Here is a 57,671-nt window from a genome sequence, read left to right on the forward strand (position 1 = left end):
TTATGGATGATATGCAACATTACCTGTCTAAAGAAGCGGTACAACTGCTGATTGCAGGGGGATTGGCTTATACCATCGGCACATTGTTTTATGCCTTAAAAAAGGTAAGATATACCCACGCAATTTGGCATGTTTTTGTGCTATTAGGGGCAGGATTACACTTTTTGGCAATCTATTGTTATGTATTATAAGTCCATATATAGCATTAAGTTTTCGAAGTAAAACTGCACATTCAAAAGGAATTTTTCAAGACAGTCATTAGGGGCTGTTGACGTTTCATCCATACATTGCGTTATTGGCTAAAACGACATAAACAAGGTATGAAACGCAGGCAATGGTATCCCCTTGTCAAGTTTCATAACGCAGTTTAGAGAAGTTTTAGCCATAACCCTGAGCAAGAGCAAAGCCCTGCTTTAATTGCAGTGCAAGGCGAAGCTCAAGGACAGGGATATTTTTGCCGTTACTGCGTTATATCTTGCTTACTTAGAATGACTAAGTTTCGCAAGGCATTCCTTTACCGCCTAAAAAATTCCCACTGTCGCAATGAGAGCTATAGCTCGTAAAGTGAAATGGCCGCAGCCCCTATATGTTCTTGAATAAATAACATGAAGGTCTTGTATGTCGTCGAGCACTACGACGGCCACCCCAGAAGTGGCCAGTAATTCAAAAGTAAGGGTATTATTTGCCAGCCTTGTCGGTACCACGATTGAGTTTTTTGACTTTTATATCTATGCCACAGCTGCTGTTCTGATTTTTCCACATTTATTTTTCCCTGAAAGTAGCGATGGCGCTGCGGTACTCAAATCACTGGCAACCTTTGCCATCGCCTTTATTGCTCGTCCCATTGGTGCAGCACTCTTTGGACATCTTGGTGATCGGATCGGACGTAAAGCCACGCTGGTTGCAGCCTTGCTCACGATGGGAATTTCTACCGTGTGTATCGGTCTACTTCCGACCTATGCACAAATTGGCCTCGCTGCCCCATTATTGCTTGCCCTATGCCGTTTAGGCCAAGGTTTAGGCTTAGGTGGTGAATGGAGTGGTGCCGTACTGCTTGCCACTGAGAACGCGCCAGAAGGCAAGCGCGCTTGGTATGGTATGTTCCCGCAGTTGGGTGCGCCGCTTGGCTTCATCCTTGCCACGGGTTCATTTCTGTTACTGAATGCTTTTATGTCGGAACAAGCCTTTATGACCTGGGGCTGGCGTATTCCATTTATTGCCAGTGCAGCATTGGTCTTGATCGGTTTATACATTCGCTTAAAACTGCATGAGACCCCAGCCTTCCAAAAAGTATTAAACAAGCAAAAAGAAGTGAATGTCCCTTTTAAAGAAGTCATGACCAAACACTTACCCATGCTGATTCTTGGCACCATTGCTGCCATTTGTACTTTCGTGGTGTTCTATCTGACCACTGTGTTCGCACTGAATTGGGGAACCACTAAACTTGGTTATGCACGGGGCGACTTCCTTGTGTTACAACTGGTGGCGACCCTATGTTTTGCCGCCTTTATTCCACTGTCGGCAATTTTGGCAGAAAAATTCGGTCGTAAAAATACGTCGATTGCGGTGTGTATTCTTTCTGCCCTATTCGGATTATGTTTTGCTCCGCTATTAGGTTCAGGTAGTCCAATTTTAGTGTTCTTGTTCCTGTGTATTGGTCTTTCGATTATGGGCCTAACCTATGGGCCAATTGGTACGGTCTTATCTGAGATTTTTCCAATTTCCGTCCGTTATACAGGTTCTGCATTAACCTTTAATCTGGCTGGTATTTTTGGGGCATCCTTTGCGCCCTACATTGCAACAAAATTGGCAGAAAGTTATGGGCTTGGTGCAGTTGGATTATATCTCAGTGTTGCTTCAATCCTCTCCCTGATTGCATTTTTAATGATTCGTGAAACTAAATATGAAGATGTAAATAATCATATTTAGAATCTTTATTCAGATGGTCTATACAATATCAATTTGGACCATCTGAATTACCATTTAAATCATCATTTTTATCTTATAAAGTTACATTTAGGATAGCATTCATCCAAATATTTTTTATGCTAAAATAATCGCCTTCATTTTTCTTAGACGATTGTGTTATGTACGCAGTGATTATCGTTGCCGTATTTTTAATCAGCTTTTTATATACCTATCTACGCGGTAAAGAGCGCTTAAAAGCATCTCGACAATTATTTGACCATTCGACATTTTTAGCGCCAATCAACATGTTTATGACTGGCTTTTCCAAGTTGCCAAACCAGCCTTTCTTCGATGTGGCGCAGTTTCCAGAACTCAAACCATTGCAAGATAACTGGCAAGTGATTCGTGAAGAAGCAATTCAGCTCCAGAATCAAATCAAAGCCTCTGAAAAAAATAATGATGCAGGCTTTAATACCTTTTTTAAACGAGGCTGGAAGCGCTTTTATCTGAAATGGTATCAAGACAGCCATCCCTCTGCGCAACAACTTTGCCCAAAAACAGTTGCTTTATTAGAAAGTATTCCTTCCGTCAAAGCGGCAATGTTTACTGAACTACCGTCTGGGAGTTATTTAGGTAAACATCGTGATCCCTATGCAGGTTCTGTCCGTTATCATCTTGGTTTGGTAACACCGAATAGCGATGATTGTTTTATTGAAGTCGATCAGGAACGCTATAGCTGGAGAGATGGCGAAGCCACCGTGTTTGATGAAACCTATGTGCACTGGGCAGAAAACAAAACTGATGAAACGCGTATTATCTTGTTCTGTGATATTGAGCGTCCAATGAAATGGGGCTGGGCACAGCGGTTTAATCACTGGTTTGGCCGCAATGTCATGTCTGCTGCAAGCTCGCCCAATGATGATCAAGACAAGACTGGTTTTATTAACCGTATTTTTAAATATGGTTATGCAGTACATCATTATGGCCGTGGCCTAAAAGAGCGTAACCGTCCGCTGTACTATGTGTCAAAATGGTTACTATTTGCCATCCTGATTGGCTTGATTTTGCTGCCAAGCCTTCTATAAGCTACTGTGTTTTCCATAAAAAAAGAGATGCTAATGCATCTCTTTTTTTATGGAAAACACACTGATGTTAATTTGCTTTTGCTGTTTGTGTACTTGTCTGGGCCGCAGCAGCATTCGCCGCTTGAACAGCTGCTTCACCAATGAGAGCAATCTTCGCCTTCTCTTGGCTTTGTGCTGACAATGCAGGGTTTGATGCCACAATACGGTTAATATTTGCTGAATTTGCAGGTGCAATAGCGGCTGTTTGCATTACGATTGGACGATTCTCAGTGTCACCCAAGGTATAGCGAATACCAGTACGTGGACTAATGACGGTGGTCACTTCACGTTTGACTTGTGCTTCAGCGGTATTACTACCCTTTGCTGCCAGTACTTTATCCACTGTTGTGGTTTGTGGCGCATCATCTGCAAATGCAAAACCCGATACTGCAACACTTGCCAAAATTAAAAGTTGTAATGGTTTTTTCATTGTCTTCCCGCTTTTAATGCGAACTCAATCAAGATCTCTAAGTGCAATTATGAAACTACAAAGCGTGCCTAGACTCAAGTAAATTCTCGTAAAAAAAGCAGAGCTTCATGCTCTGCTTTTTTATTTTAGCTCAACCTATGTCGCTGCCTAGATTTTGCCGTGACACTGCTTGTATTTTAAACCAGAACCACACGGGCAAGGTGCATTGCGGCTCTCAGGCACAGGGAATTCATTGATATTGGCAAATCCTTCCGTTTCCTCAGAAACAGTCACTTCACCCGTTAAACCATCGACATCATCATGCTCAAATGAAAGGCGCATCGATTCCGCCTGACGTTGTTGCTGTGCTTCAAGTTCTGCCAATTCTTCTGCCGTCGGGACATGAACACGAGATAAATCCGTCACCACATCGGACTTGATCACACCCAACATATTTACAAACAAGTTAAAGGCTTCTTTCTTGTATTCTTGCTCAGGATTTTTCTGTGCGTAGCCACGTAAGTGAATCCCTTGACGCAAATAATCCATCGCAGCCAAATGATCTTTCCAATGACGATCCAGTGAGTTCAACATAAAGTGACGTTCAAGCATTGCTGCCGATTCATCACCCATTTGCTCACGACGTTGGCGATAGCGATTAATGACTTCATCAGAAATACGAGCCACTAAGCCTTCTTCATCCAAACGACGATCTTGGTCTAACCATTGCTGTACAGGAAGTTCGATACCTAAATCACTATGTAAGGCACTTTCCAGACCTTCAATATCCCATTGGTCATGAATCGACTCAGGTGGAATAAAGTTTGCAATCAAACCTTTCACCACTTCCTGATGCATTTCTTCGATATAGTCTTGAAGTGTGCTTTCAGCTAGAACTTCATCACGTTGTGAATAAATGATCTTACGCTGTTCGTTATTTACATCATCGTACTTCAACAAGTTCTTACGAATATCAAAGTTACGTGCTTCAACTTTACGCTGTGCATTTTCGATTGAACGACTGACCATTTTATGTTCAATAGCTTCACTTTCTTGCAAGCCCATTGCACGCATCATGGCAACCACACGATCACCTGCGAAGATACGCATCAAGTCATCTTCAAGTGATAGATAGAAGCGTGATACACCTGGGTCACCTTGACGACCAGCACGACCACGCAACTGGTTATCAATACGACGTGATTCATGACGCTCAGAACCAATGATATGTAAACCACCAGAACTTAAAACATCTTCGTGATCTTTTTCCCATTGCGCCTGTAAACGGGCTTCGTCTTCAGGGGTCGGGTTTTCAATTTTGGCAAGCTTGGCTTTCCAGTTACCACCCAGCAAGATATCGGTACCACGACCTGCCATGTTGGTGGCAATTGTTACCGCATTCGGACTACCCGCTTGCGCAATAATATCCGCTTCACGTTCGTGTTGTTTTGCGTTCAAGACTTCGTGATGAATACCAGCTTGTAGCAACTTAGAAGACAAGATTTCACTGGCTTCAATGGTTGCTGTACCAATCAAGATCGGTGCAACACCCTGCTGACGAATATTGGTAATTTCTTCAATAATCGCGGTGTATTTACCATTACGGTTTAGATAGATTAAATCGTTATGATCGACACGAACCATTGGACGGTGTGTTGGAATAATCACAACGTCTAAGCCATAAATTTCTTTCATTTCCGCAGCTTCAGTATCGGCAGTACCGGTCATCCCTGAAAGCTTTTTATACAGACGGAAATAGTTCTGGAAAGTTGTGGTGGCAAGGGTTTGGTTTTCAGGTTGAATTTCCATGTTTTCTTTGGCTTCAACCGCTTGATGCAGACCTTCAGACCAGCGACGACCTGGCATGGTACGACCCGTACTTTCATCCACAATAATGACTTCTTCTTTCTGCGTCTGTGGATTCACACCGATGATGTAATGCACATTCTTTTGATAAAGATAATGCGCACGAATTGCAGCGGTGACATGGTGTACCAAATTCAGGTTGGTTGCTGAATACAGGCTCTCACCCTCAGCCAACAAGCCCATTTCAATCAGTTTTTGTTCAACTGTTTCATAACCAACTTCAGTCATTTCAACTGAGCGTTGTTTCTCATCGACCCAGAAATGTCCGCCATCAGCCACTTTTTCTTCTTTCTGTGGACGTAATGTTGGAGGAATGCTGTTAATCAGCTGATAAAGATGAGATGAATCTTCACTTTGGCCTGAAATAATCAACGGCGTACGTGCTTCGTCAATCAAGATTGAGTCGACTTCATCGATGATGGCATAGCTTAAACCACGTTGCTTTTTCTCTTGCAGAGAAAACACCATGTTGTCACGAAGATAGTCGAAACCGAACTCGTTGTTGGTTCCGTAGGTAATGTCGGAAGTATAGGCTTGTGCTTTTTCATCTGGCATTTGCATCGAGTAAATCACCCCAATGCTAAGGCCTAAGAATTCGAATAATGGACGGTTTAACTCAGCATCACGTTGTGCCAAGTAGTCGTTCACGGTAATCACGTGAACGCCTTGACCGCTCAATGCATTCAGATAACAGGCCAAAGTACCCATCAGGGTTTTACCTTCACCTGTACGCATTTCGGCAATCTTACCTTCGTGTAAGGTAATACCACCAATCAGCTGCACGTCATAATGGCGCATGCCCATGACACGTTTTGCTGCTTCACGACACACCGCAAACGCTTCTGGCATTAATTTATCTAAACTTTCGCCATTGCTAAAACGCTGTTTGAATTCTGGAGTTTTTGCAGAGAGGTCTGCATCGTTAAGAGCAGATATCGTCGGTTCAAGCGCATTGATTTGTTCAACAATTTTACGCATGCGTTTGAGCTCACGCTCATTTTTTGTACCGAAGATACCTCCGATCAGACTTGCCAACATGAATAAACTCTCTAATCCTGTTTGTTATAAGGTTTGTCAATAACAACAAACCCTAGGTCGGTTAATTTTTTCTTAGCTGTTATTATGGAGTCAGAAATAAGAACTACAAGTGCTTTGCATTCAAACAGGCAAAAAAATCTGCGAGGCGATTCTGACGTCACATCACTAAAGATGCGTTAATGTAGCAAATTTGCATTTAACTTACATCGATTTGAATGTGAATTTCTGCTCATTTTTTAACAAGATCAATAATCAATATCTCAAAAGTTCATAATAAAATACAAAAACAATAATTTTATTTATAAAGTAGATCCTGCATATTGGAAACAGATAGAAAACATAAAGAATGTATAGAGGACTGATCATGACATTACGTTTAGGCGATACCGCCCCGAATTTCCAGCAACAATCAAGCCAAGGCGACATTGATTTCTATGGCTTTTTAGGTGATAGCTGGGGAATCCTTTTTTCCCATCCTGCGGACTACACCCCAGTCTGTACCACCGAACTCGGCTACACTGCAAAGTTAAAAGATGAGTTTGACAAGCGCGGCGTAAAAGCCATTGCCCTTTCAGTGGATGATGTCGAATCACATAAAGGCTGGATTCAGGACATTAATGAAACACAAAATACCACAGTTAATTTCCCGATCATTGCCGACAAAGATCGCAAGGTGTCTGAACTATATGGATTTATTCACCCAAATGCCAGTGAGACCTTAACTGTACGTTCATTGGTGATTATTGATCCAAATAAAAAAGTGCGTTTGATTATTACCTATCCAGCTTCAACAGGTCGTAACTTTAATGAAGTGCTGCGTGTCGTCGACTCACTACAGTTAACCGATAACCACAAAGTGGCAACACCAGCGAACTGGCAGCAAGGTGAAGATGTGGTGATTGTGCCTTCATTGAAAGATGAAGAAGAAATCAAACAACGCTTTCCGAAAGGCTATAAAGCCGTCAAACCTTATCTAAGACTCACGCCCCAGCCTGAGTGAGGATCAAACGAGCAACGCTCGTTCCTGAGAAGCGACTGAAGCTTCGCAAGAAGATGAACAGCTATGCTGTGAGTTAAGAAATTAAAGCGCAATCGCATCTGTAATAAATAAATCCAATCAAGATTGAATAACATGCATCTCAGCCTATTCTCTGAATAGGCTTTTTCTGTACCGCTTAAATTTATTTTGGTATTTTTTTAATCAATACGTTATAAGAATAATTCGATCCGCTACAGAATAAAAACAGCATCATGATCTATAACATTCACCATCTTCATTGCGGAAGTTTTTGTCCAGTCTGCGCTCCCCTGTTCGGACAAAAGGGCTGGAAAGCCCACTTGGTCTGCCATTGCCTCTTGGTTGAAACGGATCAAGGCTTGGTATTGATTGATACAGGCTTAGGTACACAAGATTATTTACATACCGAACAACGCTTAGGCCGTTTACTGAAACAATTCGGTTCGATTGTGCCGAATCTCAAACTGACCGCCATTCAGCAAATTCAGCAACTCGGTTTTAACCCAAGTGATGTCAGACATATTTTTGTGACTCATCTGGATTTTGACCATGCTGGTGGAATTTCCGATTTCCCCAATGCGACCATACATCTCTTAGCTGCGGAGTTTAATGCCACCCAATTACTCACAACTAAGGGAAAATTGCGCTATAAAACAGAACAATTTAAACAGCATCGTCATTGGAACTTTGCTGAACACAACGATGGCGAGCCATGGTTTAACCTGCAAAAAGTCCAAGGGCTTCCTTTATTTCACGATGAGATTTTAATGATTCCCCTAATCGGGCATACGGCTGGGCACTGTGGCATTGCGATCAAAAAAGTGGATGGTTGGATGTTATTTTGTGGTGATGCCTACTACACCCATCTGGAGCTCAATCCGAAAAATAAATTGAGAGCCCTCAACCTGACTGAACGTTTATTGGCTGAAGATAACCGACTGCGTTTGCACAACCTCAAACAGTTACAATATCTCGCTCAACAAGAGCCAAGCATTGAGTTAATTTGTGCGCATGATCCAGTCGAATTCAATCGTTATCAATAATATGAAAACAACGCTCATTACCCTTACGCTCATTTCAATACTTAGCTTAGGTGGTTGTATGAAACATCCTAGCCTAGATGGTGAGCAACGTCCTAAAAACTGGGGAACGCTCATTTCACCAACGCATAATTTTTATCAAATTAGCAATGATGTGTTCCGCAGTGACCAACCCAGTAATGAATTGATCCCTATTTTGAAGAAATATAAAATTGAGACCGTCATTAATCTACGTTCTAGAAATGAAGATGCCAAAGTTTTAAAAGATCAACCTTTTAATCTGGTGCATATTCCCATTTATACTTGGGCGATCAATCGTGAAGACTTATTAGAAGCAATGCGTGCCATCCAAACGGCCAAACAAAATAATCAAAAAGTATTGGTACATTGCTATCACGGTTCTGATCGTACTGGGGCAACCATTGCCATGTACCGTATTATTTTTGAAAACTGGTCCATTGATGAGGCAGTGAAAGAAATGAAACAAGGTGGTTACGGCTTCCATGTGATCTGGAAAAACATTGATCCTTTATTCAGCCCTGAAAATGTAAAATGGATTCAACAACAACTGTCGAATCCATCTTCTTAGTCCACGAACCCAAAGAGTCTTACTTATCGCTGGTCAAGTGGAACCCAGTCAATCACCCAAGCCGATTTCATATTCAAGCTTTCATCAGAAGTAATCTTCTTACGGGTTGCATCCGCAATATCACGATCTTTGGCTGGGCCAACCATAATACGAATTCCTTTCGAAGTCGGACTAGTAGTTACTTTATAGCCTTTAGCACGTAATTTAGACACCACAGCATCGGCATTGGCTTGGTTCGCAGCCAATGCGACTTGCACCATCCATTTCTTATCGCCATTTTCCATGAGATCACGTGCTTTTTCTGCTTCAGCCTTTTTCTCAGCTTCGGCTTTACGCTTGTCCTCTGCTGCTTTCTTGTCTGCTTCAGCTTTACGCTTGTCTTCTGCTGCTTTCTTGTCTGCTTCAGCCTTACGTTTTTCCTCTGCTGCTTTCTTCTCAGCTTCAGCCTTACGTTTGTCTTCCGCCGCTTTCTTATCAGCTTCAGCTTTACGTTTTTCCTCTGCTGCTTTCTTCTCAGCTTCAGCCTTACGTTTGTCTTCGGCTAACTTCTTGTCAGTATCAGATTTCTGCTGATCATTTTTTTGCTGTTCAATTCGCTTCTTTTCATCGGCTTTACGTTTGTCTTCTGCAAGGCGCTGTGCCTTGGCTTTTTCATCTTCAACAAGCTCTGGTGGAATATTGTCTGAACTTTCCTGAGCCGCTGCTCGACGCGCGTTAATCGCCGCGTATTCCTCTGCCGCCTTACGTGCTGCCGCTGCTTCCGCTTGCTGCTGCATCTTTAAAAATTCAGCAGCACGTGCTTCTTGTTCTGCAACCGCTTTTTCACGCGAACGACGTTGTTCTTCCAGCAAACGTTTTTCAGTTTCAACATCAACGGCCAAAGGCTGTAATGACACCATTTCACTGTCTTGAGCAGGCTGAGCTGTTTTTGGCTTAGACTCTGTTTTGGGAATCGGATGAGTAACGGGCGCGTGAGTCTGATCTTGCTCTATTTCTTGATTACCTTTCAGAAGTAATGCTGCCAATAAAACACCACCACCTAATAGAACAACGCCACCCATCCAGCGTTGCTTGTTATTCATCGACATTCTTCTAAATACTCCCAGACCGCTTCTAAAGTATGAAACGAACCACAGACTAAAATCAGCTGATTGTTATGACCTTGTTTCAGCGCAGTTCCAAACGCTTGCTGGATACTGCCAAACTCATACACCTGTTGCCCTTGCAATGCTTCTTGGATTTGTTGCACTGGTGCGGCTCTAGGCACATCTAAATTAGCAATAAACCAATCTTTTACTGTTGTTTTTAGTAAATCAGTGACCGATGGAATGTCTTTATCGGCCAACATTGAAAATACAGCAACAACTTCTGTGTACTGTTTATTGTATTTTAAGAATTTTCGCAACTGCTTCAATAAAAATTCGACGCCATGCGCATTGTGGCCTGCATCAAAAATGACCGTTTTATCTTGAATCTGGCGTATTTCAAAACGGCCTTGCAAGCGTGCCTGTTGAATACCGGTGGTAATTGCTGCTTGAGAAACCTCAACTCCACTCACCAATACCGCAGCCACAGCAGTTGAAATATTTTCTAGCGCAAGCTGACCAACAGGAAGTTTTAAAGTTGTACCCGACGATGCAAATGACCATGTTTCGCCGTCATCATTGAGCTGATAAAAATAATCACGATCTAAAGCGTATAATTGCGCTTGGGTTTCATTCACTTTATCTTGAATAGCTTGTGGAAGTTGCTGCTGCCCTGCAAATACCACGGGAATATTCGGACGAATAATGCCAGCTTTCTCAAATGCAATTTTTTCAACGGTATCACCTAACCAATCAACATGGTCTAAGCCAATGTTGGTAATCACGGCAATATCAGGGTCAATCACATTGACGACATCAAGACGGCCACCCAAACCAACTTCGAGTACCCAGACATCACATTGTTGTTGTTTAAAAATAACAAAAGCAGCCAACGTGGTTGCTTCAAAAAAAGAAAGACTTAATCCACATTCACGACGGGCCTGATCGACTAAAACAAACGCATCTACCAGACTTTGGTCATCGACCTCTGCACCTGCCAGCTTTACCCGTTCATTAAAACGGTAAATATGCGGCGATTGGTAAAGACCGACTTTATAACCTTGTGCATTTAAAATCGCAGCTAAAGTGGTTGTGGTTGAGCCTTTGCCATTGGTACCTGCAACAGTAAATACTTTGGCCGTAGGTTGCATTACATCCAACTTTTCAGCAACAGGAATAACGCGTTCTAAACCTAAATCAATGCCTGTAACATGAACATGGCCCCAATAATCGAGCCATGTTGTTAATGTATCCGTTGAATGTGGAGCGTGCGGTTTCAAGGTAAGTTCATCAGTTTTGCAACAAGTCTGTATACAGTATCACGTAATGCATGACGATGAACAATTTGATCGACCACACCATGATCAAGCAAGTATTCTGCACGTTGGAATGGTTCTTCCAGTTTTTCACGCACAGTTTGTTCGATGACACGTTTGCCTGCAAAGCCAATCATGGCTTTCGGTTCAGCAATATGGACATCACCGAGCATGGCCAATGAAGCGGTCACGCCGCCATATACAGGATGAGTCAATACCACGACATAAGGAACACGGGCATCTTTCATTTTCTGGATTGCCGCAGCAGTACGCGCCATTTGCATCAAAGACAACATGCCTTCCTGCATACGTGCACCGCCCGAAGCAGCAAAACAGATCATCGGTTGATGTAAGGCAATCGCACGCTCAGCGGCTTGTACAAAACGGTCACCAACCACAGTTCCCATTGAACCTGCCATAAAATCAAACTCAAAGGCACACGCAATGAGATCTAGACCTTTTAAAGAGCCCTGCATCACCACAAGTGCTTCGGTTTCATCGGTTTTGTCTTGTGCTTCACGAATACGATCTGGATAAGGTTTGCTATCTACAAACTTTAAGGGATCTTTGGCTCCAAACTCTTGACCTAGCTCAGCGTTGACCTGATCAAAGAACCAGTTCAAACGATCGCGCGCACGCATATGTAAGTGCTCATCGCACTGTGGACACACATAAGCATTAAATGACATTGCAGTACGTGTCACTAATGCATGGCATTCTGGGCACTCAATCGTTGGCTCAGTAAAGGTCGCTTTGAATGTCTGCTGTTGATCTGCAACCTGAATACCAGGGACATGACGTTCCGTCCAAGGTGTTGAAGGGTTAAGGACCTTCCCTGATGTTAATTCTTGACTCATACTAACTCATCGAGCGCAGCTCGAAGCTCCTTCACTTTATTCACCGTCTGTTGCGCAGCTTGATCGGCTGGCAATGTCGCAAAAGATTTAACGAAAGCACTTCCTACAATCACGGCATCAGCAACCTGACCCATCGCTTTTGCAGACGCTGCATCACTAATTCCAAAACCGACGCCCACTGGCACATTGGTCTTAGACTTAATTTTTGCAATACGTGCTGCAGCTTCGGAGGTATCTAGAGTGGCTGCACCAGTGACACCTTTCAGTGACACGTAGTAAACAAAGCCACTGGCTTGATTGACCACATGCTGGATACGTTGATCGGTTGAGGTTGGCGCAAGCAAGAAGATCTGATCCATTCCATTTTGTTTAAGAACTTCACCTAATTGTTCTGACTCTTCTGGCGGCAAGTCCACCAAAAGTACACCATCAACACCACAGTCTTTCGCATAAGCCACAAACTTGTCATAACCAATCACTTCGACAGGATTTAAATATCCCATCAAAACAACAGGTGTCGTTTGATCTTTTTCACGAAAGGCTTTCACCATATCCAATGCATCTAAAGTATTGGTTCCACCTGCCAAAGCACGCTCAGCGGCTAAAGCAATCACAGGACCATCTGCCATTGGGTCAGAAAATGGAAGACCCAGTTCAATGACATCGACCCCTGCGTCCACCATTTGATGGAGTAAGGGAACAGTCACCTGTGGATGCGGATCACCTGCCATCACATAAGAAACAAGCGCTTTACGTTGCTGAGATTTAAGCTGTTCAAAACGAGTGGCAAGACGTGACATAGGATTATGCTTTCCTTGATTTATATAAATTGAGGAGTTGTTTGTAGTCATACAAAAACACTGCATTGTAACGCTATTTTTTGTTCATTGAACAGAGTTTGACGTGATTGCGACTGTGAATCTTGCGACTTACAACGCCTCGTGTACATTTATCTATATTTTGAGTTTTTTCTCAATGATCAAAGCTTCCTAATTTCAGGCTGATTACATGACATTTTAGAAATCGGCCAAGCTCCTTTATACTAGCCGCAATTTTTAAGTTTTCTTTTTATTTTTTATGTCTGCCCACTCTCAGGAAAAAGTACAAAGCAGTGCTCTTGCTTTGCTACCGCTATTGGTATTTTTGATCATCTTTCTCGGGAGTGGTGTCTATCATTCAATGATCGGGACAGAATTTGCCTTTTATCAGGTCAAAGCACCTGTAGCCGCGATTCCAGCCGTTATTTTAGCTTTACTGCTGTATAAACAAAAACTCAATGCCGCCATTGAGGAGTTCTTAGAAGGTGCCAGTCATCCCAATCTGATTTTAATGTTTATGGTGTTTATGCTGGCAGGAGCTTTTGCCAGTGTTTCCAGTGCCATTGGCAGTGTCGATGCAACCGTACAGTTAGGGCTGTCACTGATTTCGCCAGAATTTGTGTTACCCATGCTGTTTATCATTGCTGCGTTTATTGCGACCGCAATGGGAACCTCTATGGGTACCATTGCAGCCTGTGCCCCCATTGCCTTTGGTTTCGCCCAAGCCACAGATATTGCACCCGTCTATGCTATTGGTGCAGTCGTCGGCGGCGCCATGTTTGGCGATAACTTATCCATGATTTCAGATACCACGATTGCTGCAACCCGTAGCCAGAATGTTGAACTTCGAGATAAATTCAGGGTCAATGTCTGGATTGCCCTCCCTGCCGCGATCATGACCTTGTTGGTCTATATCTTCATGAGTCATGAAGCAGAAGCGATTCAATCCAAGCCCTATGATATTTGGCTGATTCTGCCTTATGTCGCGGTATTTTTTCTTGCCTTTACCCGTTTACATGTATTAGCAGTGCTGATGATCGGCGTGATTTTATCCGGCTTGATGGGACTGATTGAAAAGCCAGATTTTGACCTGCTTAAACTGAACAGTGCGATTTATGATGGCTTTGTTGGCATGTTTGAAGTGGCATTACTTTCCATGTTGCTGGGTGGACTATCTGCCTTGATGCAAAAAGAAGGTGGTTTGCAGTGGCTGATCCAACGCATCTATGCCATTACCCGCCTATTCAAATTTGGCAAACAACGTGCTGGTGAGCTGGGCATCAGCTTTCTGGTGGTCTTTTCGAATTTATTTGTGGCCAACAATACCGTTGCGATTATTTTATCGGGTGATATGGCACGTGAAGTGGCGAAAGAATATGGGGTAGATCCAAAACGTAGTGCCGCATTACTGGATATTTTTTCTTGTGTCATTCAGGGGATTATCCCTTACGGCGCGCAGCTGCTTTTGGCCTGCTCGATTGCCAAACTGTCACCTGTTGAATTGATTGGCAATATTTATTATTGCTGGATTCTTGCGGTTTGTGCAGTGCTTGCCATTGTCTTTAATTATCCACGCCTCAAAACACGTTAAAATAATACAGCGTGTTATAAGTTCTTTATTCATCTGTTGAAATTAACAATGATCATAAGGACGTCCCTCCTAGTTCTCATCGTATTCTAGGATATGCCTTCGGCGAGTTACTTTGGTTTAGCCCAAAGTAACCAAAGGCATCCGTCATCCACATGAGGAGCGATTGAAGCTCCGCAAGGTTCATTTCTTGGATATATTTCTATATTTCGCAGAAACAAAACATTATCAAAACCACGCAGGTTGTGGATGACATTTCCGCGTATCACATTTCATACCATAATTTAAATCAAGCCTAGCGCTATATTTAAAATCTAAAGAGATTTTAAAAACTGCTTAGGCGTAACTCCTGTCCAACGCTTAAATGCCCGTCCAAACGCACTCTGATCAGCATAATTCAACCGCTCCGCAATCTCAGAAAAAGACTTCCCTTGCTGCAAATACAGCTTGCTCTGTTCCAAGCGATACTGATCCAGCACATCCTGAAAATTCAGTTCAAAGGCTTTAAGCTGACGTTGTAAAGTCCGTTCCGAACAATGCAGGCGTTTCGCGACATAACGCTGCAACAGCTCTTCCTGCTGCAATACACCTTGCTCAATAAAGGCATGTATTTTCTGACGAAATTGCTGCTGTTGAACTTCAAAAGAACTAACACTGTTCAATGACTGCTGTGCTTGAGTCGATAACACATGGTTCAGTTGCTGATCTGCGGCAATACTCTTTGCCTTTAAAATCTGATTGGAAAAGCGAATGGCATACTGTCCTTGCTGAATTTGGATCGGACAGCCATAAAATTTCTCAAAATGATAAAGTGCTGTATGCGGTGCATAGCCAAATTGAATAATCTGCGGTGGCACTAAAGCATCTTGCACAATCGACTGCGCAATTTTAAAGATCAAGGCCAGATTAAGCTCATACATTTCCCGATAGTCGCTATAGGATGCGCTCCAAATAATTTGAATATATTCAGGATACTGTTGTACATCAAGCTGTTCTAAATTGGTTTGTTTAAACACCAAAGAATAATAACGTTGCAATAATTGCAATGCTTGCTGCAAGTCAATACTGGTCGATGCCAAATAGCCCATCAATCCCAAATCTTGTAGATTGGCATGTTCAGCCAGCACCAAAGTAATCGGACGAGTGAAGTGCGGCTGAGCGGCCTGTAGTAGTAAGGCATAGCGTTCGACATCAAAGTCTTTTTCATCTGGATTTTCTAAACAGGCTTGAAAGGCTTGCCAAAGCTCAGGTGCAACAACTTTAGACAAATCAACTTGTTCCTGTTGTAGTACGCGATTAAACAAACGCAGATATCCGATTATTATTTTAACTGACATACGCCAATCTCATCCCGATCTGTCGTTATTTGTATAAAACTTGGCTGTAACTGTCAAAACATTTCATCGGAGTTTTTCCATACTGAGTACATGAAGAAAAACAAGGAATAGTCACGATGAATGCACATGTTTCCTATCAAGTTGATCCGGTAGTCAGAACCAAACTGGACTTCCATCTCGATCAAGCACCACGCTTCTGGTTTGGAGGTGATCCATTCCGCACCCGTATGTTTGATGCATTGAGCCTGACCTTTCCTGATGGCGAGCGTTATTTTATTGAATGTGTCCGTTTATTCCGCGATAAAATTGATGATCCAGACTTACAGGAACGTGTGGCTGATTTTATTCGTCAGGAAGCGCAACATGGTCTTGCCCATGACAAAATGAACCAGATCATGAAAGATCAGGGCATGCCTGTAGAACAGTTCACTGCCCGCTTAAAGAAAATCTTTCGATTTGAACTGAAAAATCGCTCTCCTCAATACAACATTGCCATGACTGCAGCAGCCGAGCATCTAACTGCACTGATGGCCGATACCTTTTACAGTAAAAAAGCAACATTGGCCGAAGCAGATCCTTTTGTCCGTGCACTTTTTGCCTGGCATGCCATCGAAGAAATGGAACATCGGGATGTGGCTTTTGATGTAATGCGAGAAGTTGGCGAAGTGCCTGAAACAACTCGTCGTTTTGCCTTGGTCTTTACTACCGTGATGATGTTTGGTTTTACCCTGTATCGTACTGATGTAATGCTCAAAACCGATGGTTTCAACTTAAGACAACGTTTTGATATGGCACGTAAAGGCTTGCCGTGGTTCTTTGGTCGTAACGGTATTTTAACCGCAAAAAGAGCGCAATATCGTGACTGGTTTAAAAAAGATTTTCATCCGAATCAGCATCCGGTGATTCGCCAATACGATGTCTGGATTGACACTTTGGCCAAAACCAATGATCCGATTGCCGCAGGTGAGGCTTTTTGGCAAGCAGGGCTTTAAATCACTTCCTTAAAAAATCCCCTTTCGATTGAGGGGATTTTTATTTTCGTTATTACCACTTCGCATAATGTTGTTCTAACAAACCATATTGGCTATCTAATACCACTAATTCGACTTGGTCATGCGCAATCGTCCCACTGACTTTGGCCTGCCATTGATTAAACTGACTGCCAATTAGGCGCAAGTTAATATTTTCAAAACGGCACCAACCTGTTTCTACCATCAAGTTTAAACAGCCACCTAATGAGCGAATCGACCAAGTATTTTCATTTTGCTGTTCGAATAGCACATCGGTTAAAGGATACAAACGCCCGTTGACCCACAAGGCATTTTCATTACCAAAACTTTCATTCACTCCTGAAGCAAGGTTCAATCCAATCCGACGATCCTGCGCATCACGGAACTGGCAAGACAACCAAAACCAAGCCGTTTCAGGACGTAGGAAACCACAGGTATCGTCTAATGCAGCAAGGCTATGCGCATTGAATTCAATCTGTTGTTGATCAGGACTCATAAAGAATCCTTCAACTGCCAGCGTGGTTTGCTTCTGGGTATAGGTCCAGCCATTAATGCCCGTCGGACTACATAAACTGAGTGCGTCGGTACCTGCGCAAAAAATCCGTGCTTTTAACTGAATTTCACCATGTTTGGTGACTTGGATATAACGCACGCCATTGGCATGCTGCATATCGAATTGATAAGCCGATTTTTTAAAAGAGCTTTGACTAAATAAAGGCTGTTCATCCAGTTGTGTTTTTAATGCCAGTGGCTGAATTGCATTCCATTCAATCACTTTTTCAGACTGATGATCATAGACATAGAAAAAGCCATGACCCGCCCAGGATAGATCGACAATTGCGACACCTATACTGTAATTTGCGTGCTGCAAACCACAGAATTTAAATTTCTTATATTTAAGTTGTTTGCGCCAGCCTTTGAGTATCTGACCATAAGGCGTTTTATAGACATAGTCATCCAAGTTAATACGAGAAGGTACTTGCTCAAAACGTCCATAACGCGGTTGACCATTGGCTTGTATTAAATCCATTTTATATTCCATGATTGCGAGGTCGCATCTACGCCCATAATAGACTGTAAGTGATCAAATTTACTACTATTTCTATATAAAGAAGTGCAACTTAATTCACATTCCCCCCGATAAATCCAAGCGATTAATAAACTTCTTTAGCTCATAATTTCATCAAAGATTCATACAGAAGTTTTATTTTAAAAAACAATCTTATACCACTCGATCAAAAAACATGACGACTCAACGACTCTTAAAAGCAAATGTACTCTGTCTCATGATGCTGGCTTTAACGGCGTGTAATGACGACAATGATAATAACCAGACACCGACCGTTGAACGCAAAAATCAAAGTATCAACATCCTTGCTTTCAATGACTTTCATGGCAATTTAGAGCCACCAAAACGCTTTATTGAAGCCGATGATCCAAGTGATAACAGCAAAACAGTACGTATCCCAGTCGGAGGGGTCAGTTATTTTGCCGATGCCATCAAAAAACTACGCGCGCAATATCCAAACAATGCCGTCGTGTCAGCAGGTGACTTGATTAGTGCCTCACCACTCACTTCCTCTCTGTTCCTAGATGAACCCACCATTGAAACCATGAATGACATTCAGATTGATTTCAATGCAGTGGGAAATCATGAGTTTGACCGAGGAACAGATGAATTACGTCGTTTGCAAAATGGTGGCTGTCAGCAGTACACCAGTGCCAAACCTTGTCAAATCAATCCCAAATTCGAGGGTGCAAAGTTTAATTTCTTGGCAGCCAATGTCTCCATGAAGGCTGATCCAAAGAAAACCTTGTTCCCTGCCTATAAAGTCAAAACTTATGGCGGTATTCCAGTTGCCTTTATCGGGATGACCTTGAAAGCTACGCCAAGTATCGTATCGGCGGCAGGAATCAAAGATGTCGACTTTCAGGATGAAGCGGATACCGTCAATGCCTTAATTCCTGAATTAAAGAAACAAGGAATTGAAGCGATTGTAGTTGTCGTGCACGAAGGTGTTGCCCCAAGTACTAAATTTAATAAGAAGACTTGCGATGGTTTAAGTGGCCCACTACTCGGTATTTTGGATCGCCTAGACCCTGCGGTTGACGTGGTGGTTTCAGGTCATACCCATCAATCATATATTTGTGATTACGCGACCAAGAATCCACAAAAACCATTCTTGCTGACTTCTGCGGGGCAATATGGCACGATTATTACCAATATTCAGTTAGAACTGGATGGCAAAACAGGTCATGTGATTAAAAAAGATGCCAAACAAGTCCCTGTTCAAAGTGAAGCCTATAGCTCTGGCGCAACCACAGTAAACTTGACCAATCTGTATGAGAAATTTAATAAAACGCCAAGCATTGAAGCGATTTTAGATAAATATCGTCAAGCAGTCACCACCATTTCAGCACGTGTGGTCGGCACAGCCAACGGTGTTATTAATCGTAATGCAACCGAAAGCGGTGAAAGTGCACTGGGTAATTTAATTGCCGATGCGCAACAAGCGATGGCTTTGAGTGCAAGTAATCAAGGTTCAGACTTTACCCTGATGAACCCAGGCGGTGTACGTGCCGATTTATTGGTGAACAGTAGCAACCAGATTACTTTTGGCGATGTTTTTACTGTACAGCCCTTCGGCAACTCGATTGTCACGGTCAGCCTGACAGGCAAACAAATTCGTGATGTGTTAGAACAACAATGGTCAGGTGCCAATACTGGAACAGTACGTATCTTGCAACCATCGAAAGAGCTCAGTTATTCCTATAAGAAAGACAGCTCGGTTTCACCACGTGCCAGCAATATTTTAGTTGCAGGACAAGCGTTAAATGACAGCAAGGTCTATCGAGTTACGGTAAATAGTTTCCTTGCCGATGGTGGTGATAACTTTACCGTCTTAAAAGAAGGGAAAAATCCAGTTGGTGGTGGGCAGGATATTGATGCGTTAGAGAAATATGTCGCTCAATATTCTCCACTAACTGCACCCAAAACAGATCGAATCAAAGTAATTCCTTGATTACACATAGAATAAAAAACAGGGAAGCCTTTGCCTCCCTGTTTTTCACTACTCGTTTAAATATATTTGAACTTTGAATAACCAAGACACTGAATTAGGCGTCATCATCACTTGCCGGTTCAGACTCCTGCTCGTCGCTATCATGATTTTCTAATTTATTTTCAGCAATTTTTGCAGCTTCATAGCCAGCAAAAGCACTTGCCGCTTTTTCTAGAAAACCCGCATCTGGATCCAATTTATCGACACCTTGTTCAGCGACAATCGCACCCGCAATTTTACCTACTTCATCTAACAGACCCATTTTTATTACTCCAAAGAGTTTTATTTGAGTTTTAAGTCTAATCGGACGAATTGTAAATAGTGCTACAAAAAAGTTGCAATTTGAGAGTGCTATATACGAGATTGGCAACGTTTTATAATTTTTTCTTAAAGTTAAGCTTTCGTTAAGAAGGATCAAATCGGTAAATAGGTATTTTCCCAAATGGTGGGGTTAAACTCGCCTTGAACCAAATGAATATAACGCCCTGCAACATGATCAATCGGGAGACAGTCATCCACATCGATCACACGATCGGTATGCGGCTTATGCCAATCCACCCCAATAAACTGCTTACCTAGCTGTTTTGCAATTATAGCATCTGTTGCAACAACCAAGTGATAATGATGCAACTCACCAAAGATGTCCGCTGAATATCCCCCCAGATTAATCAAATAGAGCTTTTCATCCGAGGCAGAAGGCGCTGCATCAGAAAACAGAATTTGATAATTCACACCTTGCGATTGCACACCTGAAATCTGTGCCCAAGCATCGATATGTAAACCGTTGGCTTCACCAAACCAAGCTTGTTTGAGCTGTGGAATTACCTCTTGCAAAGATGTGCCTATTGCGATTACCACATCATGCACTTCAGTATTGGCTCTTGCATGCCGACCACCCAACATCACCACAAACAAACTTGGCATCGTAAAGACCTACATATCAACCATTTCAACGCCATCAATACGTGCAACCGTCATCAAGTCCTTATCACCACGACCTGAAACTGTTGCAATAATGATTTGATCTTTTGACATGGTTGGCGCAAGTTTAGTGACATAGGCCATTGCATGTGAGCTTTCAAGTGCAGGAATAATCCCTTCAATCTTGGTCAAATCACGGAAACCTTGTAAGGCTTCATCATCGTTGATTGGCACATATTCAACACGGTTCATGTCTTTTAGGAAACTGTGCTCAGGACCAACACCTGGATAATCCAAACCTGCCGAAATACTGTGAGTTTCAATGATCTGGCCTTGCGCATCCGACATCAAGTAAGTACGGTTACCATGTAATACTCCCACATGACCTGCATTTAATGGTGCAGAATGTTTACCTGTTTCAATGCCATAGCCTGCTGCTTCAACACCATACATTTTCACATCCTGATCATTCAGGAACGGATAGAACAGGCCCATCGCATTTGAACCACCACCCACACAAGCGACTAAAGCATCTGGCAAGCGCCCTGCTTGTTCTTGAATTTGACGGCGTGCTTCACGTCCAATAATCGATTGGAAATCACGAACCAATTGTGGATATGGATGCGGACCAGCCACGGTACCAATCACATAATAGGTACTATCAACATTGGTGACCCAGTCACGCATTGCTTCGTTCATGGCATCTTTCAATGTTTTTGAACCACTTTGCACGGGCACCACCGTCGCACCCAGCAAACGCATACGGTAGACATTCATGGCCTGACGTTTTACGTCTTCAGCACCCATGTATACTACACATTCCATCCCTAAACGTGCCGCAATCGTTGCCGTCGCCACACCATGTTGACCCGCACCAGTTTCCGCAATGATACGCTTCTTACCCGACAGCTTTGCCAATAATGCCTGACCAATGGTGTTGTTGACCTTATGCGAACCGGTATGGTTCAGGTCTTCACGTTTCAGGTAAATTTGCGCACCGCCGAGGTGCTGAGACCATCGTTCAGCATAATACAGCGGACTAGGACGACCAACATAGAAGGCAAGATCACGGTCAAATTCAGCCAAGAATTGAGCATCATTCTTCATACGACCATAAAGACTTTCGAGGTCTTCAAGTGCAGCCATCAGCGTTTCTGATACAAAACGTCCACCATGAATACCGAAATGCCCTTGCGCATCTGGAAACTGGGTGTAGTCAATCACTTGATTTTTTTGACTAAGGCTTTGCTGATCCACGTTGGACTCCTTGCATAAATTTTTCAATCAGTTGTTGGTCTTTTATACCTTTTGCGGATTCGACGCCTCCGCTGACATCCACAGCAAATGCCGCTGTAGTATCAATAGCTTCACTGACATTTTCAGGGGTTAAGCCCCCTGCCAAGATGAGTGGAATTTCAAGTTGTGGAAATTGGTTCCAGTCAAAACTGTGCCCTGTGCCACCTTTCAATTCAGGATGCCATGCATCCAACAGCACCGCACTGGCACCTGCGGACTGATAACGTTGAATTTCAGCCACCACATTCAGGTCTGGTTTAACCTGAATGGCCTTATACCAGCGACGTTTGCATTGTGATGCAATTTGTTGGCATTGTTCAGGTGTTTCATCACCATGTAGTTGTAATACATCCAAAGGAACTGAATCAAGCACCGTCTGTATTTCTTTAGCGCTGGCATTTACAAATAAGCCGACCAACTGTACGTAGGGCGGCACCAGCTCTGCCAAGGTTTTTGCCTGCTCAATGCTGACATGACGTGGGCTCGATGGAAAGAAGACAAAGCCAATCGCATCTGCACCTGACTCGACAACGGCATGGATATCTTGTGCTCGGGTAATTCCACAAATCTTGGCGCGGGTTCGCATTTGGCTTTGGCGCATGGGCTGTCCAATTTAAACTGAATATTTTTGAAACTTTGGCATTGTAATGCAATTTGACCCACTTTGGGCAAAGTTCATTCGGAATTGCAATTGTTTAAAAAACGTTAACACTTTATACTTTGCGTAATCTTGCAACAAGTCTAAAGCAAATTCTTTTGCTTATAGGGAAGTTGGTGAAATTCCGACACTGCCCTCGCAACGGTAACATCGAATCACTCATCTCAGCTCAACGCCAAATCACTGCATCGGTATGATGTGGGAAGATGATGAGTAACATCATTTATTTAATGATTATAGTGAAGTCCGGAGACCTGCTTGTTGTTTATTTCCACATTATCATTCACGACGGGTGAATGTCTGGAGTACGCATGTCTACTGCTTTTCAACCAACGCGTTTAGTTGGTGCTATCGCTATTGCGATGGGGTTTTCTTCACCAGCTTTTGCTCAAGATCAATCAAGCGATAAAACTGCAACGCTAGATACGATTGTTGTGACGGCATCCCGTACTGAACAAAAAATCAGTGATGTACCTGCGCGAATCAATATCATTGAACCAAAGATTCTCGAACAATCGCCAATCGCCTCTTTGCCAGAATTATTACAAACTGATGCTTCAATCAATATGGTACAAAGTGGTGGTTATGGCCAAGCTGCCTCTATCTTTTTGCGTGGTACCAATTCAAATCACACCTTACTTTTAAGAGATGGCGTTCGCCTCAACTCAAACACATCTGGTACAGCCTCATTACCATTTATCGATACCACAGATATTAAACAGATTGAAGTATTGAAGGGCCCTGCATCAGTATTATATGGCGCTGATGCAATTGGTGGGGTTGTACAACTCATTTCAAAAACACCTGAAAAAACTTCTGCTTTTGTAACAGGTGAAATTGGTGAAAATAAAACCTATAAATCTGTGATCGGTGCAGATTTAGCAGAAAATGGTTTTTATGCACAAATTCGTGGTCAACGTTTAGAAACGGATGGTACCCCTGTAACAGATGCAAAAAACAATAAAAAAGCAAGCTTTGACCAAAAAGGTTATAGTGCAAAAGTTGGCGTTGATAAAGCGCAATATGCCGCTTCGGTGGATTACAGTGAAAACCAAGGCTACAGTGACTACGATAACTATGGTAACTTAGTTTCCCAAGACTTTAAAAATGAAGCGATCAATGTAAAAGGCCGTCTCAATGTTCTAGAAAACCTTGCAGTACATGCCCGTCTTTCACAATATAAAGATAATATCGATCAAAATACTTCTTCAGATTATGTACATAGTACAACTCAGGAAGCTGAACTCTACACAAAGTGGCAAGTTACCCCCACTCAGAATATTTTAGTTGGCTCAACCTTTAAAGATATTAAAGGAAATGTATACTCGAAAAATTTATTTGGCGGGCAAGATGTTAAATACAATGAATCTGTAGATACCATTGGTTATTTTGCTCAGCACCAGTATCAACACAACGGCTTAGAGACTCAGGTTGGTGTTCGTGTTGAAGATAATGATAAATTTGGTACACATACTGTCGGTCAGGGTGCTATTCGCTATCAGTTATTGCCCCTTACAAGCATATATGCCAATGTAGGTTCAGCCTTCCGTGCACCAACTACAAATGACTTGTATGCCTTATCTTGGGGTGCAAATCCTGACTTAAAACCAGAAGAAAGTTTTTCTTATGAAATCGGTGTAGATCAAAAGTTAAATTACAATATCGACTTAGGCCTATCAGTTTATCGCAATAAAGTGGACAACCTCATTAACTTCCAAGCAGGAAAGTTAATTAATGTCAATAAAGCAACCTTTACTGGTGGTGAAGCGTCATTTAAATGGCAACAAGATGAACTCTTTTTAAGCACCACTTATGCTTATGTACAAGCAAAAGATGATGAAACTAAAAAAGACTTAACTCGTCGCCCACGTCAAAGCCTAACTCTTACAACGGGATGGGATGATGGAGAATACGGTGTTTCAGCTTCTGTTGTTGCGAAATCAAATTCAAAAGACTTTGCGGATTGGCCATCAACAACACCAACAACGACTCCAGGCTATGTCACCACGAATGTAAATGTGTATTGGCAACCTATCCCAATGATTAAACTCTTTGCAAACATTGAAAACATTGGTGATGTAAATTATAAAACTGCTTATAACGGTAACGGCGTGTACTACATCAACGGCGGTCGCCTAGCTTCTGCGGGTGTCACATTCCGTTATTAATTGCGTGATAAAATCATAAAAAATATTTTCTTAACTCCAGTTTCGGGGTAATGTTCTGACCGACATTATCCCCTTTTTATTTTCAGGATCAGAGAAACAGCACTATGGGACATCGTTTAAGTAAAATCTATACCCGTACAGGTGACTCAGGCACAACTGGCCTAGGGGATGGCTCACGCGTTGCCAAAGATGATTTACGCATTGCAGCTTTGGGCGATGTCGATGAACTCAATGCCACCATTGGCGTGCTTCGTGCACAAATCAGTGCCAGCCAAGTTGCAGATAAAGCACGTTGGGACAAAAGTTTAAGTCTGATCCAGCACTGGTTATTCGATTTAGGCGGTGAGGTGTGTATTCCAAACTATCATTTACTGCAGCCCGTATGCATTGATTTTCTTGAAAAAGAAATCGACCACATGAATGAATCGCTGCCGATGTTAAAAGACTTCATTTTACCATCAGGCACTTTAGCTTGTAGTTATGCACATCAAGCTCGTGCAATGTGCCGTCGTGCAGAACGTGCTTTATTGTCAGTACATCATCGTGACCAAAATATTCAGGCAACCGCATTACAATTACTCAATCGATTATCGGACTGGCTGTTTGTTGCTTCACGTGCCTTACAACGTGCTGAAGGTGGTAACGAAGTGTTGTGGCAAAAGAATATTAATGACAGTATCGATCAAGCATAATCATTTGTTGGATAGATAAAGATGCGAATTATTGGTCATCGTGGTGCGCGTGGCGAAGCGCCCGAAAACACATTAGGTGGATTCCGCTATCTGCATGATTTAGGTGTACGTGCCGTTGAATTTGATGTGCGCCAACTGAAAGATGACCACTTGGTGGTGATTCATGATGATGATTTTGTACGTACGGCAGGTCGTTCACAGCAAGTTGAAAACAGTAGCTTAGTTGAAGCCCAGCAATTCGATCACAGCCATCAGTGGCAAGCTTGGGCCTGTGAAGAATATACTCCTAGCCTGCAACAAGTGCTGGATTGCCTCACTGACTTTGAACATATCGAAGTGGAGATTAAGGCAGTTGCAGACGAAGCAGCCGCGGAGCGCTTGATTGTACAATTGCAGCATGATTTAAAAGGTTTTGAAGCCACCGCAACCATTACCAGCTTTGATGTCAAAATCCTGTCTGCCCTACAGCAACAACAGAGTTCGTTTAAACGTGGACTACTGGTTGAAATTCCCATTGGTGAATATGCGATCGAGTTGGCGCAGCAGTATGGCTGTTGCCAGATTGGTTGGGGAGATTTATTGGCAACAGATGAAATCATTCAACGGACTCAACAGGCTAATCTTGAGATCAGTGTCTGGACTGTGAATGAAGTTGAACGTGCCAAACATTTACAACAACTCGGCATCCAAGGTCTAATTACCGATATCCCAAGTACCATGTTGCAGTATTTCAAATCATAAAAAGGCGGAAATCATTCCGCCTTTTTATTGTCATTTGCGTTGTGCCTGAATCAAACGCTGCCCTTTGGCATCTAATAAATATAAGTTTGTACCCTCTAACTGAAAGCGTTCAACCCGTTGAATCGCATCCATCAAGTCAGCCTCTTGCGCTAGAGCACGATTACAGCTCTGATGCTGTGCCATCACATCAAAATCCAGTTTACGTTGTGCAAAGTCATATTTATAGCGTCCATAGATATTGTTGCAGCCAGTATGACCTGTCACCATCTTTGAAGCCGAGTTAAGCGAGAAACTTGGGTACTGATTAAAGAACAATGCCTTTCTATTCTGGATACTGATGATCTGCCATTCAATATCTTGAACACCATCCACGCTCTTACGCACTTGCATTGTAGGGGGTTGAGCCACTCGCTTAGGTTGTAAGCTATGTTTCTGCACTGGTTTCGGTTGGCTTTGGCAGGCTGCAAGCATGACCGCAGCAGAGAATATTAAAGTTTTGTTAAAAAATGCCTTCAAAGAAAAAATCGGATTTTTCATGGTAATTTGCTCAGACATTGATTTATTTCACCTTTTAATTCATTGATCAAATTTATGAATGAATTCTGTTACTGTTCTTTCGATACAACTGTAGAATAATACTAGTGCTAACTGATTTGGACATGCTAATATCAGTGATAAAATAGCAATATATCGTCATGATTGGTTTTGCTATCTCGTTTAGTTTTATTATCTTGTGCAAACAAGGTTTTTAGGAGCGCTGACGGATATGACTTCCGCCCCACTCAAAAAGGCACCCATCAACTGGACTGCTAGCATTACCTTAATTGGAACACCAATTCTTGCCGCTATTTTAATTCCTTTGTACGCTTATTATTATGATTTTAGTGTAAGTGCGTGGGTAAGCATGATCTTCTTGCTTGCACTCAGCAGCTTGGGAATTACCGCAGGCTATCACCGTCTTTGGGCACACCGTGCTTATGAAGCGGCATTACCGCTTAAAATTTTATTGATGATTGGTGGTACCTTTGCCGTTCAAAACAGTATTTTGTTCTGGGCTTCGGGGCACCGTACGCATCACCGTCATGTCGATGATGTCGACCAAGATCCTTATTCAATCAAACGTGGATTTTGGTATGCTCACCTAGGTTGGATGATCCGCGACCACTCTCCATCAGAACCCGATTTCAAAAATGTCCCTGATTTGCTGAATGATAAACTGGTGATGTTCCAACACAACTACTATGTACCAATGGTGATTGCGGTTCATGTTGGTGTGCTGGGCTTAATTGGTTGGGCAACAGGCGATATCTGGGGCGTCATCTTGCTTGGTGGTTTATTGCGTTTGATCATTAGCCATCATGTCACCTTCTTCATCAACTCGCTTTGCCACATGTGGGGCAAACGACCTTATACCGATGAAAACACCGCACGTGACAACTTTGTGTTGGCGATCTTCACTTGGGGTGAGGGCTATCACAATTATCACCATATCTTCCAGTACGACTATCGTAATGGGGTGAAATGGTGGCAATATGACCCAACCAAATGGTTGATCTGGACCAGTTCTAAACTCGGTTTGGCAAAAAATCTACGTCGTATTCCAAGCTTTAATATCAAGAAAGCTGAACTTGCGATGAAGTTTAAATATGCTGAACGTGACTTGGCGATTTATGGTCATGATGTCAATACCGACATCGTGCAAATGAAACAACGTATTGCCCAAGAATATGAAGCTTTTACCCATACCTTAAATGATTGGGCAAAGCTGAAAGAACAAGAACTTCACGCGAAGAAAGCCGCGATGGCTGAAAAAATCCATCAGATGGATCACAAACTTAAAGTTGATTTTCAGTTGCTTGAACATCGCTTAAGCCATCATCGTGAATGTTTAGAAACCTTGATGCGCAACATTAAAAAAGCGCCTGTTTCTGAATAACAAATTGCTTAACGAAAATGGTCTCTCATGAGGCCATTTTTTATGTCTACCCATCCACACGCTCTTCTCGCAACGGCTCACCATTTCATGCTGATATTTGCTATAGTCATGATTCAGCCCTCTCTGATGTTTCGTTTATGCAATTCAATTCCCGCTATGCTTCGCTTAACCCCAAACTCTATCACCAGCAACAACCAAGTCCGTTGCGTGGTGCTAAAGCAGGCCATTTTAATGAAGCTTTGGCTGATGAGTTGCAATGGAACGAAGAAGATAAAGCCAACTGGGTTGAGATTTGTAGCGGTCAAAAAACTTTTGCTGAATTTCCTCCACTCGCGATGGTCTATGCGGGGCATCAATTTGGACAATGGGCTGGGCAACTCGGTGATGGTCGTGGTCTATTGATCGGACAAATCCTGAATCAGCAAGGACAAACCATCGACCTTCATCTCAAAGGTGCAGGTTCAACCCCCTACTCACGTATGGGGGATGGCCGAGCAGTTCTGCGTTCCGTCATACGTGAATATTTAGCCGGTCATGCATTAAATGCACTGGGTGTCGCATCCAGTCATGCTGTGGGTTTTACCACCTCGACTCAAGGCGTGCAGCGCGAAACCCTTGAGCTCGGTGCAATGCTGTTGCGTACTTCTGAATGCCATATTCGTTTGGGTCATTTTGAGTGGATCAATCAATATGCCCCTGAGCTGTTAGCTGAATTCACACAAAAATGTATTGAATGGCATTATCCAGAATGCCTAGAAGCTGGAAATCCGATTCTTGCATTTGCCCAAGCAGTGATTGAGCGCACTGCCATCATGATTGCCAAATGGCAATTGGTGGGTTTTGCACATGGGGTGATGAATACTGACAATCTCAATATTACTGGCTCCACTCTGGATTTTGGTCCATATGGCTTTATGGAACGTTTCCGCCCAAATTGGATAAATAACCATTCCGATTACCAAGGCCGTTATACCTATCAGAATCAACCCAGCATTGGTCATTGGAATCTATGGACATGGCTGAATAATTTAATTCCATTGGCAACAGCAGAAAATAAAGAACAATTCAAACTCGATCTAGCAGCATGTTTAGAACGGTTTGAGCCGACCTTCTTACAACATTATGGGCAAGGTCTATGTCAAAAAATGGGGCTGCCAGAGTTTCATAAAGACAGTCTGGATTGTAGTTTTGCCTTTCTCGGAATTTTGCAAACCGAGCAATTGGATTACACCCAAAGTTTTCTGCGTTTACAACAACAGGATTACAAAGCTTTAAGAGATGATTGTATCCATGTGCAGCAGTTCGATGATTTCCTGACCCGCTATCAAAATATCCGACAGCATCAAGATACCGATGCCTTAGATGCGCTGATGCAACAAGTTAATCCACAATATACCCTGCGTAACCATATGGCACAGAAAGCCATTGAGCTTGCGCAGCGTGGTGATTTTAGCGAGGTTGATCGTTTGTTTAAGTTACTGAATCAGCCTTATCAAAAACAGCCTGACTTAGAAACAGAAGCAGATATCTCACCATTGCCAAGTGACATGCCTGAAATTTCTGTCAGTTGTTCATCTTAGCAGAAGAAATCTATGAAAATTGGGCTGATGATTGGATGTGCGATTTTAATCCTGTTATTGGGACTGGCTTACTTCCAGTATGGCAAGTTCATTCCGACATTGGGATCGGTACATCAGCCCCTTTCAGCCCAAGAAATACAAAAGCTCCAACAGAGTAAACCCGTGACCTCAATTGAAGTGTTTAAAAGCCAGCGCATTTTACAATTGAAACATCAACAGGAAGTCATTCGCAGCTATCCAATCCGTTTAGGCTTTGATCCAATCGGACACAAACAGTTTGAAGGTGATGGTAAAACCCCTGAAGGTAGCTATTCAATTGACTGGCGCAATCCACAGAGTGCTTACTATAAATCTTTGCATATCTCTTACCCCAATGTGGATGATATAAGCTATGCCAAACAGCAGGGCCAATCTGCGGGTGGTAATGTGATGATTCACGGTACTGTGCCAACACGAGCCACATCCGTTCCTGCAAGCGCAAGCTATATGCCACGTAAAGACTGGACGCTGGGCTGTATTGCAGTGACCAACTCGGATATGGATGAAATATGGCTATTGGTCTCTGACCATACCTCTATTATTATTCACCCATGATGAGATAACCGTTCAGGTTGGTTTTGCGGATAAAGGCAATGATCAAACTGCACAAGGCTTATGCAGAGGATAAGTTTATCATCTGAAATCAGTCACAGTTCACCGTCACAATACATCACAAGCAATTGTAAAGTAATGTAAAATTCCTCTACTTATAAAAAGCTGATACTTAAGTTATCACCAGAAAAGAAGATAATTTCGACAAAAGCTTTGCGAAACTATCCACATTTTCTGTGGATAACACTGTGGTTATCCACAGGATAAAACTTTTTACCTACTTCATCCTTATTATCTTCAAGACTCATCTTATTTTCAGGCTTTCTACACCAAGAACAAATCATCAGCTAATCCGTGAAAACTGTTCCACATTTTCTTGGATATGAGCCGCGTTGAAGCGGCACAAGGGACTATAGCAGTGCAAGGTCTTGTAACCGCGCAATCGGAGCGAAAACAACCCAAGCGATATTATCGGATAAGGTAAATGATTTACTCATCTGGATATTCAAAACGATAACCGACGCCGTACACTGCTTGAATCCATTCATGACGATTTCCTGTATCCGCAGCCTCTGAAATCTTACGACGCAGATTTTTAATATGGCTATCAATCACACGGTCTGCCACATCAAAGCTGTCTGGATTGATATGATCGAGCAACTGCGCACGTGAATAGACCTGTCCAAGATGTTCTAAAAACAGCTCCAATAAACGGAATTCTGTTGGCGTCAAGGTCAGTGCTTTTTGCTGATACCAGATCCGTTGCTGAGCTTTATCAATACGGAACAGATCATTTTGCTCAGGTTCCGCTTTACGTTCTAACCGACGTAATACCGCCTGTACACGGGCAACCAGTTCTTTTGGACTAAAAGGCTTACAGATATAATCATCTGCACCCATATTCAGACCCAAAACACGATCAATTTCTTCAGTACGTGCAGTCACCATAATGATCGGCAAATCAGACTGCTCACGTACTTTACGGCAAATGGTTAGGCCATCCATACGTGGCACCATTAAGTCCAGAATCATGAGACTCGGTTTACGTTGTTGAAACTGGGTATAGGCGTCTTGGCCATCATGAAACATACTGACTTCAAAACCAGCAGCTTCTAAGTAATCACGAACCAACTGTGCCAGTTCAACTTCATCTTCAACCAACATAATATGTTTCATGGTTTTCATCCTATCCATCATCCTCAACACAAGAGGATCTAAAAGTTATTTGATCTGTTTTGGGAAAGTCAGCACACAACGTAATCCACCTAAAGGTGAATGCTCAAAAGTGAGTGAGCCACCTAAGGCTTGTGCCAGTTTACATGATAAAGCCAAACCTAAGCCGGTTCCGCCTGTACTACGGGTACGTGAATCATCAACACGATAGAAACGCTCACCAAGACGTGCCAGTTGCTCATCATTCACACCCAATGGACTGTCATCCACATACATTATCCATTGTTGCTCATTTTGTTGAGTATGAATCTGTATTTTTCCACCTTGTTCCGTGTAACGAACGCAGTTACCTAGCAGATTGACAATAATCTGTTTAAAGCGATCACGGTCTAAAGATAAGGTTGTACCTTCTCCTGACAACATCACCTCAAGCTGGTTTTGCTCAAATGTCGATTTGAAATTTTCGACTTCTTGTACGACCACATCCCATGGATTGACTTCAGCAAAATAGCATTTCAGCTGTTGTGCATCGGCTTGAGCCAGATCAGCCAAATCTTGAGTTAACTTTTTCAAAGTACTGACCTGACGCATCATGGCATTCAGATGCTCAGGCGTGCCTTTACGAATCCCATCCTGCATGGCTTCAATTTGGGCCTGTAATACCGCCAAGGGTGTTTTCAGTTCATGTGACGTATCTGACACCCATTGACGACGAGATTCTTCATGCTGATGTAAAATATCGGCCAAATGATTGAGCTGATTAGACAAATCACCCAACTCATCATTACGCTTAATCATCACCTGATGCTGATAATTACCACGGGTCAATTCTAACGTTGCATTCAATAAGCGTTGAATTGGCTTTTTAAAGTACGTTGCCATCAATAAGGCAGCCACCAAACTTGAGAGCACCGTTAATGCATAGACCAAAAGTAAATAGCGTTTTTGATTACTAAAGAAGTTAATACTGGATGCATCATCCTGATCTAATACAGGTTTTAGTCCTAGATAGCCCACCACCCGATCATCCACAATAATTGGACGGAACGAGATCTGATCCGTGGCGGGTTCACCCACAATAAACTGCTGCTTTTCATCATATAAAGAGAGGCGTGAACTCAAACCCAAACGGTCAGGAATCGAGACAAAACGCTTTTTGCCGTGTTCCATCGAGGTATTTAATTTGCTTTCCTGCCTGTCCTCTTTTCCATCTTTCTTTAAACGGAACTGACTTGGGCTTAAGGGAAAGCGTAGCCCCTCAAAAGGCTGATATTCAGAAGGTAAATTTTGTTTCAGAATTTTGAGTTCTTCATCATTGAAAATCTGCCGATTTCTGATCTCCACATTATTTTGTGCTAAAGAGGGAGACATACTTAACAGGGTATGATCATTAAAATAACGTTGCTGCAAGGCAATATCATACTGACGACGTAACCACCATTGAGACAGTCGATCATAGTCATCTGGCGCCGCTGTGCCTTCAATCTGTAGAATTTGTGCCTGAATTGCATTACCCCAGTCATGATAAACCGTATAGACATTGCCTAGGTTGGCAATCAAACGATCCAGCTTTTGCATTTCCACATCGGCCACATAACGGGCAAAGTTCTTTTGCATGGTCCAATGCAAAACTCCCAGACTGATCGTTGCAATCAGCAAGGTAGTGAGTAATACCGTTAAAAACAGGCGTAAGGCTAAGGGCACGCGACGAACATTCAAAAGCTGGGTCTCAATAGTGTTCTATTTGTGGATTGTAACCAACATGGTCGAAAAAAACTCTCCATTGTTTCTTCATCTTTATTATCTAATCTTTAACCATCACATCTCAACTGATAACGCTGGATAAAACAATGAATAAGACAAAAATCGTATTGATGACCACTCTACTCAGTTCTGTTTTAGGCTTGGCTGCATGTCAATCGACCGCGCCAGCGGAACAATCGATGGATCGTGATCATCACCGCCATAATATGCAACGTGCGCCTCTAACACCAGAACAACGTGCTGAATGGCAAGCCAAACGTGAGCAACGCTTAGAACAACGTGAACAAATGCGTCAGGAACATCAGGCTCAACGTGCGCAGATTGAACAGGCTTGCCAAGGTAAACGTATCGGGGACCGTGTCAATGTTCAATGGAATAATCGTGTCATTCAAGGGACTTGTGAGGTCCGCTTTACCCCAGACAAATCCCAATTCAAGCGTCAAACTAACGCAACCACTTAATCCCCTCTTCCTCATAGGCGCTGTTCAAGCGCCTTTTTTTCATTGAGATAAAAGCTATATTTTTAACTACACAGCTGCTTACGATTTTACCTCTGCAATTTAAGTCAAAATCCAGAAAACCACCTACAATCTACACGCTTAAACAGGTTGAACCATAAACTTTGACTTCACAGTCACTAAGAAATGACCTGCAAAAGCTTGTACCGAACTATAACTTGTTGCACGATTAGCGTTACCAAATGGTGCTCTTGGGCACATTAAACATTGACTAAGATTATAACTCTGGTTTAACCAGTATTGAGGAACCCGCTATGCCACAATACAAAGCACCCTTACGTGATATGCAGTTCGTATTGCACGAATTATTAAATGCTGAAGCACATTACGCGAAACTTCCTGCATTTCAAGACACAGTAAGCCGTGAATTGGTTGATCAATATTTAGAAGCAGCGGCTGATTTCTGCGAAAACGAACTTTCTCCTTTAAACCAAGTGGGCGACCGCGAAGGTTGTACTTGGAATGACGGCGTTGTAACAACACCTACAGGCTTTAAAGAAGCGTATCAAAAATATATCGAACTTGGTTTCCCTTCTCTTTCTGCTGATGAAGAATTTGGCGGTCAAGCATTACCAAACTCTTTAGGGATTGCGATCTCTGAAATGGTCGGTACAGCTAACTGGTCATGGGGTATGTACCCAGGTCTTTCTCATGGTGCGGTGCGTACGTTAGAACATCACGGTTCTGACGAACAAAAGAACACTTACTTGCCAAACCTTGTTTCTGGTGTTTGGACTGGAACCATGTGCTTAACTGAATCTCATGCAGGTTCTGACCTTGGTATTATCCGTTCTAAAGCTGAACCAAATGCAGATGGCAGTTATGCAATCTCTGGCGAGAAAATCTTTATCTCTGCTGGTGAACATGATATGGCTGAAAACATCATCCATATCGTACTTGCACGTTTACCTGGCGCGCCAAAAGGTACAAAAGGGATTTCATTATTCATCGTGCCTAAATTCCACGTGAATGCTGACGGTTCTATCGGCGAGCGTAATGCGGTTCGCTGTGGTTCGATTGAACACAAAATGGGTATCCATGGTAACGCAACTTGCGTGATCAACTTTGATCAAGCAAAAGGTTACTTGATTGGTCCTGAAAACCGTGGTTTAAACTGTATGTTCACCTTCATGAACACAGCACGTATTGGTACAGCGGTTCAAGGTTTATCTGCATCTGAATCGTCTTTCCAAGGCGCTTTGGCTTATGCGAAAGACCGTTTAGCCATGCGTTCTCTTTCTGGTCCTAAAGCACCTGAAAAAGAAGCTGATCCAATTATCGTTCATCCTGCTGTTCGCAACATGCTTTTAACGCAAAAATCATTTGCTGAAGGTGGTCGTGCACTAGTTTATTTATTGGCTCAATACGCAGACATCGTTGAAAAAGGTGCCACTGAAGAAGAGCGTAAGTTTGCTGACAACATCTTGTCTTTGTTAACGCCAATTGCAAAAGCATTCTTAACTGAAACGGGTTCTGAATCTGCGAAGCACGGTGTACAAGTCTTTGGTGGTCACGGCTTCATTTCTGAACATGGTATGGAGCAAATCGTACGTGATACGCGTATTGCTTGCTTGTACGAAGGTACCACCGAGATTCAAGCGCTTGATTTGTTAGGTCGTAAAGTATTGCAAACTCAAGGTGCAATGTTGAAAGACTTCACCAAGATCATCCATAAATTTGTTGAAGCAAACAAAGACAATGCGGCAATGCAAGAATTCATTGCGCCATTGGCTGCTGCCAACAAAGAATGGGGCGATATCACCATGCAAATCGGTATGCGTGCGATGCAGAATCCAGATGAAGTGGGTGCAGCTGCAGTTGATTACCTCTACTTCGCAGGTTATGTCACGCTTGCTTACTTATGGGCGCGTATGGCACTTGTTGCGCAAGAGAAATTGGCTGAAGGTACGACTGATGTTGACTTCTACAATGCGAAAATCACTACAGCTCGTTTCTACTTCAAGAAGATCTTGCCACGTGTTCGCTCACATGTAGACGTACTTTCAACTGGCGTTGCGCCATTGTTTGAACTTGATGCGGAACACTTCGCTTTCTAAACATAGTTTAGAATGAGATGCAACGTTCATCACAGAAAAAGGACTGGTCAGTTTTGACCGTCCTTTTTTTGTTTAATCAATGCTAAATTGATACCATTCAATTTATTTGTTCGTTTTATTTGATCACTTTGCACATGACACTGTGCCTAGAAGGGAACGATTATGCCAATTTACAATGCGCCTTTAGCAGACATGAAATTCATCTTGAATGATGTATTTAAAGCAGAACAATTCTGGCAGTCTAATGAGAAACTGGCTCATGTAGATGCTGCAACAGCTGAAGCAATTTTAGAAGAAATGGCGAAGTTTGCCCAAAACGTGACACATCCGTTAAACCGTACGGGTGATGAAGAAGGCGCACGTTGGGAAAATGGTGAAGTTTTCACCCCGGCAGGTTTTAAAGAAGCATTCCGTCAATACGCTGAAGGCGGTTGGATCGGCTTAGGTGCGGACGAAGAATGGGGCGGTCAGGCCATGCCAAAAATGCTGACTGTCCTGTCTGATGAGATGTTATTCGCGACCAACCCATCATTCATGCTCTACCCGCTTCTTTCTGTGGGTGCAGGTATGGCTTTAAACAGCTATGCATCACAAGAGCAAAAAGAAACTTATTTACCTAAAATCTACTCTGGTGAATGGTCAGGTACCATGTGCTTAACCGAACCACATGCGGGTACGGATTTAGGGATCATCAAAACTAAAGCTGAACGTAATGAAGATGGTACGTATAACATTACCGGTACTAAAATCTTCATCACTGGCGGTGATAATGACCTCGCTGAGAATATCATTCATCTTGTTCTTGCGAAAACACCGGATGCGCCTGCGGGTTCACGCGGTATTTCGTTATTCATCGTACCGAAATTCTTGGTCAATAAAGATGGTTCTTTAGGTGAGCGTAACCCGGTTGGCCCAGGCTCAATCGAACACAAGATGGGCATCAAAGCCTCTGCAACATGTGTGATGAACTTTGATGGTGCTAAAGGTTACCTCGTAGGTAAAGAAAATGAAGGCCTTGCTGCGATGTTCGTGATGATGAATTACGAACGTTTGTCGATGGGTATTCAAGGTCTTGGGGCTTCTGAATTTGCTTATCAAAATGCAGCACAATATGCGACTGACCGCTTACAAGGTCGTAGCGCGTCTGGCGTTCAATCACCAAACAAGCCAGCGGATAGCATTTTAGTACATGGTGATGTACGTCGTATGTTGCTCAATGTCCGTGCCAACAACGAAGCGTCTCGTGCATTTGCAGTATATGTCGGTCAGCAACTGGATATCACCAAGTTCTCAACCGATGCGGAAGCCGTGAAGAAAGCCAACGACCGCGTTGCCTTATTAACACCAATTGCAAAAGCGTATTTGACTGACACGGCTTTCCAAGCAACTCTAGATGCACAAATGGTCTTCGGTGGACACGGTTATATCCGTGAATGGGGTATGGAACAATGTATCCGTGACCTTCGTATTGCTCAAATTTACGAAGGAACCAACGGCGTTCAATCTCAAGATTTAATTGGTCGTAAAACCATTAAATGTGGTGGTGCATTCATCGCAGAATACATCACAGAGATTCGTGACTTTGCCAATGATTTAGATACGGACTTGAACTTTATTAAAGATGCAACTTTAGACGCTGCAACTGAAATTGAAGCGATCACGCAGTTCATTATTGAGCAAGCAGCTGAAAACGTAGATTTTCCAAATGCTGCTGCAGTTGATTACCTACATGCAGTCGGCCTACTCAGCTTCGCCTATATGTTTGCAAAAATCGCTGCTGCTGCAAAAGACAAGTCTGGTGATTTCTATCAGAACAAACTGGCTTTGGCACAATATTTTGTAGACCGTATCTTGCCTGAAATTGATGCGCGTTTAGCGAAGATCAAAGCGGGTTCTGACTTGATCATGAACTTCAGCGAAGATTACTTCACCAATCAAGCTTAATTTAGCTTGGTCATAAAAACTGCTTCGGCCATTTGGTTGAGGCAGTTTTTTTTATCGCTATAATAAAATCAGCATAAAACTTGCATAATATTCTAATAATCATGTTGAGCATCTGAATCGCTATGTCGAACCCTAAAGAGAAACTTGAAGGTTTATCTCGCCTATTCGACCGCTTCGGTCACTATGCGGTTGAAGCCTTTCATTATTTAGCCTTATTTATTATCGGCTGTATGATTGCATGGTCAGCCGTGCATACCGTGATCGAAATTCTGACGGTGAAACAGTACGCCAGCATTGATGACATCTTACTCTTATTTATCTATTTAGAACTCGGCGCCATGGTGGGGATTTATTTCAAGACCAACCATATGCCAGTGCGCTTTTTGATTTATGTCGCGATTACCGCCCTCACTCGCCTGTTGATCGCCGATATTCAGCATAACCATAAAGCCTCGATGGATTTAGTCATCACCACAGGTTCGATCTTAATTTTAGCGGTGGCAATTCTGGTGGTTCGTTTTGCATCATGGAACTACCCTTCTGTGATTCGGGGCAAAGATCAGGAACAACAATTGCCTTCCAATAAAACACCTCGACCACAAGATGACGAACTGGCATAAATAAAAAGCAGGCATTTGGCCTGCTTTTTATATTCGCGATTTTATCCAACCCGGAAGATACGATATTGGGAATCAACCAGCACATATTTGCCTTGTACTTGCATCCAGTTATAACCACGCGGTGGCTCATACAAACGATGGTAGCGATAATTTGAGACGATATAGCGGTTATTACGGAACTCGGAAGGTAAACGCTCACCACGTTTAAAATTAATATATTGACCATAATGCTTACCACGATCTCCATTCGACCAACGTGGTTGTTCACGATGATCATAACGGTGGTCATAACGATCATAGCGCTGATCATAACGATCTTTATAATCATGATTCCAACGATTTGAATCTGCCATTGCCGAAGCAGATATACCGAGCATTAAAGTCGATACCAATAACACCGCTGTCTTTTTCATTGTTTGATCCTCTATTTTTCGATCTGAAACCAGATTAAGAAAAACTCTAGGAGAAAGCATGAATAAAACCTGTCACATTGCAAAACTTTGTAATGAAATCCAAGAAATTATGGAGAATCATCTACAGACTAAATTTGAAAAAGCGATTTAAAATCAGCGAATAATTTCAATGGTAAAACTATCATCCGTCACCAAAAGATAACGTCCATCCACCATCACCCAATGGCGACCGCGCGGCGGTTCACGTAATGAATAATAATCCCAGTCCCGGACGATATAGCGTTCATTCCTGAATTGACCAGGTAATTCATTGCCAACCACAAAGGAGCCGCTTCGGTAACTGCGCTCATACTGTGTCTCTGGATAATATTCAACACGCACCCCAGGACGGTGATTCGGACGAGGATAATAGTTATTTTGATTGGGCTGATAATAATAGCCTTTTGGCGGTGCTGTTGGCGTATCACGCTGATTCGAGAATGCGAATGGATCTTGTGCAGGTGGCTGATAGGAAGATGAGGTCTGATGAGAAGAGTGACGTTCTACGCCACGATACCCCCCCCATGCATTATCTGCATAGCTCATCACAGGCAGAGAGCCCAATAGAACCGCTAAGCCATAAATATAGCGTTTAGATTGCATCATCATGATCTCCCTAAAATCAGAGTATGTTTTTATTTTAGAATAAAAAACCAGCACTGATGTTGTAATAATATTTTTTCAGATCAGCTGTTGCATTGCATTGATAAACAGCAGCTGCCTAAAGCCATCATTAGATATGCTAAAATCAATTTTTTGGTTTTGAGGCAACATCTGTGGCTGAAATGAATTTTGATCGTCTCTATCAATTTTTCTGTAAAGTTCCCAGCGTACAAGAATCTCGTATCGTTGCGCATGGTGCAGATGGTCAACATGCTTGGTGGTTTAAATTCAACATTGATGTTGAGCATCCGCTGGCATGGCAAACGGTTCAAGAACTCGGGCACGTCCTCAATTATTTATCCACCAATGAACGTTTACCCACTCAGTTCTTTCCCGTGTCTCCTCCCCCGTACATGAACGGTGAAGCTAAAGATTTCTTGGCGTGGGTAATCCAGTGTAATCATCCAGAATTCACACCAGATGTGGTCTGTGACTGGCTAGAAGCCCGTTTACCCAATCCAGTCGAAGATGAAACTCAGTGGAAAATCAAAACAGATTTAAGCGAACTTGAGCAATTGGCCGATAAAGATTTGGATCAGTTGATTCCTCCGAGCCCTTAATTCGAAGACTTGTCATCTTTTCAACGAGCTTAATGATCAATGATACCCAAGCTCGTTGAGATGCGGCTGTGAAGCACTATAAGTCGTAGCCCAAATACTCTTGTGGTGATTCCGAATAAGGTAAAATCAGATAATCATTTTTTAAAATCAGGGCTTTTATTTTTTCCTGATGAGAAATATCTAAAGGGTAAATCAAAGCAAGATCCTGAACCAAGTCATCAATCGTATCCGCTTTAAACGCTGATGTTTTGATCCACCCCAATAAAGCTGCCCCAAGGCCGATAAACTCAAAACCATAGTGCCGCATTTTCTCAATGATGGCAAAGTTTTCAAATGGATCAAAATCACAGGAGAAATAACCGTTCGGTAACATCGCCAATTTCAATGCTTCGGTTTCAACATCCGCAACTTTCACTTCAATCACACTCTCCATTGAAATCAATAGATTTTGATTAAAATAAATGATCGCCTCTAAATCACTTTCATCGTAATGCTGCATTTTCTCAGCAAAGTTTTCAAAGCGCAGCTGATGGGCTGGATCACTCAACTGTTGAAGATAATGCCGCAATTGCTTGGGTACACAAACATTTTGATAGGTCTGTTCCCAGCTTGGATCACCAACCTCAATCCCGTTCAGATCATCACTAAAATCAACATACAAGCGGTCATCCTCGACTGCATGCATCGAGGTATATTTTGCCTGTGCTGCATCATCCAGAATCAGAAACACTTTTTTGGGATAAACGTCTTGTTTCAGGCTCAGATAGCATTCCAGCAATTCAGCCCAACTGTGAATTTCAACAATATCAGCATAATGCTGGAGTTGATGCACAGCTAAATCAATCTGCTGATCCTGCCTAGTAGTCAGTTTAATTTTTGCCATTCCGTCGAACACCTGCTCTGCTCAATTAAAACGTCGATAACCCCGACCATTCCATAAAACGATACAGCCAGTATTTCGCCTTTGATTCATCCGCATATTTTGCATAATCAACCGTAATTTGACGACCATTGGCATTGGTCCATGCTGCATCAAAATACTGTCCTGCATCTTTAAGCACTGGCGCTTGTGCTGCACCAATCACCCGCATATCAGTCTCAAGATTATAATTTTTCAAATTCCGTGCAGTTAAGTTGGCTGAACCCAGAATAATTTCTGCTTGCTGCGCATTATATTTCAACAGCATTTTGCTATGGCACTGCTCGCCACGCGTGTCACACCAACGAATTGGAATGCCAGCGGCATGGAGTTCCGAAGCCACTTGACGATTTGGGATACCATTCTTTTTCAGACCGAACGCATCTTTGTTCGGATCAATCATGATGCGAATATTGACACCACGTTGCTGTGCTTGCTTCAGTGCATCAATGATATTGCGTTCCGACAAATAGAACATGGCCATATCCAGATGCTCTTTACTTTTCGCAGTCTGAATCATCTTTAAGACAGCCTCATAAATGGCCTTTTCAGTCAGCACTTGGACTTGAGGTAAGCTTTTATCTTCTGCCAGCCCGCCCATGATCACAAATGGACTAGAGCCATTAGACATATTGGCCACTGCTTGTTCGGTTTGCAGTATATCAATCGCGGTTGGGCCATCCACCACCAACGCCACATTGCTATGATGCGAACTACCATCATGTGGATTGGCTGAAGTTACCAAACTTTTCCAGCCGTCCACCGTATCCACGACCAAAGTTTTACGATGATTGGCTTTAAAATTAAAGAGTTCCAAATAGCTACGCAAAGTCACTTTATCTTTGCCAAATGGACTGCTTAACCATCCCCCTTCTGGATTATTCCCCAAGTTCTGGCAACAGATATACCAGAAACCTGACCAGAGTGGATTCGAGGCACGGAGTGGTTTTAAGTCCGTCTCGATGACTTCTACGCCGGCCTGACGTAACTGCTGATAATGCTGAGGTGTCATACCACCATAAACCGAGTTAATCGGATCGGTAATCACCACAATTTCAACCGTTGGATGCAAACGACGCTTTACGATTAAAGCATCAGTGAGCTCTTGCATCAAAGGAAACTGTTTGACTTTGGACTTTCCCACTTCCTGATTAAACAGGAACATATCCAGCACAATCGTGGTTTGTGCCTGATCGATCAACTGGAAAACTTCTTTGAAAATATGCTGATCAACCTGTTGTTGACCTTGCGTATCAATATAAGTCTGATCCGCCAAAAACTTCACATTGGCATGACGCAACTGACCCGTAAAATCCAGCCCTTTCGGGAGGGGTTTTACCGTGTGATAAATTGCCGAAGCAATGTATCCAATCGCAAAAATACACAATATGACTGCCATGTAACGACGACCTGACCAGTTTAATTTCCGATGAATTCGTTGGAAGATACGCATATAAACAAAAAAAGCCCTAGTCTAATGTGCTAAGGCTAGAGCTTATACTTTGATTTTTCAATAAGATTTAAGTGAAAAATTAGAAGTTAAAATTTACCCCAACGGTAAAGTTACGGCCCACTTGCGGAATCGTCGACAAGAACGATGCATGTTGATAAACCTGATCGTCAAGCAGGTTATTCGCATTCAGGAATACGCGGTAATCACCAACATTGCTATATTTACCCGTATATGCCACACCCAGATTCACCATGTTATAGCTTTGGGTATCCGTCTCATAGGCTGCAATTTTGTCTTGCTGGAACACATGATAATATTCCGCTGAACCACTAAAACCATCACCAAAGTCCGCATTTACTTTGGTACCTAGACGGCCTGCTGGTACTCTTGGTGCATTTTCATTGTCGATCTTGCCACGAACATAGTCTCCAAATACACCAACTTTATAAATTGGCGAAATTTGATAGCCAGCCTCGGCCTCGGCACCGTAGAAACGTGCCTGATCTTGTGTATATTTCACCAAGCGGAAATCTTTATAGCGGTCTAGAGTTTGTGCGTAGATATAGTCATCAAACCAGTTGTGATATACATGGACATGATAGTCAAACTTGTTATCGTCATAATGGAAGCCTAACTCCACATTATTAGACTTCTCTTTCTTCAATTGATCATCACCTAACTCATAGGTATTGGTCGCAAAATGTCCGCCATTCGCATATAACTCTTGTGCCAAAGGCAAACGTTCTTGATGTGAAGTTACCAATGAAAGTTTATAGTTCGGTGCAAATTCCCAGTTGGCGGCACCTGAAACAGAAAAGGCCGAACCACTGAAATCTTTTTTCGATGAGTCATCAATATCAATTTTTTGCTGGTCTGCACGTGCTGAGACTTCCACATGTACTTCATTAAATTGAGCATGCTCCAAGGCGAAAACACTCCACTTCTTGGTGGTATTTGGTGCCAAGAACGCTTCTTCACCCGTGAGTTCCAGTTTTTGCTGACCATATTGGGTTCCAATCACACCTTCCCAAGGACCGAGGGGATTGTGTACCAATTCCAGACGCCCATCATAGCCCTTGTTTTTAAAGCGCGTAGCAATCGTGCCTTCTTCAATTTCATCATGCTTATAATCGGTATAACTGGCTTGAGCACGTAACTTTTTAAAACCCGCAAATGGATCGTTTAGTTCAGTACGCACATCATAACGCTCAGATTTTAAATCGATCCAAGGACCAGACTCATCTGCGTGATCATGGCTGTGATCATTCCCGTCATTATGATCATGATCTCCACAATGCAAGCTTAAACCATGTAAATGGCAACTTTCATATTCATGGCTATGGCCTGGTAAACCATATTTATCTTGACGATTGCTATATGAAATTCCTGTAAAACCACGGTCATAAATCCAGGATAAACCGACATTCACCGTTTCACCTTTAGCAAAAGTATTGCCTACACGACGCTCTTTTTCACCTTCATGGAAATAGTCTGGTGCAATGTAGTCATTTGCTTCTCGATTTAAACCTTCCACACGTAAAGCCACCTGATCGCCTAAAGCAACCGTGACACCAGCGGTGGCCAGTTTTTCATCGCTACCCGTGTTATAGCGTAATCCAACATTCCCCTCGTAACCATTTGCAGGCATTTGCGTTGGAATTTTACTGTCCGTAACATTGACTAAACCACCGACCGTTCCAGCACCAAACAATAAGGTTGATGGCCCTCGGATCACTTCGACCTGCTTCGCCAATGCTGGATCAACCGTCACCGCATGATCTGGAGACAAGGTAGATACATCAATGTTTTCAGAAGAGTTTTGTAGAACCTTCACACGTGGACCATCCTGACCGCGAATCACAGGACGACTTGACCCAGCACCGAATTGATTGGAATAAATACCAGGCTCACTACTCAGTGCGTCACCAATGGTTACGGCCCCTTGCTGTAAATGTTTTTGGTCCACAACCGTATCGGCAACCGCAAAATCTTTAGAGGTTTGCTCAAGTGGATGTGCTTTAATTCGAATTGTATCTAGGGTTGAAACCTGTTCAGTTTCTGCTGCAAATGTGGACACAGATACAACAGCTAAAATAGATAAGGTCAGAATATTTTTGGAAAATGACATACCATGTCTCAAATCAGTTGTTTGCTACATTGTAATATTATAACATTTCATTTATTTTGCAATAAGAAACCGTCTCATAAAAAAACATTTGCCACACAACTTCTCCATGATTCCATGAATAGTCATTTTTCAACACTATGCTATGACAAGTTAACCAACACTTTTTAGAAAAAACCGACATTATCCTTCGACATATCGGTTGATTTCATCATAATTTATTTCATATTTTTCAATATGATAAAACTCATCAAGCTTGCTGTTATAAAAAAGAAAATATAAGTGACATAAGGGAAAAACAGATAATATTCTGTCAATCCACTCAGAAAGAATGAAAAAACAAATAAAAATCCTGCGAGTGCCAAATTTCGAACCAATTCGTTTCTGCTAGAAAACTGAGAAAAGAAAAACATCAGCGGAGTAAGTAATGAAATAATAAGCCCCATTAAACCGATCAAACCATTTGCAGCTAAATCCTGAAAGAAAATATTATGCTTATGTTGGAAACAACTAGGTAAAATCCCTTGCTCTGCTAGGCGACATTGCTCTTGCTCAACACCATAGGCACTGACCCCGATCAGAGGGTGTTTTTCAAACAATTCAATTGCATTCTCCCACATCACCAATCTTGCACCGGTACTATTTTGATAACTTTGATTTTCTATTGCATTTTTATCATTTTGAAAATCATCGAGACGACTAAACAACGGAGAGTTCGGAATAATGGCATTGATAATTACAAAAAATAAAAATGCTCCGCCAACAAATAAAAGCTTTTTTTTCTGAGTTTTATAGTAAAACAATATTAAAAATAAAAGTAAAAAAGGAACAATTAACCAAGTTCCTCTAGAACCATGTAATATAAAAATAAATAAACTCAGCAAGCTAATGCTGCATAATAGATATGCCCAATAGCCTCTTAAATAAAATGAGAAAACCAAAGCCACAATGCTTAAAGATACGAATACAATATCATATGAAATAATCGGATTATAAAACTGTGCAAACAAGCCTCGGTCAAAATCAAGTTGAAATCCAACAGCCCAGCTATAAAACATTAAGAAACCAATTACAATATAAAGAATAATAAAAAAATTCTTAACCCTATAGCCAAAGTAACTATAAATAGTAGGTAAAAAGCACAGTGGAATTACCCACAAGTATTGATTGACAATATTTTTATAAGTCCGATAAGGCCCGCCTGGAGGGATATCATCTAACCGATCAAAAAGATAATAACTTAGACTGAACGTAAAAAAACTGATTAGACAAAATAGAACCAATGGAATATTAACAACCACTTTTTTATTTTTTATTAAAACATAAATAAATGCTAGCAAATAAAAAATTGAAAGATACCAAACTCTAAAATTTTCATTAAAAATATAATAAAAAAATAAAATTAATATCGTTAATGAAATCAGCTTCGAAACTCTAGTTTCACCCAAGAAGTTTAAATAAAAACCCATAATAAAATTAAACCCCTACAGCACCCAAGTTAGATTATCAACCAATCAACAACATAAAAAACAACGTGCTATTGAAACAAAATTACAATTATAAAACAACTGAGTACAAGGGCAGAATAGTAATCATCGTTTATTTACAGAAAAATATTGTTGCCGCTTTTTCCCCGATGTAGCATCTAATTATCTTTATTGGCTATCTTATTATGCCTTTTACCCTTTCACATGCTGTTCTTGCGCCGCCACTCTCTAAACTCAGTCAAGGACATTTACCTGTCGCTGCTTTAGCCATTGGCTGTATGACTCCTGATCTATACCGGTTATTCACGCAGGAAACTATTGCCATTACGCATCAATGGTCTGGTCTTTTATTTCCCAACTTGCCGATGGGTCTATTGTTTTGCTTGTTCTGGTATTTAATTTACCGACCTGTCATCTACCGCGTTCTGGGCATTCAGCATCCTTTACATATCAATTCCTTTGATCAAGCTGTTAATTTCATCTTGATGAGTTGCTTTGCCATTCTTTTAGGGAGTGCAACACATTTAATCTGGGATGGGCTAACTCATCTCGACTTTCGTACGTTTGCATTTAAACAACTTCTTGCACAAAACATATCTCTACTGGGTGTTAATTACCCTCTGCATTTTGTCTTACAGATCGGTTCATCTCTCATCACGCTTCCGATTTTAATGCAGATGTGCTGGCATTATTATCAGCAGCATAAAGGCACTCAGCCAAGTTCAACTCAAGAGAGATGGTTTTTCGTGATTAGCCTGATCATCTGTACCGCTTCAGCACTTCTCTCTGTATGGGACTATAGCAGATATATACCTTCCTCACTTTGGCATAGCGAACGCTATTTCTTCATTGGAAAATCCATCAATGAGTTTACACAAACGGGCTTAAGTCTATTCACGGTCTCATGTTTATTCTTCTTATTTTTGTATCGCAACCATCGGCTGAAATCGTTTTAACAAAAAGCATCCGTTTTAAATTCTCTTGAAAATATTAAGACTTGAGACTCTACGTTCAACAAGGCATAATCTCCCCTTCATTGGTGCTGCGCTGTTTACGCATTCACCTTCTACAGCCAATATAGTTTGGATACATAATTCAATATGATGCGCACTCATTACTGTGGCTCTTTAACTGAAGCCCAAATCGATCAAACCGTTACGTTATGCGGATGGGTTCACCGTCGCCGTGACCATGGCGGTGTAATTTTCCTTGATATGCGTGACCGTGATGGTTTAGTACAGGTGGTGATCGATCCAGATACCCCTGAAGCATTCGCAACAGCCGATAAAGCACGTTCTGAATTTGTATTAAAAATTACAGGCCGTGTGCGTCGCCGCTATGAAGGTACTGAAAATGCCAACATGGTGAGTGGTCAGATTGAAGTTTTAGGTAAAGAAATCGAAGTTCTTGCAGCTTCTGATACTCCGCCATTCCCATTGAATGACGAAAACACCAATATTTCAGAAGAAATTCGTTTGAAATACCGTTTCTTGGACATTCGTCGTCCAGAAATGCTCGAGCGCTTGCGTTTCCGCTCTAAAGTGACCAACTTGATCCGTAACTATTTTGAAGATCATGGTTTCTTAGACGTTGAAACCCCAATTTTGACACGTGCAACCCCAGAAGGCGCACGTGACTATTTAGTGCCAAGCCGTGTTTCAAATGGGAGCTTCTACGCACTTCCACAATCACCACAATTGTTCAAACAGTTGTTGATGGTTGGCGGTATTGACCGTTATTACCAAATTGCCAAATGTTTCCGTGACGAAGACTTACGTGCGGATCGTCAGCCTGAATTTACCCAAATCGACGTTGAAACATCGTTCATGAGTGACGATGACATTATGGATTTAATGGAAGGCTTAACCGTTAAAATGTTCAATGAATTATTGAATGTAAAATTCGATAAATTTGAACGTATGACTTACGCTGACGCAATGCGTGACTATGCATCTGACAAACCAGATATGCGTATTCCGCTAAAACTTGTTGACGTTGCAGATTTAATGCAAGACGTTGAGTTCAAAGTGTTCGCTGGCCCTGCTAAAGATCCGAAAGGCCGTATTGTAGCTTTACGTGTACCTGGTGCAGGTTCACTGCCACGTAGCGCGATTGATGAATACACCAAATTCGTAGGTATCTACGGTGCTAAAGGCTTGGCTTATATCAAAGTCAACGAACTTGAAAAAGGCATCGAAGGTCTGCAATCACCAATCGTTAAATTCATCGAGCCAATCGTGCTTGATCTATTAAAACGTGTTGGTGCCGAGAATGGCGATATCGTGTTCTTTGGTGCTGATAAAGCCAAAGTTGTAAACGATGCAATGGGCGCACTACGTGTCAAAATCGGTCATGATCTCAACCTTGCAACTTGTGAGTGGGCACCACTTTGGGTTGTTGACTTTCCAATGTTCGAAGAAACTGATGATGGCAAATGGACTTCTGTTCACCACCCATTCACACTTCCAAAATCAAGCGTTGAAGAAGTGAAGAGTAACCCTGGTGCAGCACTTTCTGTTGCCTACGACATGGTATTGAATGGTACTGAAATCGGTGGCGGTTCACTTCGTATCTATACTTTAGAGATGCAAAAGGCAATCTTTGAAGCTTTAGGTATTGGTGAAGAAGAAGCTGAAGAGAAATTCAGTTTCTTACTCAATGCATTACGTTACGGTGCGCCTCCACACGGTGGTTTGGCATTTGGTCTTGACCGCTTAATTATGCTCATGACAGGTGCATCTTCGATTCGTGATGTGATTGCATTCCCGAAAACCAAGACTGCTGAATGTCCGTTGACTCAAGCACCAGCGCCAGTTGAAGCAAATCAATTGCGTGACTTGGGTATTCGTTTACGCGAAAAACCTAAAGCTGAAGAAAAATAAACTCTGAGTTTATGCTTCAACAAGAACCCTGCCCCGTGCAGGGTTTTTTTATATCCCTACAATTCCCCTCCTTTTAGGAGATGAGGAACGATTATAGTCCCGCAACGGGAAGGTAAAATAAGGATTTATACTTTGAGATCATGTCCGCTAATGGCATAATAGACTGCTTTTTATTGAGAGGTCAGTCTTATGGCAATGCGTCCTGATGTACGTCGACATGCAATTATCATTATTGTGTTTTCACTTGCTCAATGGTTCTTTATGCGTTACATCTTGGCAAATGAGCTCTTCAACATGGATACCAATCAACGTATTTTATACTTCTGTGTCAGTAGCTTAGCAGGTGCCTTACTGATCTTCGTTGCATTGATCTACATGGTACTTAAAGGCAACGCCGATAAACAAGATTAAAAGCATGTCGTTTTATCCTACACTTCTTCGTCTTCTACCTTTAGCATTTTTGCGCAGTATCGCAAAAGTGGCAGCTTACGTTATTAATCAAAATCCGAATAAAAGTATGCTGTGGAAAACCAGAGTCAATCTTGGGCTGGCTTATCCTGAACTCGGTCAAGAGCAGAAAGAACGGCTGGCTCGAGAGAGTGTGACCAAGCAATGTCTCAGTTATGTCGAATCTGGTAAATGCTGGGCAATGCCTCCTGAATGGAGCATTCAGCAGATTCAGAAGGTACATCATTTAAAGGTATTAACAGATGCACTCAGTGATCCAAGAGGTGCATTGATTATTACCCCTCATTTAGGCACTTGGGAAATGATGAATGCATGGGTGCATCAATATGGTATACCGACCATCATGTATAAGCCAATGAAAGACTCAGGCTTTAATGCATTTGCCCTGCACGCACGTCAGCGTCTTAACGCCACTTTGGTTCCTACTGATGCATCTGGCGTCAAAGCCTTGTTTAAAAACTTAAAACAAGGTGGTTTCAGTGTCATTCTACCTGATCATGTACCTGATCCATCTGGTGGAGTTGTCGTTCCTTTTTTCGGAATCCCTTGTCTAACCAGTACTCTGGCCAGCAAAATGGCACAGAAAACCCAATGCCGTTTAGTTGGCCTCAGTTGTTTCCGTCGTGAAGATGGTGACGGTTTTGATGTGTATTGTGATGATCTAAATGATCCTCAGCTCTATGATCGCGATATCGAAGTTGCCACAACCGCGCTCAATCAAGCGGTTGAACAAATGATTAACCGCTTTCCTGCTGAATACATGTGGGGCTATAAACGGTTTAGAGGTGGAGATGAATCTCTCTATAAGTGAAGACTTATTTGATTCACACTATTTAAACTTCACCCTCCGATAAGCAGAAAAATCTTTAAGTTTCAAAATTTGCCGAAATAATCGAAAAAGCTCTCTCTTTATTTTGACAGATAGGCTCATATTCTGTTTTTGTTGAAGTCGTAGCAGCTTCTCTGCATGATGGCGAACAGAACGTTCCACTTCCAAATGGCTCGGCAAGTTATCATATTTATTATAAATATAGAAATCTTGCGCGCAAATGGCTGGCGTCATTTGATAGACTTTATATTTTCCATTTTTAACATCACAGCCAAATAAAATATGATCTACAGGCACTAACTCTGGCATATCTACAATCAACTTAAGATAATGTTTGGCTGCAGTTTTTGATAAAATATAGCCAGCCCCTCCCAAATGCATTGCTTTTAAATGATATAAGCCTCTACCACTTTTTGATAATTTTGAAAAAAATGAAAGATCAACTTCCTTATCAAAAGCCTCTAGCTTTATGATATGGATATCATCAGGAATCCATGCAAAATCTTTAAAAAAACTTTGTATATCTTCACCTAGATAAACATCATCTTCAAAAATTGCCATGTATTCGAGATTTTGATCAACAATTTTTTTCCAAAGCATAACATGGCTTAACAAGCAGGCAAGTTCACCATCCGTTAAGACACCTTTACGAGTTAAATCAATCTGGACACTGTCTGCAGCACAAGATAGGGTTTTTGGTGTAATTGCATCATAAAAATTAAAAACAACTGAGTTTTTACTAAACTCCTCCCTGATATGTTGTCTTCTTTCATGTGCTGAATCTAAACTAATAACAAAAACGCTCACCTATGGAACCATTATCCTTTAGACTATAAATCACAATTATATACAATTAAAATGTAAAATTTAAAGCTGTACACAGAACTCAGTAAGCTAATCCTGCTGCTTCTTTATGAATTTCAAGCTGGTCTTGTAAGGGGCTTCAAACAATTGAGTAAAAATTCGGTTGAATTCTCTTAACAACTTTTTCCATCCCTGTGGTTTGACCTTTTTTTTATCACGCCACTGAAGTGTAGTCTTAAATTTCTGATCCTCAGGGTTGAGTATGTAGTCTTGAATACATAGCGTTGGATTTAACTGATAAATGCCCAGTCCACCCTCGTTGATATAGTTGCGAAAAACAATTTGATCAACATGATCAAGAGTATCCTGTTGCTTTATATAATCCAGTAATGCTACAGCACCATTGTACGTTAAAATATATCCAGCAGCGCCCAAATGTGGCTTTTTAAGTTTTCGCAACACAAAATCTTTATCATCAAAAACCTGTAGCTGATCTAAATCTAAAATCACACTTTTATAAGACTTTTCTAGCTTAACAATATCGACCTTTAACCAATTTGCATCTTTTAGAAATAACTCAGCATCATCACTTAAATGGATATCATCTTCAAAAATTGCAATCGCAGGTATTTTCTCATCAAGAACTTTTTGCCATAGAGAAACATGACTTAATAAACACGCCAGCTCATTTCTGGTTAAATCTCCTTGGTGGAGCGTGAAATTAATTTTTTCAGCCTGACTCTCAATCTGAACAGGCTCAATTGCATCGAAAAACTGAAAGGGAATACTTTGATTGCCAAACTGATTTTCAATATGAGTTCTACGATCAGATGCTGACTTTAAGCTGATGACAAAGTTTTTCACATACGTCCCTATTTAAATCCGACTGACTTTAAAAAAATTAAATTTCTTATTTGCAAAATAATCCTTTGCAGCTCAATAAGAATTTTACTCATTCCTCGTTTCTTATTATATTGCATTCGTACCAAACGCTCTTTATACAAATGACTTGCAAACTTCACACTGTCTTTTGTTGAATAAAGTGTTACATCTTGAATACATAGGGCAGGTTTCATCTGAGATACAGATAAGATTTTATCTTGAATAAGCTTTTCAAACATAAGGTGATCTAATGCAATCAGCTGATCGAGAGATTGAATATAATTGATTAACTGCTTAGCTCCATGCAAGGATAAAATATAACCTGCGGTGCCAAGATTCTTGCTTTTAAGCTCAAATAACGTTCTATCTGGAGTGCTATTAAATTCTTTAATTTTTTGGCCTAGAGCGACCTTCGGAGTGAATTCTTCAATTTTGATCAAATGCCAATTTTGCTCGATCCACAACGCATCTGTTAAAAAAACACTTACATTATCGCCCAAATAAATATCATCTTCAAAAATAGCCATATGTGGAATATTGTCGTCCACCATCTTTTTCCACAAAAACACATGACTCATGAAGCATGCCACTTCACCTTTTGTTAAAGCATACTCATCGATATTTAAACCAAGCTCTTGGGCAAATAATGCTGCTGGTTCAGGTGTCAAGGCATCAAAAAATTCAAAATCGATACCTTTCTTACTGAATTCGCTATTGATATGTATCCTGCGCTCATGTGCAGTAGATAAACTGATAACAAATTTTTTCATGGCAATAGAAACATTGGTCTTACTGCTATTCTACTTGCTTCCATGCTCCCTTTCACCCTCAATTTCTTCGAGTCTTGTTAAGAAATGTCCAACAATGAACCTTTTAAATACATTCCCTTTTCATAATAATGGCTCAAGGTTTTCCTCTCCTTCCCAGCAAGCTTGATTAGTCTCGGCATTTCTACGGGTGGTGAGTTGATCGCCATATCGATAAGAACTTTCTCTTTACTCCATTGGTGTTTTACTTGAATAAATAATGCGTTTTTATCACAGTTAATTAAGCTCATACTCGGCAAATGATCGCGCATCACCTTCTGACAAGCCACGTAAGCGACCAAATATTCCAGACGGCCAATCTCTTGGAACAAGTCTAGATAATGCGGCTCAGTCTTCTTGAGCTGTTGAAGGTAGTTTTTAGGACTCACTTCAATGGCTTTAGTAAACTCTTCAAGCCAATACTTAAAAAAAATGTTCTTTTCTTCACTTGCCAACAACCAATTCTCCAATACAGGAAAGTCATTGATGGTGGTATTTTTGGCGCGATAATAAGCAAAACTATTGGTCTGGTTTTTCGTCACCAGGCTCTGAATCCAGTCCAGGCTTTCATAAACAATAATACTGGCATCCAACCAAATTCCACCATATTGATACAGCAGATCCAAACGAATCAGGTCAGCCTTTTGTTGTGGGGTGATGTGTTGAAAACGATCAAAATCAATATTACAAAAGTCCTTGAGTGTGTCTGGTGTCAAAAAATTGACTTCATAGTGTGGATTGGTTTTTTTTACTTGCTCAACACACTTTTCTATAAACCCAGAGAGAGAGCCCTCCCAATACATCCATATTTTTTTAGGAATGATTGCATTATGCACAATCGGATTTAATACAATCAGATCTGCATCATTGTCTATGGCTTCATTTGTTCCTCTCTTTTTATTTGCATACATCGTATAAAATTTTAAGAGATAGAATATTTTTTTTAATATTTTCATAAAAGGGACTCAGTCATGCTCTTAAACTGCTTTAGCTTGTTATTTAAACCAGGCAATCTATGCAGACAATTTTCATTAAAAAATTAAATGTTTAAATGCATAAAAACGGTCACGCCACATGCGTTTCTGCTTTTTAAAAGCATGAGAAGAATCACGTTTTTCCAAATCCTTACGCTGAATACCCTGCGTTGCAACGGTACCCAAAATATCACTGTCCAATCCGGCAGGTTTTACAAAAGGGCCCCAAACACCTAAGCCTTTACCATTTTTACTGAGCCAGCCCTGAAAGAAAATATCGACAGGTACATTTATATTTTTACCACGTCTGACAAACTCTTCGGCCCCTTTACGAGACCAAAGCAAGCCGACCCCACGGATTGGAAAATAATAGGCATGCCACAAGTTATAATGCGCCATCTGAACAATATCTTTGGCAAGTTTTTTCTTTTTAGCTGCCAGATTGACCACATACCAATCTAATGCTTTATGCTGATCCAGATAATTGAGCAGCGACTCAAGATTATGTTTAAAGTTGGGCAAAACCTGAATATCATCTTCCAGCACTAGCAAATAATCAGCATCGGTTGCAAGAAATTTTTCCACACAGCCATAATGGCTCAGATAACATCCCAGCTCTGAGTTGATCAGACTACGACCTAAAATTCGTTGAGCCTCTGCATCATCGTACTGTTTGAACTCTGATAAGTCCTTACCTCGCCCATCATAGGCTGCAAAACGAGTAAATGGCCAACCCTGTTGCTGTAATTGGGCCGTTGCATTGGCGAGACGCTGATCACTGCCATCGAGATTAATCAGATAAGTTTCAACTTTCATCATTTATCCTTTGGCCGTTTCAGCCAATAAAACTTTCGGGATATAGCCAGCCAATTTCTGGTTTAGGGCTGCATAAATTTCAGCAGCTGCCGCACCATTCAATTGATCCAGACTTTGCATACACCCGTATTTAATCTGTTCATTCCCCAGACTTTGCAAGAAGCGACTTAAACTGCTTTCATTTTTTAAATACGCAATTTCAAGATCAGGTTTCAGCAAGGCCTCATCTTTTTGAATTTTCAGATGATTCATCAATGAAATCGGATTGATTTGTTCTACACTGCGAAACTTATACTGAATCTGTTTTTCTAGAAACTGGGGATGGGCCAGTAAATAGTCTTGTAATATTTTTCGGTCAACTGCATGTGGATAATGATGAATTTCGAAAAACCTGTTAAATCCTAGTATATCTGCACCTAACATTTGTGCAATCATATGCTTAGGTTGTATTGGCTTGGCAAAATACTGATTTAAAAGCTGTCGATACCAAAGCTTGGCCTTGAGCGCAAAACTACTTTGCCAATGCCCGTAAATCACCATTTTCTGATCAACCAGAATATCGTCCAATTGCGCTGGTGCGTTAAAAAAGAAGTCATCATTCAAATAAAAAAAGTAATCAGACAACCCTTGAATATTCCAAATCATGCTTTCAATCGAACGCGTGTTGAAGGTCGGTAAGTATTGCTCATAACCTGCAAAGATTTCACGATGATCAACGATGCGAATTTTATCCGCCTCACAAATCCCATCCTGAACAAATTCATTAATCCACTGCGGTTGCTGACCGTCCGTCACAATATAAATGTATCGACAAAATGGAACATATTTTAAAATCGATGCAACGTTATAGTAAATTTCATGGTTGCTGGCAAAGCGGGTATCACTAATCGCATCAGAAGCTTGGGTTTTACCCTGATACTGCATGCGTTTCTGTTTTAACTTCGGATCATTACCATCCACCCAAGCAATTACCACATCAACCGGTTGCATCATTTCACTCATCAATTCACTCTTAAACGATCAGAAAGCTCGAAAATACGGCTCAGCATGTTTAATCTAGGGCCTATGATAACACCACTGTCCTGTTTACAGGCAGTCTCTTTTCGTAATGGCAGGGGGACAATAATCTCGATCATTTCATATAAATCAATATATTATAATTTTCTAAGTTTTCACAGCGATAAGGCGTTCAACCAACAAATGATTTCTTTGCATTCAGCAGATTTATTAATCCCAACTTAAAACCTCACAATCTTTAACAAAATCAAACCTTTTTGAATTATTTTACACCTAAACTCTCCATCTTTTTATTAGACGGATTTAGGTATTTTTATTATAATTACAGGTTACTTTGACGGGATTTAATCTTTTGACTGATGATTTATAACTACTTTGAGTATCAAGCAAAAATAATTAGAACTAAATTTGTCTCAGATAAAGCGTACTTGACTAAACGGTTTATCTGCAAATTAGGTTATACCCCTGATTTTTGCTCACCAAAAAGCTTCAATGAAAAAGTTACAGCCCGAATGATTTTCGAGCGAAGTCCCTTATTCACAAAATTAGCTGACAAATGTGCAGTAAGACAACTTGTTTCAGCTAAAGTTGGTGATGCCTATTTTGTTCCACTGATTGGCGTTTATACGTGTTTTGATGAGATTAACTTCGATCAACTACCCGACCAATTTGTTTTAAAATGTACCCATGACAGTGGTAGTGCCATGATCTGTCGTGATAAAAGTAAATTTAATATCACGGCAGCCTCTACTAAAATCAAAAATCATCTCAAAATGAATATGTATTTTAGAAAACGGGAATGGCACTACAAAGATATTTGCCCTAAAGTGTTGGTTGAACAGTATGTTGAGCTCTATGTAGATCCAGTCAGCCAATCCACCATTACGACGTGTCGTGTACATTGCTTTGAAGGTCGTCCAGAATATCTTGAAATTGATGTCCAAGATGCACAAGGCAAAGACTATTCAAACATTTATGATACACAATGGCAGTTACAGCCATTTCGGGTCGATCTTAAAGATAATTCCCCATCAGCTTTAGCTGTGCCAAAACAATTGCAGGATATTATTCAATTGTCAGAAAAACTCAGTTTAGCATATGGCTATAGCCGGATAGATTTCTTACTTTCTCAAGATCATGTGTATTTTAGTGAAATCACACTCACTCCGAATGCAGGACGTATGGTGATTACACCCGTAGAATGGGATTTTAAATTAGGGTCACTCTGGTTATCCTATTAACCCGTCCATGATGTATATCGAATCTGTTAGGTACTTATGAAAATAGCGATTGCTGGAACAGGATATGTCGGGTTGTCAAATGCAATGCTATTTGCACAACACCATGAAACTATTGCCCTGGATATCCTCCAAAGTAAAGTAGATTTACTGAACAACAAAGTATCACCGATTCAAGATCATGATATTTCAATTTTTTTAAAAGAAAAAAAGTTAAATTTCACAGCGACGACAGATAAACAACTGGCGTTTCAAGGTGCTGACTTTATTATTATTGCCACGCCCACCGACTATGACCCTCAAAGCAACTACTTTAATACCCAAAGTGTGGAAAGTGTCATTCAGGATGTACTGGCAATTAATCCGAACGCGACCATGATCGTCAAATCCACCGTTCCTGTTGGTTTTACTGAACAAGTCAAACAGAAATATCAAACCCAAAACATTATTTTCTCACCCGAGTTTTTACGTGAAGGTAAAGCACTGCACGACAACCTCTACCCTTCACGAATTATCGTCGGTGAGCAATCTGAACGTGCACAACAATTTGCAGATCTATTATTAGAAGGTGC

53 protein-coding genes and 1 riboswitch (2 of these 54 running past the window's edge) are annotated in these 57,671 nt (G+C 41.6%); of the genes, 26 read left to right on the forward strand and 27 right to left on the reverse strand.

From position 1 onward, the window contains the following. From trhA to lpxO, 3 genes are all read left to right on the forward strand, one after another. Positions 1-191, forward strand: the end of a protein-coding gene (gene trhA, locus F895_RS01575; RefSeq protein WP_005244165.1) for a PAQR family membrane homeostasis protein TrhA. Its footprint begins 451 nt before the window's first position; only the last 191 of its 642 coding nucleotides appear in the window; the start codon falls outside the window, past its left edge; the stop codon is at positions 189-191. 427 nt (positions 192-618) lie between these two features. Continuing rightward, on the forward strand, positions 619-1,929 hold the full coding sequence (locus F895_RS01570; protein WP_005244166.1) for an MFS transporter: 1,311 nt from the start codon (positions 619-621) through the stop codon (positions 1,927-1,929). 158 nt (positions 1,930-2,087) lie between these two features. After that, a complete protein-coding gene (lpxO, locus tag F895_RS01565) occupies positions 2,088-2,993 on the forward strand; it encodes a lipid A hydroxylase LpxO (protein WP_005244168.1) in 906 nt (301 codons plus the stop codon). Between the two features lie 67 nt (positions 2,994-3,060). Here the strand turns inward: lpxO and F895_RS01560 are convergent, their stop codons facing one another. Then, positions 3,061-3,462: a hypothetical protein gene (locus tag F895_RS01560; RefSeq protein ID WP_005244170.1), complete on the reverse strand. Its 402-nt coding sequence runs from the start codon at positions 3,460-3,462 to the stop codon at positions 3,061-3,063. A gap of 147 nt (positions 3,463-3,609) precedes the next feature. Beyond that, positions 3,610-6,345, reverse strand: a complete 2,736-nt coding sequence (gene secA / locus F895_RS01555) for a preprotein translocase subunit SecA (RefSeq protein ID WP_005244171.1) — start codon at positions 6,343-6,345, stop codon at positions 3,610-3,612. Between the two features lie 364 nt (positions 6,346-6,709). Between secA and F895_RS01550 the strand changes: the two genes are divergently transcribed. From F895_RS01550 to F895_RS01540, 3 genes are all read left to right on the forward strand, one after another. After that, positions 6,710-7,345 carry a peroxiredoxin gene (locus F895_RS01550; protein ID WP_005244172.1) on the forward strand — a complete coding sequence of 212 codons (636 nt, stop codon included), beginning with the start codon at positions 6,710-6,712 and terminating at the stop codon, positions 7,343-7,345. Between the two features lie 251 nt (positions 7,346-7,596). After that, complete coding sequence (locus tag F895_RS01545; protein ID WP_005244173.1) at positions 7,597-8,406, forward strand: MBL fold metallo-hydrolase; 810 nt, start codon at positions 7,597-7,599, stop codon at positions 8,404-8,406. Between the two features lies 1 nt (position 8,407). Next, positions 8,408-8,992 carry a dual specificity protein phosphatase family protein gene (locus F895_RS01540; protein ID WP_026040136.1) on the forward strand — a complete coding sequence of 195 codons (585 nt, stop codon included), beginning with the start codon at positions 8,408-8,410 and terminating at the stop codon, positions 8,990-8,992. A 23-nt stretch (positions 8,993-9,015) separates the two neighbouring features. On the opposite strand, the gene F895_RS01535 is transcribed toward F895_RS01540, so the two are convergent. The 4 genes from F895_RS01535 to trpA are packed head-to-tail and all read right to left on the reverse strand — an operon-like array spanning position 9,016 to position 13,050. Beyond that, a complete protein-coding gene (locus tag F895_RS01535) occupies positions 9,016-10,080 on the reverse strand; it encodes an SPOR domain-containing protein (RefSeq protein WP_005244177.1) in 1,065 nt (354 codons plus the stop codon). Then, the gene (gene folC, locus F895_RS01530) at positions 10,071-11,357 is read right to left on the reverse strand and encodes a bifunctional tetrahydrofolate synthase/dihydrofolate synthase (RefSeq protein ID WP_005244179.1); all 1,287 of its coding nucleotides are present in this window, start codon (positions 11,355-11,357) and stop codon (positions 10,071-10,073) included. The genes F895_RS01535 and folC overlap by 10 nt, the downstream gene beginning before the upstream one ends. Then, positions 11,354-12,250 carry an acetyl-CoA carboxylase, carboxyltransferase subunit beta gene (gene accD / locus F895_RS01525; RefSeq protein ID WP_005244181.1) on the reverse strand — a complete coding sequence of 299 codons (897 nt, stop codon included), beginning with the start codon at positions 12,248-12,250 and terminating at the stop codon, positions 11,354-11,356. Before accD ends, folC begins: the two co-directional genes overlap by 4 nt. Then, on the reverse strand, positions 12,247-13,050 hold the full coding sequence (trpA, locus tag F895_RS01520; RefSeq protein ID WP_005244184.1) for a tryptophan synthase subunit alpha: 804 nt from the start codon (positions 13,048-13,050) through the stop codon (positions 12,247-12,249). The genes accD and trpA overlap by 4 nt, the downstream gene beginning before the upstream one ends. A gap of 277 nt (positions 13,051-13,327) precedes the next feature. Between trpA and F895_RS01515 the strand changes: the two genes are divergently transcribed. Next, positions 13,328-14,659: a Na+/H+ antiporter NhaC family protein gene (locus F895_RS01515; RefSeq protein WP_005244186.1), complete on the forward strand. Its 1,332-nt coding sequence runs from the start codon at positions 13,328-13,330 to the stop codon at positions 14,657-14,659. A 311-nt stretch (positions 14,660-14,970) separates the two neighbouring features. Here F895_RS01515 and F895_RS01510 read toward each other — a convergent pair whose 3' ends face one another. Further along, complete coding sequence (locus tag F895_RS01510) at positions 14,971-15,993, reverse strand: AraC family transcriptional regulator (protein ID WP_005244190.1); 1,023 nt, start codon at positions 15,991-15,993, stop codon at positions 14,971-14,973. Positions 15,994-16,109: 116 nt separating this feature from the next. Here F895_RS01510 and F895_RS01505 point away from each other — a divergent pair, with 116 nt between their 5' ends. After that, complete coding sequence (locus F895_RS01505) at positions 16,110-16,985, forward strand: metal-dependent hydrolase (protein WP_005244192.1); 876 nt, start codon at positions 16,110-16,112, stop codon at positions 16,983-16,985. Between the two features lie 52 nt (positions 16,986-17,037). On the opposite strand, the gene F895_RS01500 is transcribed toward F895_RS01505, so the two are convergent. Beyond that, positions 17,038-18,033: a DUF2804 domain-containing protein gene (locus F895_RS01500; RefSeq protein ID WP_005244193.1), complete on the reverse strand. Its 996-nt coding sequence runs from the start codon at positions 18,031-18,033 to the stop codon at positions 17,038-17,040. 214 nt (positions 18,034-18,247) lie between these two features. On the opposite strand from F895_RS01500, the gene F895_RS01495 reads away from it, so the two are divergent. Continuing rightward, a complete protein-coding gene (locus F895_RS01495; protein ID WP_005244195.1) occupies positions 18,248-20,026 on the forward strand; it encodes a bifunctional metallophosphatase/5'-nucleotidase in 1,779 nt (592 codons plus the stop codon). 94 nt (positions 20,027-20,120) lie between these two features. Here the strand turns inward: F895_RS01495 and F895_RS01490 are convergent, their stop codons facing one another. The 4 genes from F895_RS01490 to F895_RS01475 all read right to left on the reverse strand — a co-directional run bounded on the left by F895_RS01490 (position 20,121) and on the right by F895_RS01475 (position 22,883). After that, positions 20,121-20,327 carry a hypothetical protein gene (locus F895_RS01490; RefSeq protein ID WP_005244197.1) on the reverse strand — a complete coding sequence of 69 codons (207 nt, stop codon included), beginning with the start codon at positions 20,325-20,327 and terminating at the stop codon, positions 20,121-20,123. Positions 20,328-20,479: 152 nt separating this feature from the next. Beyond that, positions 20,480-20,989 carry a DUF1543 domain-containing protein gene (locus F895_RS01485; protein WP_005244199.1) on the reverse strand — a complete coding sequence of 170 codons (510 nt, stop codon included), beginning with the start codon at positions 20,987-20,989 and terminating at the stop codon, positions 20,480-20,482. Between the two features lie 9 nt (positions 20,990-20,998). Then, entirely contained in the window at positions 20,999-22,243 is a 1,245-nt protein-coding gene (trpB, locus tag F895_RS01480) for a tryptophan synthase subunit beta (protein WP_005244201.1), read from the reverse strand. Beyond that, positions 22,224-22,883, reverse strand: coding sequence for a phosphoribosylanthranilate isomerase (locus tag F895_RS01475; RefSeq protein WP_005244203.1), 660 nt, complete (start codon positions 22,881-22,883; stop codon positions 22,224-22,226). The genes trpB and F895_RS01475 overlap by 20 nt, the downstream gene beginning before the upstream one ends. Before the next feature lie 119 nt (positions 22,884-23,002). After that, positions 23,003-23,217, forward strand: a riboswitch (cobalamin riboswitch). A 34-nt stretch (positions 23,218-23,251) separates the two neighbouring features. Between F895_RS01475 and F895_RS01470 the strand changes: the two genes are divergently transcribed. The 3 genes from F895_RS01470 (at position 23,252) to F895_RS01460 (ending at position 26,541) form a co-directional block, all read left to right on the forward strand. Further along, positions 23,252-25,108 carry a TonB-dependent receptor plug domain-containing protein gene (locus F895_RS01470; RefSeq protein ID WP_005244205.1) on the forward strand — a complete coding sequence of 619 codons (1,857 nt, stop codon included), beginning with the start codon at positions 23,252-23,254 and terminating at the stop codon, positions 25,106-25,108. A gap of 104 nt (positions 25,109-25,212) precedes the next feature. Further along, complete coding sequence (locus F895_RS01465) at positions 25,213-25,800, forward strand: cob(I)yrinic acid a,c-diamide adenosyltransferase (protein WP_005244207.1); 588 nt, start codon at positions 25,213-25,215, stop codon at positions 25,798-25,800. Positions 25,801-25,821: 21 nt separating this feature from the next. Further along, on the forward strand, positions 25,822-26,541 hold the full coding sequence (locus tag F895_RS01460; protein WP_005244209.1) for a glycerophosphodiester phosphodiesterase: 720 nt from the start codon (positions 25,822-25,824) through the stop codon (positions 26,539-26,541). 30 nt (positions 26,542-26,571) lie between these two features. Here the strand turns inward: F895_RS01460 and F895_RS01455 are convergent, their stop codons facing one another. Next, on the reverse strand, positions 26,572-27,096 hold the full coding sequence (locus F895_RS01455) for an META domain-containing protein (RefSeq protein ID WP_005244211.1): 525 nt from the start codon (positions 27,094-27,096) through the stop codon (positions 26,572-26,574). A gap of 211 nt (positions 27,097-27,307) precedes the next feature. On the opposite strand from F895_RS01455, the gene F895_RS01450 reads away from it, so the two are divergent. The 3 genes from F895_RS01450 to F895_RS01440 all read left to right on the forward strand — a co-directional run bounded on the left by F895_RS01450 (position 27,308) and on the right by F895_RS01440 (position 30,651). After that, complete coding sequence (locus tag F895_RS01450) at positions 27,308-28,477, forward strand: acyl-CoA desaturase (protein ID WP_005244213.1); 1,170 nt, start codon at positions 27,308-27,310, stop codon at positions 28,475-28,477. Positions 28,478-28,614: 137 nt separating this feature from the next. Next, positions 28,615-30,057: a protein adenylyltransferase SelO gene (locus tag F895_RS01445; RefSeq protein ID WP_010589782.1), complete on the forward strand. Its 1,443-nt coding sequence runs from the start codon at positions 28,615-28,617 to the stop codon at positions 30,055-30,057. 12 nt (positions 30,058-30,069) lie between these two features. Next, the gene (locus F895_RS01440) at positions 30,070-30,651 is read left to right on the forward strand and encodes a L,D-transpeptidase family protein (protein ID WP_005244218.1); all 582 of its coding nucleotides are present in this window, start codon (positions 30,070-30,072) and stop codon (positions 30,649-30,651) included. 486 nt (positions 30,652-31,137) lie between these two features. Here F895_RS01440 and F895_RS01435 read toward each other — a convergent pair whose 3' ends face one another. Together F895_RS01435 and baeS are read right to left on the reverse strand one after the other, a co-directional pair. After that, positions 31,138-31,824 carry a response regulator gene (locus tag F895_RS01435; protein WP_004652437.1) on the reverse strand — a complete coding sequence of 229 codons (687 nt, stop codon included), beginning with the start codon at positions 31,822-31,824 and terminating at the stop codon, positions 31,138-31,140. Between the two features lie 45 nt (positions 31,825-31,869). Then, the gene (baeS, locus tag F895_RS01430) at positions 31,870-33,540 is read right to left on the reverse strand and encodes a sensor histidine kinase efflux regulator BaeS (protein WP_005244220.1); all 1,671 of its coding nucleotides are present in this window, start codon (positions 33,538-33,540) and stop codon (positions 31,870-31,872) included. 131 nt (positions 33,541-33,671) lie between these two features. Between baeS and F895_RS01425 the strand changes: the two genes are divergently transcribed. The 4 genes from F895_RS01425 (at position 33,672) to F895_RS01410 (ending at position 38,724) form a co-directional block, all read left to right on the forward strand. Then, positions 33,672-34,046 carry a hypothetical protein gene (locus F895_RS01425; protein WP_005244222.1) on the forward strand — a complete coding sequence of 125 codons (375 nt, stop codon included), beginning with the start codon at positions 33,672-33,674 and terminating at the stop codon, positions 34,044-34,046. Positions 34,047-34,357: 311 nt separating this feature from the next. Next, positions 34,358-36,160, forward strand: coding sequence for an acyl-CoA dehydrogenase C-terminal domain-containing protein (locus F895_RS01420; protein ID WP_005244225.1), 1,803 nt, complete (start codon positions 34,358-34,360; stop codon positions 36,158-36,160). A gap of 162 nt (positions 36,161-36,322) precedes the next feature. Continuing rightward, positions 36,323-38,104: an acyl-CoA dehydrogenase C-terminal domain-containing protein gene (locus F895_RS01415; RefSeq protein ID WP_005244226.1), complete on the forward strand. Its 1,782-nt coding sequence runs from the start codon at positions 36,323-36,325 to the stop codon at positions 38,102-38,104. A 122-nt stretch (positions 38,105-38,226) separates the two neighbouring features. Continuing rightward, on the forward strand, positions 38,227-38,724 hold the full coding sequence (locus F895_RS01410) for a phosphate-starvation-inducible protein PsiE (RefSeq protein WP_005244229.1): 498 nt from the start codon (positions 38,227-38,229) through the stop codon (positions 38,722-38,724). 41 nt (positions 38,725-38,765) lie between these two features. Here F895_RS01410 and F895_RS01405 read toward each other — a convergent pair whose 3' ends face one another. Further along, positions 38,766-39,137, reverse strand: a complete 372-nt coding sequence (locus tag F895_RS01405) for an RcnB family protein (RefSeq protein ID WP_005244231.1) — start codon at positions 39,135-39,137, stop codon at positions 38,766-38,768. Positions 39,138-39,290: 153 nt separating this feature from the next. Further along, positions 39,291-39,782: an RcnB family protein gene (locus tag F895_RS01400; RefSeq protein ID WP_005244235.1), complete on the reverse strand. Its 492-nt coding sequence runs from the start codon at positions 39,780-39,782 to the stop codon at positions 39,291-39,293. A 179-nt stretch (positions 39,783-39,961) separates the two neighbouring features. On the opposite strand from F895_RS01400, the gene F895_RS01395 reads away from it, so the two are divergent. Then, positions 39,962-40,399 carry a hypothetical protein gene (locus F895_RS01395; protein ID WP_026040138.1) on the forward strand — a complete coding sequence of 146 codons (438 nt, stop codon included), beginning with the start codon at positions 39,962-39,964 and terminating at the stop codon, positions 40,397-40,399. Between the two features lie 76 nt (positions 40,400-40,475). On the opposite strand, the gene F895_RS01390 is transcribed toward F895_RS01395, so the two are convergent. The 4 genes from F895_RS01390 to F895_RS01375 form a co-directional block, all read right to left on the reverse strand. Then, positions 40,476-41,282: a hypothetical protein gene (locus F895_RS01390; RefSeq protein ID WP_005244239.1), complete on the reverse strand. Its 807-nt coding sequence runs from the start codon at positions 41,280-41,282 to the stop codon at positions 40,476-40,478. Positions 41,283-41,307: 25 nt separating this feature from the next. Then, positions 41,308-42,771 (reverse strand): phospholipase D family protein, encoded by a 1,464-nt coding sequence (locus F895_RS01385; protein WP_010589784.1) that lies wholly within the window; start codon positions 42,769-42,771, stop codon positions 41,308-41,310. A 79-nt stretch (positions 42,772-42,850) separates the two neighbouring features. Further along, positions 42,851-44,899: a zinc piracy TonB-dependent receptor ZnuD gene (gene znuD / locus F895_RS01380; RefSeq protein WP_005244243.1), complete on the reverse strand. Its 2,049-nt coding sequence runs from the start codon at positions 44,897-44,899 to the stop codon at positions 42,851-42,853. Between the two features lie 215 nt (positions 44,900-45,114). Then, positions 45,115-46,365, reverse strand: a complete 1,251-nt coding sequence (locus F895_RS01375; RefSeq protein ID WP_005244245.1) for an O-antigen ligase family protein — start codon at positions 46,363-46,365, stop codon at positions 45,115-45,117. 203 nt (positions 46,366-46,568) lie between these two features. On the opposite strand from F895_RS01375, the gene F895_RS01370 reads away from it, so the two are divergent. The 4 genes from F895_RS01370 (at position 46,569) to F895_RS01355 (ending at position 50,544) form a co-directional block, all read left to right on the forward strand. Further along, on the forward strand, positions 46,569-47,339 hold the full coding sequence (locus F895_RS01370) for a DUF4184 family protein (protein WP_005244247.1): 771 nt from the start codon (positions 46,569-46,571) through the stop codon (positions 47,337-47,339). 144 nt (positions 47,340-47,483) lie between these two features. Then, complete coding sequence (gene aspS / locus F895_RS01365; protein WP_005244249.1) at positions 47,484-49,265, forward strand: aspartate--tRNA ligase; 1,782 nt, start codon at positions 47,484-47,486, stop codon at positions 49,263-49,265. A gap of 189 nt (positions 49,266-49,454) precedes the next feature. Beyond that, positions 49,455-49,676 carry a hypothetical protein gene (locus F895_RS01360; protein ID WP_005244251.1) on the forward strand — a complete coding sequence of 74 codons (222 nt, stop codon included), beginning with the start codon at positions 49,455-49,457 and terminating at the stop codon, positions 49,674-49,676. 4 nt (positions 49,677-49,680) lie between these two features. Next, a complete protein-coding gene (locus tag F895_RS01355; RefSeq protein WP_005244252.1) occupies positions 49,681-50,544 on the forward strand; it encodes a lysophospholipid acyltransferase family protein in 864 nt (287 codons plus the stop codon). Positions 50,545-50,562: 18 nt separating this feature from the next. On the opposite strand, the gene F895_RS01350 is transcribed toward F895_RS01355, so the two are convergent. The 6 genes from F895_RS01350 to F895_RS01325 form a co-directional block, all read right to left on the reverse strand. Next, on the reverse strand, positions 50,563-51,369 hold the full coding sequence (locus F895_RS01350; RefSeq protein ID WP_005244255.1) for a glycosyltransferase family 25 protein: 807 nt from the start codon (positions 51,367-51,369) through the stop codon (positions 50,563-50,565). An 87-nt stretch (positions 51,370-51,456) separates the two neighbouring features. Further along, positions 51,457-52,230, reverse strand: coding sequence for a glycosyltransferase family 25 protein (locus F895_RS01345; protein ID WP_005244256.1), 774 nt, complete (start codon positions 52,228-52,230; stop codon positions 51,457-51,459). An 8-nt stretch (positions 52,231-52,238) separates the two neighbouring features. Further along, the gene (locus F895_RS01340) at positions 52,239-53,018 is read right to left on the reverse strand and encodes a glycosyltransferase family 25 protein (protein WP_005244257.1); all 780 of its coding nucleotides are present in this window, start codon (positions 53,016-53,018) and stop codon (positions 52,239-52,241) included. 77 nt (positions 53,019-53,095) lie between these two features. After that, positions 53,096-54,010: a glycosyltransferase family 32 protein gene (locus tag F895_RS01335; protein ID WP_005244258.1), complete on the reverse strand. Its 915-nt coding sequence runs from the start codon at positions 54,008-54,010 to the stop codon at positions 53,096-53,098. 75 nt (positions 54,011-54,085) lie between these two features. After that, on the reverse strand, positions 54,086-54,844 hold the full coding sequence (locus F895_RS01330) for a glycosyltransferase family 25 protein (RefSeq protein ID WP_005244259.1): 759 nt from the start codon (positions 54,842-54,844) through the stop codon (positions 54,086-54,088). 3 nt (positions 54,845-54,847) lie between these two features. Next, on the reverse strand, positions 54,848-55,846 hold the full coding sequence (locus tag F895_RS01325) for a Stealth CR1 domain-containing protein (protein WP_005244261.1): 999 nt from the start codon (positions 55,844-55,846) through the stop codon (positions 54,848-54,850). A gap of 374 nt (positions 55,847-56,220) precedes the next feature. Between F895_RS01325 and F895_RS01320 the strand changes: the two genes are divergently transcribed. After that, positions 56,221-57,102: an ATP-grasp fold amidoligase family protein gene (locus F895_RS01320; protein WP_005244263.1), complete on the forward strand. Its 882-nt coding sequence runs from the start codon at positions 56,221-56,223 to the stop codon at positions 57,100-57,102. A 36-nt stretch (positions 57,103-57,138) separates the two neighbouring features. Then, positions 57,139-57,671, forward strand: partial view of a nucleotide sugar dehydrogenase gene (locus F895_RS01315; protein WP_005244265.1) — the 5' end (the start) only. The gene runs 637 nt beyond the window's last position; 533 of the gene's 1,170 nt are visible here — the first part of the coding sequence; the start codon lies at positions 57,139-57,141; its stop codon lies off the right edge, out of view.

It is taken from the genome of Acinetobacter sp. CIP 64.2, assembly GCF_000369645.1.
Lineage (GTDB): Bacteria > Pseudomonadota > Gammaproteobacteria > Pseudomonadales > Moraxellaceae > Acinetobacter.

Coding starts and splice junctions, on each gene's coding strand:
- F895_RS01570 (WP_005244166.1), top strand. CDS start 619: ATGTCGTCGAGCACTACGACGGCCACCCCAGAAGTGGCCAGTAATTCA.
- lpxO (WP_005244168.1), top strand. CDS start 2,088: ATGTACGCAGTGATTATCGTTGCCGTATTTTTAATCAGCTTTTTATAT.
- F895_RS01560 (WP_005244170.1), bottom strand. CDS start 3,462: ATGAAAAAACCATTACAACTTTTAATTTTGGCAAGTGTTGCAGTATCG.
- secA (WP_005244171.1), bottom strand. CDS start 6,345: ATGTTGGCAAGTCTGATCGGAGGTATCTTCGGTACAAAAAATGAGCGT.
- F895_RS01550 (WP_005244172.1), top strand. CDS start 6,710: ATGACATTACGTTTAGGCGATACCGCCCCGAATTTCCAGCAACAATCA.
- F895_RS01545 (WP_005244173.1), top strand. CDS start 7,597: ATGATCTATAACATTCACCATCTTCATTGCGGAAGTTTTTGTCCAGTC.
- F895_RS01540 (WP_026040136.1), top strand. CDS start 8,408: ATGAAAACAACGCTCATTACCCTTACGCTCATTTCAATACTTAGCTTA.
- F895_RS01535 (WP_005244177.1), bottom strand. CDS start 10,080: ATGTCGATGAATAACAAGCAACGCTGGATGGGTGGCGTTGTTCTATTA.
- accD (WP_005244181.1), bottom strand. CDS start 12,250: ATGAGTCAAGAATTAACATCAGGGAAGGTCCTTAACCCTTCAACACCT.
- trpA (WP_005244184.1), bottom strand. CDS start 13,050: ATGTCACGTCTTGCCACTCGTTTTGAACAGCTTAAATCTCAGCAACGT.
- F895_RS01515 (WP_005244186.1), top strand. CDS start 13,328: ATGTCTGCCCACTCTCAGGAAAAAGTACAAAGCAGTGCTCTTGCTTTG.
- F895_RS01510 (WP_005244190.1), bottom strand. CDS start 15,993: ATGTCAGTTAAAATAATAATCGGATATCTGCGTTTGTTTAATCGCGTA.
- F895_RS01505 (WP_005244192.1), top strand. CDS start 16,110: ATGAATGCACATGTTTCCTATCAAGTTGATCCGGTAGTCAGAACCAAA.
- F895_RS01500 (WP_005244193.1), bottom strand. CDS start 18,033: ATGGATTTAATACAAGCCAATGGTCAACCGCGTTATGGACGTTTTGAG.
- F895_RS01495 (WP_005244195.1), top strand. CDS start 18,248: ATGACGACTCAACGACTCTTAAAAGCAAATGTACTCTGTCTCATGATG.
- F895_RS01490 (WP_005244197.1), bottom strand. CDS start 20,327: ATGGGTCTGTTAGATGAAGTAGGTAAAATTGCGGGTGCGATTGTCGCT.
- F895_RS01485 (WP_005244199.1), bottom strand. CDS start 20,989: ATGCCAAGTTTGTTTGTGGTGATGTTGGGTGGTCGGCATGCAAGAGCC.
- F895_RS01475 (WP_005244203.1), bottom strand. CDS start 22,883: ATGCGCCAAAGCCAAATGCGAACCCGCGCCAAGATTTGTGGAATTACC.
- F895_RS01470 (WP_005244205.1), top strand. CDS start 23,252: ATGTCTACTGCTTTTCAACCAACGCGTTTAGTTGGTGCTATCGCTATT.
- F895_RS01465 (WP_005244207.1), top strand. CDS start 25,213: ATGGGACATCGTTTAAGTAAAATCTATACCCGTACAGGTGACTCAGGC.
- F895_RS01460 (WP_005244209.1), top strand. CDS start 25,822: ATGCGAATTATTGGTCATCGTGGTGCGCGTGGCGAAGCGCCCGAAAAC.
- F895_RS01455 (WP_005244211.1), bottom strand. CDS start 27,096: ATGTCTGAGCAAATTACCATGAAAAATCCGATTTTTTCTTTGAAGGCA.
- F895_RS01450 (WP_005244213.1), top strand. CDS start 27,308: ATGACTTCCGCCCCACTCAAAAAGGCACCCATCAACTGGACTGCTAGC.
- F895_RS01445 (WP_010589782.1), top strand. CDS start 28,615: ATGCAATTCAATTCCCGCTATGCTTCGCTTAACCCCAAACTCTATCAC.
- F895_RS01440 (WP_005244218.1), top strand. CDS start 30,070: ATGAAAATTGGGCTGATGATTGGATGTGCGATTTTAATCCTGTTATTG.
- F895_RS01435 (WP_004652437.1), bottom strand. CDS start 31,824: ATGAAACATATTATGTTGGTTGAAGATGAAGTTGAACTGGCACAGTTG.
- F895_RS01425 (WP_005244222.1), top strand. CDS start 33,672: ATGAATAAGACAAAAATCGTATTGATGACCACTCTACTCAGTTCTGTT.
- F895_RS01420 (WP_005244225.1), top strand. CDS start 34,358: ATGCCACAATACAAAGCACCCTTACGTGATATGCAGTTCGTATTGCAC.
- F895_RS01415 (WP_005244226.1), top strand. CDS start 36,323: ATGCCAATTTACAATGCGCCTTTAGCAGACATGAAATTCATCTTGAAT.
- F895_RS01410 (WP_005244229.1), top strand. CDS start 38,227: ATGTCGAACCCTAAAGAGAAACTTGAAGGTTTATCTCGCCTATTCGAC.
- F895_RS01405 (WP_005244231.1), bottom strand. CDS start 39,137: ATGAAAAAGACAGCGGTGTTATTGGTATCGACTTTAATGCTCGGTATA.
- F895_RS01400 (WP_005244235.1), bottom strand. CDS start 39,782: ATGATGCAATCTAAACGCTATATTTATGGCTTAGCGGTTCTATTGGGC.
- F895_RS01395 (WP_026040138.1), top strand. CDS start 39,962: ATGAATTTTGATCGTCTCTATCAATTTTTCTGTAAAGTTCCCAGCGTA.
- F895_RS01390 (WP_005244239.1), bottom strand. CDS start 41,282: ATGGCAAAAATTAAACTGACTACTAGGCAGGATCAGCAGATTGATTTA.
- F895_RS01385 (WP_010589784.1), bottom strand. CDS start 42,771: ATGCGTATCTTCCAACGAATTCATCGGAAATTAAACTGGTCAGGTCGT.
- znuD (WP_005244243.1), bottom strand. CDS start 44,899: ATGTCATTTTCCAAAAATATTCTGACCTTATCTATTTTAGCTGTTGTA.
- F895_RS01375 (WP_005244245.1), bottom strand. CDS start 46,365: ATGGGTTTTTATTTAAACTTCTTGGGTGAAACTAGAGTTTCGAAGCTG.
- F895_RS01370 (WP_005244247.1), top strand. CDS start 46,569: ATGCCTTTTACCCTTTCACATGCTGTTCTTGCGCCGCCACTCTCTAAA.
- aspS (WP_005244249.1), top strand. CDS start 47,484: ATGATGCGCACTCATTACTGTGGCTCTTTAACTGAAGCCCAAATCGAT.
- F895_RS01360 (WP_005244251.1), top strand. CDS start 49,455: ATGGCAATGCGTCCTGATGTACGTCGACATGCAATTATCATTATTGTG.
- F895_RS01355 (WP_005244252.1), top strand. CDS start 49,681: ATGTCGTTTTATCCTACACTTCTTCGTCTTCTACCTTTAGCATTTTTG.
- F895_RS01340 (WP_005244257.1), bottom strand. CDS start 53,018: ATGAAAAAATTTGTTATCAGTTTATCTACTGCACATGAGCGCAGGATA.
- F895_RS01335 (WP_005244258.1), bottom strand. CDS start 54,010: ATGAAAATATTAAAAAAAATATTCTATCTCTTAAAATTTTATACGATG.
- F895_RS01330 (WP_005244259.1), bottom strand. CDS start 54,844: ATGAAAGTTGAAACTTATCTGATTAATCTCGATGGCAGTGATCAGCGT.
- F895_RS01325 (WP_005244261.1), bottom strand. CDS start 55,846: ATGAGTGAAATGATGCAACCGGTTGATGTGGTAATTGCTTGGGTGGAT.
- F895_RS01320 (WP_005244263.1), top strand. CDS start 56,221: ATGATTTATAACTACTTTGAGTATCAAGCAAAAATAATTAGAACTAAA.